The sequence below is a fragment of the Brumicola pallidula DSM 14239 = ACAM 615 genome, assembly GCF_000428905.1.
GTDB lineage: Bacteria > Pseudomonadota > Gammaproteobacteria > Enterobacterales > Alteromonadaceae > Glaciecola > Glaciecola pallidula.
In genome coordinates this window covers 173,014-216,263 of the sequence record NZ_AUAV01000011.1, presented here as the reverse complement: position 1 = coordinate 216,263, position 43,250 = coordinate 173,014, and the positions used below count along the sequence as shown (strand labels likewise).

Sequence of the window (43,250 nt, the reverse complement as noted above, 5' to 3'; positions counted from 1 at the left end):
ATCGCTTGTTAGCCTGTGGAGAGTCGGCGCAGTCAGGCCGCTCTGTGAAGCAGGAACCCACCGAAGGTAGGGCGCAGAAGTTGCGTTCACCCGCAGGGATCCCCGCCCTTTAGGGCGGGGAGGATGTCAATTACGTTTATATATTACTTACGTTTATATTTTTCAAACCAAGCAATGATGTGACCGACCTTTTGAATTAAATGACTTGGACGCGATGCAATACCATGCGAAGCACCTGGAATACGCACCATGGCTGAATCAATTTGGCGTAAACGCAGTGCTTGGTAATATTGTTCAGTTTCACTTATTGGCGTTCTGTAATCGTCTTCACCAGTCAATAGCATGGTAGGTGTCGTCACGTTTCCTACCAGTGACAATGGTGACCGTTTCCACAGTTTATCACTAATATTCCACGGCATATCTTCCATCCAATATTGTGTGAAGAAAGGATAGGCATCGGCGGTCAACGCAAAGCTTAACCAATTGATTACTGGCTTAGCAACAACTGCAGCGGCAAAACGGTTTGTTTTACCGATACTCCATGCCGTTAAGACACCACCACCAGAGCCGCCCGTAATAAATAGATTCTTATCATCAATGAAACCTTTTACAACACTCGCATCAACTACATCCATTAAGTCATTATAATCTTCGGAAGGATAGTTGTGGTGAATTAGGTTGCCAAAATCTTCGCCATATGACGAGCTACCTCTTGGGTTAGACCAAACAACAACATAGCCTTTCGCGGCCATCAACTGCACTTCCATACTGAATGTCTCAGCATAAGCAGCATGAGGACCGCCGTGGATCTCAAGAATTAAAGGATACTTTTTGCTTGGATCAAAGCTTGGTGGGTACGCAATCCACGCATCAATCTTGCGTTGGTCTACCGAGGATATAACATCAAATTTTTCTACTTTTGCTAAGGTTAAATGCCCTAGTGCATCTTCATTCAATGAGGTGAGACGTTTCGGACGTTTATTATTGCTCATCAAAGCAAGATCGGCGGGGCGTTGACTATCGTTAATGGTGTAGACGATTTCATCCTGTGCTGATACATCGAACTCTCCAGAAGTATATGGCCGACCTAAGGCTTGACTACCTAATCTGGCGGGGAGTTCTTTTATTTTTCCACCCACGCTAACGTAGGCTAACTTAGTTTCAGCTTCATCAAGGTAACTAAAGTAAAGTCCTTTACTATCATCTGCCCATTGCACTGACCCAATTTGACGATCTAATGTGGGTGTTAATGAAGCGGCAGGTTTATCAGAGTCGAGGGCTTGTAGCATTATTTGGCTAACTTGATACGACAGTTTTCTATCATTTACCCATTCATACGCAAGATATTTGCCATTTGGGCTAACCAATGGCGCAGACTCAGGGCCTTTTTCGTCAGTGACTGATTTAAGCGTACCAGCGTCAACTTCAACGCGGTAGATGTTGCTTTCATAGGGTAATAGCGCCCAATTTTCATCACGGTTTGCTGAGAAATAGATTGCTTTGCTATCGGTCGACCAGCTAAGTTGCCCACCATGATTAAATTTATCTAAAGTAATTTGGCGTGGTGTTCCACCTTCGGCTGACATTACATAAATTTGCTGGAAGCCGGGATCATTAAAACCATCGCCGTCACTTCTATATTGTGTGGTATCAATATATTTTGCGGTCTCTGCCCACTTAGCATCTTTTGGCATTTTGGGCATGTCTTTGAATAGGGTTGTTGCTTGCGTTGATGTGAACATCGTAAATGCTATTGATTTGCCATCGGGTGACCAGGTTAAATTTGCCGGACTAGATTGCAAACTACTGAGCTTCGCAGTACGGTTAGTTTCCATCCATCTGACGAAAATTTGTGGTTTGCCATCTTGTGCTGACAAATACGCAAGTCGTTTACCATCTTCTGAAAATCTTGGCGAGTAATAGTTATCTCCATCAGCTAATAACGGTAAATGTTGTTGCGTTTTTAGATCATAAGTCCACAGCTGAATTTGACTGCGGTCATTCATAATATTCATTGAGCGGCGTTCATAAACAAGCATTTCTTTGCTGGGATGAAAAGTAGGGGAGGCTGCATATTCTAGTTCAAATACATCCGCATAATCCACAACAGAGGTGCTTGGCAGAATATTCCTGTGTGCTGTTTTCTGTTCATCTGCGTTTAGTGCACTGATATTAAAAGTAGCCAATCCTAATACAGACACAGCAATACAAAGTGAGATCCGTTGAAATCTCATAATAGACCTTTTTATCATTATACTTTCCTTAATATACTTCTAAAAACTAACAACACTAATCTAAACCTATTCATAGCGTAGTATAGCGTTATTCGGTAATACTGTCGTTATTTGAATTTATTTTCAAGCACCTCGTTAAATGATAGTAAAAACCCATCAAACCTTTTCATATTTATAGTTATACAGCGTTACTTTGTATTATATGAGGGCAATAAGATGCGAACAACTAACTCGCAAGACCAGAGTACACAGGCCATGACAGAGGTTGCTTTAGCACTTTCTATGGCATTTTTTTCGCTACTGTTGTTAGCCTTAGTTTCTATTGGGGTGCCTCAACCGATTGATAATACAGAGCAGGAAATGCACACCACAGTTCCTGCATTTGTATTGACTGAATCAACCCAAACTAAACAGAGCACCGAGGGCAAAAAACAACCCACTAAAATTCAATATGTCTTTTATTATGCGGCAAACCTTTATGATCAAAATTTGATGCAAACCCAAATTAGTAAGCTCAACACTATGCAAAAATTAGTACTTGCTATGCCCATGGATACGGACGTGATCCAGGCGTTGAGCTTGCAAAAAAAGTTCAAAGACTTCGATTTATCTTTGACCATAATGGATAATGAATGGTTAGCTGCGTTCGAGTCTAAAATGTAAGCGATTTATGAATACCTCAACCCGTTTTATAAACACCAATCAGTACATGAAAATGTTTGCATTGAGCCTGCTAAAGACTAAGCCTAAAATAGGCTTAGTCTTTAGTTTGACGGTAATTGTGATTGCTTTGATTATTATACTAATCCGCACTTTTGTTTTTGTTTACAATATTCAAGATACAGCTTTGGTGTATAAATCTAAATATGCAGATCGTCAAAAACACAGATCAGAGCCGGCGAATAAACGTCACTTAATTGCCACATTGCAGTCAATTAGAATGCATAACGTGACAAGATATCAACGCTTCTCTGAGCAGAGCAAGCAATTGACTCAAAACATGGGCCAAGAATTACAATTGCCACATACCTTGCTGTTAAATACCATTAAAGCCCACAGCAAGAGTGCACAGCCTTCTGAAGCCATCACCAGTGCGGTTGAACCAGTTCGACAGGGCTGGTGATTTTCCTGTTAAATGGACTAATTCTCTGTGCGTCATATCACCTCAAGGTTTAAGTAAACTCATTGCTCTCAGCAATTTAGTTAAGCGATTACTTAATATAAAAAGTCGGAGCAATAATTGCATAATATTTTAGGTAGTGTTATTACAACAGTCGCGAATACGTCACACTAAATTAATTTTGTGGCTTATATTTTTGTTTTTTTATTCCAATAGGGCAGGCTTAATAATAGTCATGTTATGAGAATTGATTTGCGCTCACAGCCACATCTACTAAGTTTGGGACTGAATTTTTGTTAAAAAGCATTGGAAAGTACAAGGTGAAGGGACTGATAGCGCGAGGCGCGCGCAGTCAAGTTTATTTGGCTCAAGATCCTCATCTATCTGTACAGCTTGCTATTAAGGTGTTTGATTGTCAGCTATTTGATAATCAAAATAGTGATGCATCAGTGGAGCAACATAAAATAAAGAATTGGCAAGCAGATTTTATCAGTGAAAGTAAAATTCTACACCAGTTATCATCTGCTCCGCATGTTGTCTCGTTTATGGAGTTTGACTTTACCGACACCAAACAACCTTATATCGTGATGCCATACTACAAGCGCTCATTGGCAGACTTGTTGGGTTCGCAAAACAAACTAAGCATGCATAAAACACTGCTCATTGCGCAGCAAATATTAACAGGCCTGCGGTACATTCATGAGGCGGGGTTAGTTCACCTTGATATCAAGCCGGCGAATGTTTTACTAGATGATAATGATCAAGTTCAAATCGCTGACTTTGGTACCTCGATATCTAAGGTAACGCCAGCAATTAAACATGCTAGTAATTTGTTTAAACGTGGTATCGGCAGCCTATATTATGCTAGCCCAGAGCAATTAATAGATGCCCAAAATAGCACGACGAAAAGCGATATTTATGCGGTCTCAGCCCTTATGTATCGTTGTTTAACCGGCGGGCACTACAGTGAAATAAAGCAGCCGGTAAATATTGTTAATCCAAATATTGACCATGAAGTTAGCCAAGTTATTGAGCTTGGATTATCCTCAGAGCCAAAGCAAAGACCTGCATCAGCCAAGCAAATGGCGCTCACGATTGAGAATATCCTTGCAAAATGTGCCACTCAAATTTATGCAAGTGGGCGTGAGCAATCCGATGATCCTGAAGCCACTCGAGTATGGGAAAGCCATTCGACGATCAACAGTAATGTTAACAAAACTGATAACAACAGGATAAAAGCACTTGAACTGAGTATTCAGCAAACACTATTAAAACAAGGCGAAATTAATGAGTTTGACTTTACTCGATTTGCCTTGCTAGCTGAAGCTGAGCTGCATCAGCAATATTCGCCTCAATGGTTGGCTCAGTACATTGCTCAAATCCAGTCTCAGTTAGCACGTCAAGATAATAAAGCCGCCACACTTTTTTTGTGGATAGAACAAGTCAATCGAGCAATAAGTAGCGCGACGATAGATAATAAATGCAGTCTGACAGATGCAGACCAGAAAAAGCTAATAGCCTTAGGTAAATCTACTCTGAACATACCGGCGCAAGAGCTAGCCAGCATTATTGAATGCAAGCTCTTAGGCAGAAATACTCAACATAGCCCAGCAAACCAAACAACCCGCAATAGAGCACGAGGACGCTTTGTCTGCGCAGTGATTATTATAGCTTGTGCGCTGATAATACCTTGGTGGTTGCAGTCTTTTAAGACAAGTGGATCGTCTCTTGGTAATGCAGAATTAACGGATATAGATGGATATGCAGGTGAGCAGGAGCAACTACTCGCCAGTCTGCTAAAAGACGACACTCGCCAGCCTAAAAATAGTCAAGAAAATGTTATCAATGATATATCAGAAATCCAAATCAAAGACAGCCTGGCTGTAGATATACCGATAAGCAACATCGACGTAATTTTGCAGATCCAGCCCCAAGATGCAGATGTAGTACTGCAATCTATGCAGGGAATACCGGTCAGTAATAGTAGCGTAAAACAAGGTGAATATTGGTTGCGAGTTAGTAAAAATGGTTACCGTACGGTGACTAAGAAGATTGATATTACAAGCAATACCTACATTATTAATGAAGAACTTGAACTGTCAGATTCCCGATACTTTATTGGCAATACGGATAAAACCGTCGCTGACGGTATAGCCGTTGAATTTATATTACTGCCGGTAATACCGTCAACGTTGCAAAATCTAGACGCAAAGGCCACTAAGGCCGCGTATTCCCGAATTCGTATAATGTCATTTGAGGTTACTAACCAGTTATATGGCGCTTGCGTTGATGCTGGGAAATGTGCGACGTCAAAAACGCTATCAACAGATCCTCGCTATCGTACTTTTTCTTTGCCCGAGCATCCGGCGATGAATGTCAGTTGGTTCGATGTTAATGAACAGTTTATTCCTTGGTTAGCTGAGCAAACAGCCACACGCTTGCGCTTACCGACTAAGGTAGAGTGGGAATTTGCGGCGGCGGCTTCATTAGACAATACAGCGAAAAAATACAGCTGGGGCGCAAGAATGCAACTCAATAAAGCACATTGTAAGAACTGTAATGTGAGTAACGAGGTCAGTGTCAATACCACAATGCCGGTGCAAAGCTTTGCCCCAAATGATTGGCAGATATTTGATATGCATGGCAACATACAAGAATGGACATCGACATGTCCAAAGCCTTATATAGCAAAAGCGTCACACTCTACCTTGCAGCCTCGTTGTGATTTAGCTGTGGTTAAAGGCGGTTCTTGGTTGAGTGATACAAATCAGCTAGCTATTTCAGAGGATGATTTTTTAAACAAGACGATCAAGTCGCATACCACAGGCTTTAGGCTAGTTGAGGAAATACATGAATAAAGTAGTGTGTTTTTTACTTATGGCTTTGCTTATGTTGGCTACTCAATATCATCGTCATTCTTTGGCGTCATCCTTATTAATTGAAGGCAGCACCCTGCATAATGTGTTGCAGGGCAAAATAAATAATAACAGCAGCTTCATTATACCAAAATTGCCGGCACTTGCAGAGCGTAATTTACCGCCGTTAGCGACACCAATAGCAAGTACAAAAAAGCGCTACACTTATAAGTTAACACTTGTTAATTTCACTCCCCAAGAGCTTGATATTGTCTCCTCAATGTTACTTTCTAGTACAGATGACGTGAACACGAGATTGCTGGATGAAAAAACAACACTGCATTTTTTGGGTTTGTTTTTACCGAGTAAAGAGATCACATTCGAGCTTTCTACTATACTATCGCCAAGCCAATTCCGGGAGCAAATGTCGCTCCTATTTAAACGCATGAATGTTGAGGTTTCCTCACTATTTATAAACCAAGATAATCTATTTAAAAGCACGAGAGCTGTTTCTGCCTATTCAATACAGTTGGTTATGTTTTGGAGCGCTTTGGTAATACTAATGATATTGCTGACATTGTTGGCATTTTGGTCTTGGGTCCAATTTAAACTAAATTGTTATGAGTCAAATAATCAGAGTGCAAAATGGGTTCGATTTGTACATATACTTAGACTCATTCCAGTGCCATTTTTATGCCGTAATAAATGGCAGAAGGAATTATCATACTGGCAGAAGCGAGTCAGCCAGGCCGATATTTGGTTTGATAACGCGCAGCGATTATTGCAAAATAATGAAATTGAATCGGCCCACATTTTTGTTAAAAAAGCACTCGAAGATAATGCGTCAAATATCACTGCACAAGCACTGGAGGTAACAATTGCCGAGCAACTATATAAATATCAAGTTATTCAAGATGAACGCGAACAGTTTAAAAGTCGGGTATCAAAAGCGGTTGAATTAGCGCATGCGGGTAAGGTCTTTGCTGCGTTAGAGCAAGCTTACAGTGCGCTTGAATTATGCCAGCGACAAGCTGGTGTCAATCGTCCACTAGTTGACTTGCAAATTGAGTCTACTAAAAACTTAATCCATCGTATTTCAACTAATCAAGGACAACGATGTGAAGGCATTATTTTAGCTTCTAGGGAGCACAAAATACACATTAATTGCGCTCAATCGATGCGAATTGGTAGAAGCATTCCCAAAGCGCAAGGTGACACTAGCGCAGATGTTACCTTGCCACAAGATACGCTTTCTCGAGTGCATCAGGGTATTATTATTGTTCGTCAGATAAACGGTTTTACAATTCAGGATTTAGGCAGTACCAATGGTATGTGGCTGCAATATCGAGCCTGTGAAAATAACCAAGAATACATTCTAGCTGAGATGGACCAAATTTACCTTTCGCCCCCAGACGAGCTTGGCAGCATCGGTTTTCAAGTGAGGTATCTTGGGACAAATCAGAGTATCGCTTTGGATTTGTGTCAAAATGCGATGATACCTGCCGTCAGTTTTTCGTCTGCGAAAAGCTTTCTCAATCCGTCAGAGTATGCTGGTCATCGCTGGTATTTAAGTAATGAAAATTTTTATCTAATATGTTCACTCAATAAATATATGTGGTATAGCGAGTCACAGTGGCGAGCCAGTCAAGCGCAACAAGAAACTAAGGCAGACATTAATGAAGTCCTGAAAATTGAACTGAAAGGAGAAGTTTGGTTACACTTATCAAGTCAAACCTGTGATGTAAAAATTGATAATACGAGAATTTTAGGACCCGTGCCTTTGCCGCTAAAAAGTCAACTAAGTGTAAATGGTTTTGTTATCGATATGCTACTTATAGCGGCGCAAGTTGTCGACAAATCAGTGAAAGAAATGCTATATGACTAATATTATTGAGTACGGTGTTAGTCAAGTGCTACAAGCTGAATTTGACATGCTCAGAGAAACCTTATCAATGCGCGAATACCAAGGAGGGCGAAATAAAGAGCAAAATAGAGAGCAAAATAGAGAGCAAAATAGAAAACAAAATAGAAAACAAAATAGCGGGCGAGATAATGAGCTGAATAAAAAGTACGCTGCAAAAACCATTGATAAGCTTGCGCAATATGTCCTTTGCCGAAATTACGGTAAAGCGTGTTTAGAACTGGCTTATTTATGCTGGCCTATTGTTCGTCATCAGGATTATAGCAAGGGTTTATTGGATTTTTTCTGGATACAAGAAGCGATTTCACCCAGTCGCTTTAGAAGTAGTCTTTACCCCCTTACGCAACACGATCTTCATGCACCCTCAGTGACGTTGGACCAGGTGGGCTTAGTTATCAGTGATGCAAAACAAGATTTCACTGTTAGCGCATCCAGAGTCATGCTCTTGAGTGCCTTGCTAGAATTGTTGGTTGGTAATATTCCAAACATCATAGAGGACATCGAAACACAGCTGTCTGGGGCCGATAGCAAGTGTGTGGGAAAATTAGCAAAATATTTACAAAAGAAGCTTTACGAATTTTTAAAATTACATCTGCCCACGGCTAATCTGCAACAAAAATACCGTTATATTCATCAATGGATAGGCGAAAATGGCGATGTAGAAAAGCTCAATGATGAAGCTGTACTGAATTTTTGGATCTCAGCTACTAATGTACCTGGATATGTGAAATTTGAAAACGTGTTAGTCGATATTGTTGACTATCAGTTTGCTTACGAACAAGTCAAAGTCGCCCGTGAAATCTCTTTTAGTCAATCTGATTTAGAGCACACGAGTAGTCAGAGTATTACGCCTGACCTTGAAGAGGATCAGGCTGCTTGGTTATACGAAACTATTTTTGAATTAAGTGAAGATATAATTACGCCGCCAATCTGGCTCGTTGATAAGCCCAAATTCATGACCAAAAAAGAGTATACATGCGTGGCGCTGTTATTTGGTTTGCGCCGCGCGGTTACTCAGTTTCCTTTATCTGTGATGCGAAGCGAAGTGTTTGGTGAATGGCAGAATTTAATTATTCAACAAACCAGAGATAAAAGTGACGTGTTAATTGATAGGCCAAAGCAAGATTATACGACTTATTTTGGGCGTCTAAGTGACTGGCGTAAACAAGCTGGGAATACACTTTTATGTTGCGCCGCCGTATTGTATGAACATAAAGATGTTAGATGCTTGGGGTTATTATCACAAGGTGTTGCCTTGATGATTGAACGCCAAGAGAGCCAAGATTTTAGTCATATGTTGCAACGTTTGGTGAGTACGCTAGAAAATAGTGAAAATAAACCGGAGCTTACATTTACGCATATTAGCCGGTGGTTGTTGCAATCAAAAACGCTCAATAATTTTTTTTCGTTAGCAAAAAAGACCCTCGCAAAGAATAATCGGGTGGGGTTTAAAAGCAACAAAGACTTCCATGAACTCGATATTTATGAGCAAGGAGGCGAACAAATAGTGCAAGGCGGCAAGCTTATTCATGATTTAAACCAGGCGGTCTTTCAGCAATTAGCAAATAAAAACAGTGAACTTGTTACACTTGAAATATTTTTTACCTCAGATCTTTTCATATTCAAAGGTGAATTGGAAAAAAGGCATGGGCTAAAGCATGAGTAAAAAACAAAGTAACAGCAATACTAATGGCGCTTCTAATGTTACGACTAACAGCACTATTGGTAAAAATAATGAGGTAACAAAAATACCTCCATTGGATCCTAAACAAGCTGCTATCTTTAACGTTAAGCAACAATATAAGCGTTTGACCGGCGTTGCTCCGGTAGCTCAAGTTAGCGTAAATGGGGAAGGCGAGGAGCAGGTAATAGCATTGCTGACTCGACGTATCCCATTTGCTGAATTAGTCCGCTGCGCTTGTTTTCCGTTTTCTACAAAGTCGCAAAAATTGATGCCTGTTATTAAAAGCAACGCAAGTTTGTATACCCAATATGAATGGGTATTAGGTAAAATAAGCTTCGCCTCAAGTGGTGAGCAAGTTGCCGCCAGTTCGGATAGTCAAATAATGTCGAGGAAGACTGCGCATTTTGATTTTCAAATAAAGCCTGATAAAAGCAATAACAAACAAGTGTATCTATTACTTAGCTTGAAACAGACGCAAGCAAACACCTCACTGTACGATAAAGGTGTATTTTTACATTGTATGCTTAAAAACCAGTTTAAAGTGCTGCATTTTGAATTCGTACTGGACGCACAAGCACAGATTATTATTGAAAAAGACAGTGCCACTTATCATCTAATAACTAGCCCCAATACAAAATTGTATTTATGCTAATAAACGTTATCAATCAATATCGGACGCATGACAACTAATGTCACTAACTATCCATGTATTTATTGCAACAAGTAAGGGCCTTGTCGCTATACAAAGTATTACTGAACTGCAAGACGTTGAACTGCAGTCAGTGATAACGATCAACGGCTCAACTGACTTAGCGACGATTAGTTCTGCATACCATCGATTTGTGCAAAAAAGTACAGGTGTTATCCAATCTGAATTTGGTGGTCATAGCTTTCGGGCTAATATTTCAAGAAATATCGATCAGGGAAGTAGTTGGCAATTGCCTTTTTATTTAGCGCATTTCATTCAGGCAAACGTGACTTCGCTGCAGTTAGGTGCAGGTGTTGTTCAATTAGGACAAGGAATACCTAAGGCTGGAGATGTGGTTCTGATTGCGACAGGTCAGATTAATACGTCGACGGGCGCGATTGAGGCGGTAAACCATGTTCCTGATAAATGCATGACAGCGTCGCCACAAATAAAACTGTGGATGAAGAAAGGGATATTAGTCGAGTTTTTTATACCTGCAAATAACCTGTATACTAAAGATACAAGTCAGGGTAGGGACTATCAACAGACAGCGTCATCGGTACATGTAAAAACCACCATACCGCAAATACTCCCAGCGGCAGATTGCGCTATTTATCCAGTTATCGATATAAGTCAGTTGAAAGAGCATGTTGAGCAGTTATTGCCCGCTCCTATGGTGCAGGATGACAACCCGTCTGCTCAGACACATAAGTTGGTGTTCCCTGCGACGCGTACTAAACAATTAAGCGACAATTCATCGGGTTCTGATAGAGCAGCTTCAAACTCGTTAACCCTGTCTAAAAAAGCCGTTATCCTATTATTAACAATGGTGCCTGTGTTTTTTATAGTCATTATTGCAATGATGTATTGGGCCTTGAATACAAATGCTGGTTATACTGACACCCGATTTATAACAACAATGAAAAGTGGCCTGTATTGCGATGGTAATGCGGTAAAGCAAGCCAGCAATATTGCGCAACAATATGTATCAAGAATTCCTGCTGTGGCCTTTAGTGATGCCTGTAGTCTAACGTTAATAACTGCCAAGCAGATACCACAAATATGGTTAGTTGCAGATAGTAAAACTCTCATCGAACTCAGTTCGATTGTGATTGGTGAAGAGTTTCACTGGACTATTCCATTACCGAAACAACAGAATGCTGACCGCGAGTATGTGCTGGTTGTTACCAGCCAATATTTGGATCTAGCAGACCTAGCAGCATGTAAATCCTATTTGTCACGTCTTCAACAAACCCAGAAACCCTCAGTTGAAATACTGGCGTCATTTTTTTCGAAGATTAATGTTAACCCGCAATATATCAGTCAAAAGTTAGTCACTGCGGCTAATTAATTCATATTACTTTAGCTTAATATTCAAACTAAACTTCAAATAATCTAAAAAGCCGCCTGATCATTTTATAATCTTAAGTAATATAAGACGGGAGAATAAAATGAAACGAACACGCATATCGACACACTATTTTAGCTTGGCATTAAGCAGTCTTCTTTTGCTGCTGACTGGCTGCAACAGTGTGTTACACAAATCCACTGTCGAGTCACAAGACAGCAGACTAAATAGCACTAATCGATCCATAGCACCGAGCATAGACCGCCTTGACGCAGGATGCCATGCGCAGGTATTGCAGCGTGAAAATAGTGTCGGTGCTGCCGCTGATATTGGCCAGCAAATAGCGCTGGCAAATTCAGCAACACGCTGTATTGAAAACAAATCCTTTTTTCCTCAACACCCCGATAATCAAATTGCGATGCAATTAAATGCCCTAGCGGTTGTTAATTTTATCAAAGCTGGAGAAAGTAAATTGGCCGAGCATAGCTTAGCTGAATTTAGATCGCAGTTTCCTCAACAAGATCTTTTATTTGCCGACTACACGTCGTTTGTCGATACCGCTGTTGCCTTGCTGCAGCATGACGAGTTGTCGGCTCATCAGTTTCAGGTACTGAATATAAATACGGCATTGCGTAATGAGTTAAAGCGGCAAGAGTATTGGCTAAAAAACTAAGTATTGTCGTTCAATAAATCAATATTCATCAAAAGGTTAAGAACATGAATAAAGTACAAAAGGGTAATGCAGTAGATAATGCAAAGGCAAAAAACAGAATGGCGACGTTGTATTTAATGATGCTATGTGTATTTATTACTGTGATGCTTACAACGGTAAAAGTCCACGCGAATTCAAACAACCATTGGCAACCAGTTGCTTCTGAAACCTTACTAAAACTGCCGGCAAATCTAATTGAAAAGCGCATTCAACAAGACTTTGAAATGTCGCCACTGGCTAATCAATTACTCTCTTTGGAAAGTAATATTGTAGACAAAGGTGACAAAATTAAAGCGTTGCAAAGTTTATTAACAGACGCTAGCGCGAATGAAATGACAGAAGAGCGAGTTAGTTTGGTGCAAATAAAGTCGAGCTATTTAGATGATATGCAACTAAGTCAGTCTCTGCGCCAAGACGCACTGAATAAAAAACAGTATTTGTATGAAGATGTTTTGAGAAAGTTGTTTCATCAACAAAACTCGTCAGCAAATTTAGATATGCAAAAACTGCGGGCCAAACAAGAAGAAGCAAAACAACGTATGGACCGAGTTATAGCTCAAGTTGATGCTACATTATTGAATGATCGCCTTGATAAAAAAAGTCCTTACGCTGATGAATTCGCTATGAATTTGGGAAAAATAGAACAATTAAAAAAAGCCATAAGTCAGCATCAATCTTCATTAGCACCAACCATTGATGGAGTTGAAGTGAGTGCACAAGAGTACGTTAGACAATTACTAATGCAGGCTGCAAGTGACCAATCATTATTGGATCAAGAAGCACTGATGATCAGCTATATGGCGAAACTCGTTGCATTAGATGCACAATCCATTGAATTTCGTTTGGCCTATGAAGAAACTGAAGACGGTGTCGTTATTAATAATTTCACCAAACCAAATCAAGCCGCCGACCTATTCTTTTAATTAATATTATAGAGATTACCATCATGAAATACGGATCAAATATTACCCAAAAAACCACTTTTTTTGTCCTGCTGTGCCTATGTTCATCTCAACTTGTCAACGCTAATGAGTTATTTACACTTAAAAATCTTGAACGAGAAAGAGCGACACTTATATCCGACTTTTTGAGCAGCAAGCTCGATAGTCAACAAAAACACCAACGCTTGCAGCAACGGCAGCGACAACTTGCCGATATGGAGAGAATGGTATTGCGCGATGAACGATTATTAAGCACTAAGTCAACCATGGTCGACAATGCGTTTAAAGAGTATGACAAAACCTTTTTGGTTCACGCCGGTGCCGAGCACAAAATGAGTGCGATGGATCAATGGTTGAACAATGTAAACGTGACAAATGAAAGTGTGCTCAATGCTAGAGCAGGATATAGATAATGAATGGCTCTAATTCACTACAGGGTCATTAGCATGTTAACAATTAAAAAATGGTTCCCAACGGTATGTCGACTATTAGGTGCGATAGTTATATTACTAGCGGTCGCAAGCTACATGACAAATATGACGCTAATTGATTTGCTGAGTTATGTTGAAAAAGTATTTAGCTACAGTTTCGTCTTGTTGTTCGCCCCCCTGTTGCTTTTTGCAGGCTATGCGATTGTGTTAGTTAATAGGACAACCGTGAATGAGGCGCAAAAAGCGTTTTGGTTCGAAATAGGTCAGCAGTCAGCAAATGGTATGTCAACCTTAGCATTAACATTCACCTTGCTGGGCATAAGCGTCGGTATAGGCACGCTGTCAAAACAAAGTTTAACTCCCGAAACAGTAAATGAAGTGATTGGTATATTAACACAACAATTTTCGATGGCGTTTATGACCACTGTTGTGGGCTTGCCAGCGGCAACGCTAAGCAGAGCGCTATTGAGTATCAGTATGGTCAAGCCAAAAAGGGAGTTACCATATGAGCGCTCTTTTGAGCTGCCATTTATGCAACATAAAAAGGAGTAAGGGTATGACGATTATGCGCAAAATTACGTTTATTACAGTTAGCATCAGTGCATTTATCTATCTGGTTCTGAAAACAAGCCAGGGTCAACTTTGGTTAAGTGAAACCCAACAGTCTCTGCTCAGTAAACCGACAAAAGAGGCAGACGTTGTATCCTTGAATGCACCTAAACAAGATGCACTTAAACAAGATGCACTTAAACAAGATGCACCTAAACAAGCTGCAGCCAAACAAGGCGCATTGACCGATTCATTCACGCAATTTTTAAACAACAGCGAACACGCGGCGCAAATTTTAGAGCTAGAAATTCAGCTCAAGCATATGCAGAATGATATTGTTGAAATGGCGTCAGCAATACAGCAATTAACCGCGCTTAAAACCACATTACCGGAGCAAAAAAAGATGCTAGGCAATGCACAAATACAGACATTACAAGACAATGATACATCAGTAAATGTGTTTGCAGCGCCGCCAAAATTTCAAGCAACGAGTACAGACCCCGTAGTATATGATAAACAGCAGAGTACGCCCGCTGCGCAAACACGTGCCTCTTCTCAATCACGTAAGGCCGACGCAAGGCTTCGCCAACTGCAGCATCAAGCCAGACTGCAAGAGGTTGTCCAACGCATGGAATTAACGGCCTTACAAGCTATCAGTCGTTAATTTACGTTATTGATTGGACGAAACTAATATGCTGTTTCAAAAAACCAATGCAAAGGATAGTGCCCTTTACCATATGCTCAGCAAGTATTGGTTTCATTTAGTACTACTGAGCATACTAGTAGTGTGGTTGTTTGACGTTTTTTATGTGGCCGACGGGCAAAAAAATAAAACACATAAGGTAGAAAAAGTCATACAAAAACAGAGCAATGATCGTGCTATAAACGGGAGCGATAAACACACATTAGTTTCCGCTTTATCAACTAAAACATTGCCTCTCTTTGCAACAGTTACTTTGCCTAGCGTTCCCACATTAAATACCACGTTACCGATCAGTATGACTGAGTCAGAACTGGCTCCACAGATATTGACAAGGTTAGCTCAGGCGTCTGCAATAAAGACCTTAGAAACAAAGGGTTATAAAGTACACACAGCTGCAAACCAAGTTATGCCGACTAACTTAGTTAATAAGCCGACGGGCGCTCAAGTTAAAAATGTAATTAAGCAATTAACCGGTTTAAATAATCGGCATATTCAATTTTTGCTACCCGAAAGGAACTCTGCAAAAGAGGCTTTTGTGAACCACATGTATAAGTGCGAAAACATGCAGTTTGGGGTCATAACGAAAGTGCCACCTTACCAACTCACTTTGCTCTCAAACGAGCGTGTTCAAGCAAGCGCGTTCCAACCAAGTGAGCTTTTGCGAGTTGCCCACGATTTTTTGAATCGTTATGAACGCAACTTATTCACTTTATATGCACAAGGAGATCGGCCTGTTCGCCTATTTGATATGAGTTTTGATATTAATTTAGCAACCAAAATAGCCGCGGTATTGGGCGAAAACAAACTGCAATCATTTAGTGCCCGATATTTTTTAGAAAGATCGCAAATAGGCTTAACTGAAATTGTATTAAACCACCGTGCGATGTCAGAAAACTGGATTATGTCGTCAAAAAAATGTTATTAAAATGGTCGTCATTGTGAGCTTGCGATAGACTATAGTAATATAAAAGGGCTGTGGAAATAGTTGTGCAAATTGGATTAGTGTTAAGCGGTGGCAAGTCTTCCAGAATGGGCAAAGATAAGTCTGCAATGACAATCGGGACAGAAACAATGTTAGAGCACAGCATTGCTATAATGAATTCCCTCAATTTAGATCGCGTAGTGGTAAGCGGTGCTGAGTTTGATATTCCAGATATATTTTCTGAAAAAGGCCCCGTTGGGGGTATCTATTCGGCTATCCAACACTTGTCACTCAATGTAGGTGATATTGTATTAGTAATACCCAATGATATGCCTCTACTGAGTTCGGGCGCACTACTAACGTTAGTGCAGCAGTCGGTAATACAACGATGTACCTTTATTTATAAACAGCACCCAATGCCATTAAGTTTGTATATAAGTAAAAGCATCTTAACAAGATTTGAATTATTGAAAGACGCAGACGGAATGTCTATTAAGTATCTAATTGAGGCTGACCGGGTAGAAGAACTTGCTGTTGTATCGCAAGACGTATTCAGTAATGTTAATACGCCACAAGAATTAGAAGAGGCCACTCAAATTTTTAATAAAACGCGTCCATAGCTTGCCAGCGGTAGGTATCCTGTATTGGTAGTTGGTCGGTTAAAACCAACAATGTTGAGGGAAAGTAGTAAAAATCAGTATTCAATTACCACAGATAAATAGCATTGCTTGAATCCAGCAATGGCTAGAGAATGTCTCGTATGATGACAGTCTACTGGGCAGTTAAGGCCATTGAAATTTTCTTAATCAATAATTCTCTATTGATAGGTTTTGCAATGACATCGTTAAAACCGGCTGCCGAATAAGCGGTAACCTCGTCTTTCGTGACATTAGCTGTTACCGCTATTATAGGCGCTACGCCGCCCTGATTTCGAATTGCCTTGAGTGCAGCAAGACCATCCACATCAGGCATCTGGATATCCATTAACACGATATCTGGCTGGAATTCATAATACTGTATTATAGCCTCAAAACCGTTTTCAGCGACCTTAATGGCGCAACCTGTTGATTTAAGCATACGCACTATAATTTGCATGTTGATTGAGTTATCTTCGGCCACTAGGATCTTGAACTTTGATAAATCTAATTGCATAGCAACTTTATCTTTTATTCCGAGTTTAGTTGCATCTCCAGCTTTTTCTACTGGCGTAATTTCGACACTAACATCGGCAACGTCAAATGAGTCTAGCGTACTCGTTTTAACTGTTGTCATCATGATTTCCTAAGGTTTAGCCAAAAAATGCTTGCAACACGTTTTAATGTGTACAAGAGCGCTAAACTAAAAATAACAAACTTGCCGTCATATTACAGGACTATTTTAAATACCAATGTATGAGATCAATACAAGCTGTTTTCAGAAAAAGTAGACGTTGGTTTACATTCTGTTTAAAAAATAAACACGCTCTATACATAAATTAAGCAATATATCGTTTTTCGAAAAATTTAATGTAACGATAACAATTACTTAAATCTAATAATGGTGACGTGATAAATAGTTAGTAATAACTTAATTATTTTCTCTGCCAATAACGCTAAAAGCCGAATTTTTTGAGCCACGAAAGTATCATGTTTGCCATGTTGACTACTTACAACAATTAATCACTATGCAGAGCATCAATTGGATTTAGTTTAGATGCCTTAATCGCAGGGAAAACACCAAAACCCACCCCCACAATCATACAAATACTGAGAGATAAAAAGATGGCAGGAATTGACCAACTCACCGCCCAGCCCGAATAAAAACCGATAATTTCAGATAAAGCCAATCCAAATATAATACCCAAAATACCGCCAAGTACAGAAATAGCGAAACTCTCAGCCAAAAATTGCTGTTTGATGTCCTCTTGGGTAGCACCCACTGCTCGCAGTAAACCTATTTCTTTAGTTCTCTCCATGACATTAGCTAACATAATATTCATAATACCAATGCCTCCAACAAGTAACGAAATTCCCGCTACGCAGGCCATTACAATGTTGAAAATCTGTTGAGTTTGCTTCTGTTGTTCAAGCAGCGCCGCAGGGATGATAAGGGAATAATCCTCAATACCGCCATGGCGCAAAACCATGAGCTGTTTGACTGCTTTGGAAGCAACCAGCGGATCGCTAGCTTTTGATATATTAAGTTTAATAGTATCTAATTCGCTGGTCAGTAAATCGTTTGAAAACTTCTGAACACTAGTGGATAAGGGTAAGAATATTCTGTATCGGTCGCCGCCAATTTTAACACCCTGAAACTCGTTTTTATCACCTGGAGGCGGACTCAATACGCCGATAATTTGCAACCAAACATGATTTACTTTGACGTATTGATTTAGCATTTTACTAGTATCATCAGCCATCGCAGGAAACAGCTCCATTGCCGTATCAAAGCCCAATACTGCAACTTGTGCAATTTTATTATTGTCATTCTCGTTTAATAACCTGCCCGCAGAAAGCTTCAAGTTTGCGTGTTCAAAGTAGGTAAGGGTAACACCAAGAACTTCAGCTTGAGATTTCCTGAAATCGCTATAAATATCGTGTATCTTAATTTTTTTACTGGCACTAAATCCTTCAACGAAAGGCAAAGTAGCAAGAGCAGCATCCACGTCTCCCATTGAGAGACCTAAACTTTCTTCTCTGATCTCGATGAGCTCTTCACTGGGGTATTCTTTACCCTCAATAATGATGTTATTAACACCCATAGAATCAATTAACTTTAAGGCTTGACGCTCTGCACCTTCGCCAATATTGAGCATGGCGATAACAGCACCAACACCAAAAATCATACCTAAAAGAGTTAGAAAAGTACGCAGCTTTTGTGCTGATAACTCAGCAATTGCATCTGCTAACAAAACGCGATACTTTTTGATCATGATTGATCACCCACCGCAACAGACTCAGGAATGCTTAACGCAACAACATCGCCTTTTGTTACGCCACTCATAATTTCTACTACATACTGATTTTTACGACCACTGATGACTTCACTGCGTGAAAATTCACTGTCTAATCTTAAATAAACATAACTTTTTCCTTCATCATGATGTATAGCTTGCAGCGGGACGACGATAGTCGGCTCTGGCCGTTTTACTTCAATCTGTGCTGTGATTTTACGCCCTGGTTGCATCAGTCGCTTGTCTTGCTCATCCAGCGTGACCGTAATTTCATAGTAGGTCACTGGGTTACCCCGTTCGATTGAGCGTGGAAATCCCGCAACGTTATTTATTTTTCCGCTGAACGCGCGATCAGGAAAAGCATCTAAGCGAATATTCACCGTTTGCTCTAGTGCCAAATCAATCGCGTCATTAGCCAGCACAAAAATCCGAGCCTGCATATTATCTAGGTTGGGAATATTAGCGATTGTACGACCAGGAAATACAGTTTGACCGACCGATGGTTTTTCGCCGCGACGATCCTTTTCATAGATAAGTAAACCAGAATAGGGGGAAACCACTTCCAATTTTGACAAAGCTTGCTGATGTCTATCGTACTTTGCAGCATGCCCACTGTTGCGAATATTGAGCACTGCCGATTCACTCTCGTGCTGCTGATCAATACTTGATTCTTTCCATTCGAGGAAATCGTCTTTGGCTTCTAAGAAATCACGATTTTGCAAGGTGTCTATGATTTCTAACTGCGAATAAATACGTAAATCATCTATGGCAAAACGGTCAACAAAGGCAAACTCATGTTTAACAAACGTTTGGTCAGACTCAATGTCTTTTTGTTGTTGAGTTTGAATCGCATTATTCTTAGTCATATCCTGCTGCAGCTTCAACATTTCGAGTTCCTCGTCGCGACTGTCTTTTAAGATACGTTGAGCATCAAAACGAGCGATAACTTGGCCTGCTTGCACAATACTATTTTCGGGTGCTAACCATTCTAAAATCATAGGTTGGTTGCCTGGTGACGCTATTTTTTGAGCTTCGGCTGCTTCTATCTCACCAAAAGCACTAACAGAAATTTTGAATTCCCGTTCCGATACTTCATAAGTTGGTACTGTTGATTGTTCCTCCTCACAAGCGGTAATGAATAAAAATAAAGCACATAAACTCGCTAGTCTTGCTGTTTTAGATAAATACATCAAACACTTCCTTGCGATAGTTCAACGGTGGCTTTCATGCCCGGACGCATAATACTGGTATCCATTTCATCAAGCGTTACCCAAGCATCAAAAACAACTTTCAAATTACGCTGCGATTTATTTCTAAAGGCCTTGCCAATTTCACTGATTTTGCCATTGAAAGGACTTTCAGGAAAAGCATCTAAAGTGACCTTAACCTCTTGGCCAATATTCACTTTAGCGGTGTGTGATTCATCAAATTCAACTTTAACTGAGATTTTGTCCAATGAGGGCAGTGTCATTAAGGTTGCACCCATATAAACTGTGTCACCTACAGCCGGTTTTTCATCGTTCCAGTTGAGATAAATAACCATGCCGTCTTTTGGCGAGTTAATAGTCAACTTATCAATGCTATCTTCTAATTCTTTTACTCTTACCGCCCTATTATCGATGCGCGCTTGGCGTACTTTTTCATCAACGGTCATCTCTTCTTTATGCTGTGCGACTCTGTTCTTTGCTTGCAAGTGGATTTCCGTCGCAATTTTATGTTCAGCCTGCTGCTTTTGACGCTCGATTTTAGAGCGCGAGGCGTCTGTTATTTCAACTTTACGTCTTGTTTTATCCTCGTTCATTTTGGCTTCAGCCAAGCTAAGAAGAAGATCTTTGAGCTTGGCTTCATTATTTAAGCCACCTTGCTCGGCTTCCTTTGTTGCTGCATCGAGGTCACTTTTACGCCCAAATAAATCGTTACGAAGTGACTGCCCATCGAATCGAAGTAGAGTGTCGCCGACTTTTACAATGGCATTTTCACGGGCAATATACTCGATCTTAAAGCTCCACATGCGTCTGATATTGGGCGGACCAATGGTTATCTGTTGCAGTGAAACTAATTCTGCGGGTGCTTTAATAATATTTTCAGATGATTGTTGATACACTTCAATAGGCTCGCTACCGCAAGCACTAAGCATAAAAACGCCGGCTAAAACAAGTAGGGAATTACGCATTAGGTTTGCCTTCTGTGTTATTAATGTGAATTCGAACGCTCATACCGGGCAATAAGTTAATGCTCGGTGCGGTGGTAAATTTAACAATGGCAGGAAAGTACGAACTTTTACTCCACTGTGCGCGTTTTTCAGATTGACTTGAAATAGCTTCAATATAGCCTTCGAATGACTTATTAGGGTAAGCGTCAATTATTAACTTAACCTTTGTTTTGTCCTTTAATCCGACCGCGTCAATTTCATGCACCCAGGTTTCAATTTGAAAGTCGGTTGTTGCTTGCACATCCATGACCTTCCAACTTGGCTGTAGATTATTGCCTGCGGTTATTTTTTGTTGAGTCCACGGGTGCATTGCATAAGTAATAGGTCCCGATATTGTTGCTGTGACATTCATTTTTTCGAGTAAGCCTTCAAGATAAGCAATCTCTTCTTCTACCTTCTGAATATCGATATTTTTCTTTTGGATTTCTGTTTCACGTTCTTGTGCTGACCGTCGTAGTGCTTCTTCTGCTTTTACTTGTTCCAACATTGCGCGTTGCAGTGCTAAGTCATATTGGCCCTTTTCATATTGACTAACATCAGAAGCGGGTACGGAAGCTTCAATTTGTGCTTTTTCAACTCGCATTACGGCTAATGTTAAGCTACCCTGAGCGTCAGTAAATTTGCGGTCTTGCTCCATTTTCATTTGTTCGAGCTCAAGCACTTGGCGTTCTAATGATTCTATATTCTGATCCAGTCTGCTTTGCTCGTTTGAGCCATCAAATACAGCAATCGTATCGCCTTCTTTTACAATGGCACCCTCTTCTTCCATCCATTGGATTTGAATTTGCCAACGACTCGATTGTGGGGCATTAATCACTTGTTTGGCGGATGAGCTGACTTGACCTGTTAATAGCAAATCGCTTTGTGCTTCAACCGTTATTGACAACAAGGCTAAACTCAATAGTTGGGCAATCCGCATTACTTTTAACGTAGTGAAATGTATTTTCATAAAACCTACCATCAGAAGTGTTCCCTTTGAGTATTGATATAATTTTTCAGATTAACTTATTATCTTGCCGTCTTTCATGCGTATTGTTCGCTGCGCATAAGCCGCAATATCATTTTCATGCGTTACCATCACAATAGTTTGTCCGGCGTCATGCAGTTCAGTCAATAAATGCATGATTTCTTTTGAGGTTTGACTATCCAAATTTCCGGTTGGCTCGTCGGCCAAAATAACACTTGGTTTGTTGATGAGTGCTCTTGCAATAGCCACGCGCTGACGTTGTCCGCCTGACATTTCAAATGGTTTATGGTTTTTTCGATGGCTAAGACCAACACGCTCGATTAGGTTCAAGGCTCTGCTATTGGCTTCTTCAGCGTTGATCGTTGAATAACGAAGGGGTAATTTTACATTTTCGATAACATCGAGTTTAGGTAATAAATGGAAAGTTTGAAAAATGAAACCAATGTGTTCGTTTCGAATCCGCGAAAGCTCATCATCGGTTAAGCTAGCGACATCTTTACCATCAAGTAAATATTTGCCTGAAGTAGGGGTATCGAGGCATCCCAGGACATTCATTAACGTTGATTTTCCACTGCCAGAACTACCCATGACAGCGACGAATTCATTTTGTTTGATGGTTAAAGAAACATCGTCTATTGCAGTGACAATTTCTTCTCCATTTTTGAATTGTTTTTTTATCGAATGAATTTCAATCATAATGATATAACACTTCCCTGTGTAGCTTATTTTGACGTATCTCGTTGGTACGCATATTTTTAATACAATAGAATACCTCTAAACAATGGGAATAGGTACGTAGGGAAGTAAAATAGTGATTATTTTTTTAATTTAAAAATAACAATTAGCTGCGTTTAGGGCTTGATGATTGCGGCATGCGCCATGTGGTACACGCAGATATAGCTGAACTTATTAGTCGCATTTATGCGCGACTTACCAATAACACCAATAAGTCAGTTCTTGCTGCATAAGAAACTGTTCAGCTTGTCTGCCCTGTAGTAACGCTAGGGTGGCCATAAGTCCTGCTTGCACACAATGGTCACTAGCAACGGTGACAGAACGAGGCCCATCAATAATAGGCTTTCCGAGTTGAGGATTTAAAACATGCGAATAACGCACATCATTTTTTAGTAAATATCGGTTTGCGTCACCGCTCGTTGCTAAACCTCCGCGTGCTATTCTCACTAATACGGTCTTGTATATTGTTCGGTTATCCTTGGCTTGTGGACTATTTTGCACTGGCATTTCAATACCTACATGCCAGTATTGGCCTTCTTTTTTTGCTTGAGTAACCTGAATATCGCCACCAAAATTGACCAATATAGAAATCTTAGGAGCGATCTCTGTGCATAGTTTTGCAACACAATCCACTGCGTACTCTTTACCAATACCACCCAAGTCTATTTCAAAGCCTGCTGGCATTAAAATTTGTTGTTGATTAAATTCAACACGATGCCAACCGATAAATCTCAATAACTTATGTATAGTTTCTTCATCAGGAACATTATCAGAACCATCAAACTTCCATGCATGCCTCAACACACCGGACGTAATATCAAACATGCCATCGCTTATTTTAAAACACGTATTGGCAAACGTCAGTAACTGAAAGGTCTCGACATCGATAGCAACAGATTGTCCTTGAGCTTGATTAATCGCATACACAATATTGTCGTTGCGATACCGACTAAACTTTTTCTCAATACGAAAAGCTTCCGCAGCCGCTTGTTCGGTAATATGGCTAGCCACCAAAGGGTCGAGGGTATCAATGAGCAACTCACAAGGGCTCGCCATACAAAAAAAACTGCCTTTGATATGATCATCGGCAGTTTGAATCTTCCAGTCAGACAAAATAAGACTTACCTATGTATTAAAAATTGTAACTGAATTGCAAGATAAACGCTTTTACACTCGGATACAATTCTTGACTTGCAAGTACTCCAATATTTTCAAAGCCGGCATTTTTTGGATCTTGCTGGTAATACTCAGCTCGTACTCCCCATTCATGCCCATTATTCATTTGGTGAGCGTATTTTAAGCCAACTGTTATTGCTGTCATTTCGCCTAATCTGTAATCGGCTGAGGCGACAGCAGGTAAGACATCGGCATCATTTAAGTAAGGACGATAAAAATCGGCTTCACTTTGCTGATAATAGCGAATATGTGGTTGAATATAGTCTGTTTCTGTTAAGTTATAACGCAACTTAGAATCAATCGTATGTGATTTAATTTCCCAATCGTCGGTCGCAAACCGATATGAAACGTCAGCGACAGCATCATCAAATGCGTACTTAGTTTGCGCATAAATACTATGTTTTACGCGACTGTCAGGGCGATTTTCATGCACTATGGACTGAGTTTCACCATTTGAATTGACGACACTGAGTAACTTGTAAGGGTCGTTTAAGTAACCACTACTATTTGAATAGCTGTAGTTTAATTGCACTATCATACGACGGTTAATTACTTGCGTAAGGCCAAAAAGTGCATCTACAGTTGATTTGTCATCTGTATCGGTAATTCGGGTTTGATTAAAAGCGGTTTCAAAAGCATCTTCGCCAGCTTCACCGGCGCCAAATTGTCCGTTATTGACTACCATGGAAGACAAAGCAATAGGGCGTCCACCAACAGGGTCAATACTATCAAATTGATACGATAAGCCGAACAAAGCGGTCGTGTTCTTGTTATAAAAATCTCGTTCTGCTGACACACTTGTACCGACTGACAAATAGTCATATTCGCTTGAAATGTTGCCGCCTATATTAATGCGAGTATCTTGATATATAGGCTGAGTCCAGTTTGCACTTAATTGCACTCGCGTGTCTTGAAACGTATCGTCCAACGGCAATTCATTGGGCGAAGTCGTGTATTGACCATCTCCAGATGGGCGACTAAATGTTTGTGCATAGGGCTGTGAAACAGCACCTGTGGCTGATGCACCGGTGAGCGTGTCAATCACCAATTTAGTATTTAGAATGTGTTGATCACCAAAATCTTTGGTTGCACTAACGACACCTTCAAGAAGGCTAACACGGTCGGTTTCTCCGTAGTAAAGGATCGCTGTATCAAACTGCCAATCGTTTACTGATTTAGTTTCTTGTGCTTGAACACCGGTGTTTAACAAGGTGCATGTTGCTGTTGCTAAAAGAGTGCTTATTTTTTTTGATTTAGTTAATTGCATCCGCAACCTCCGCCAGCAAATGAACGTCCGCCGCTAGTCCCTTCTTTACTAAAATAAATATGTTCGTCTAAACCGATATCTACTGCGTCGGCATTTAAGGCCATCTCATCCTTAGCCAATAAGTCGCGCTCCCAAGGTTGCACGCCTAAATTGGCACAACCACCTAATTGCACTGTGGTAATAATGGAAAACACAAAAATTAGCTTTTTAGTGTGTTTTTTTGATGCTTTTATTTGATTAATATTCATGTAACAGCTCCTACTCAGACAATAAAGAGATAATTTCTTGTTCATATTTTGATTTGTTTTGTATAAAAAAACCGGTGTGGGTTTTGCGCACATTGCCGTGTTTATCAATTAAGTAACTACTTGGCATGCCGACTAGCTCATAGTCGGCGGCAACCTTACCTTCAGGATCTAAAAGGATACGAAAATTAGCCGGGTAGCTTTCTAAAAAAGTACTAATTAAAGATTTGTCCTGGTCTAAATTAATGCTAACAATCTCAAAACCTTGAGCAGCATATTTAGTTTGCATTGCATTCATCCAGCCAAATGAAGTGCGGCAAGGTTTACACCAGCTCGCCCAAAAATCCAAATAAACGACTTTACCTTTAAAATCTTGCAGAGAAACTAACTGCTTACTCGAATGAAAGTCTGCAAGGGTGAATTCCTTGGCAGTGGATGCATTGGCAATACTGGCGGCAAAAAATAAGGAGATGTAAATTAAAATGTGGGATTTTGTTCGCATAACGACACTCAAGAATATAAATATACATTGAGCTTACTGCGCAAAACTTAAGAGAACCTTAGGTGCACTTTACCTTACGCATTCTGTATTTAACTTATGCTGCTTTTTCAGTTCAAATAGGCTGATTGAGCATCAACACTATAAACAATCAAATTAGCGGCCTGATAAGTATGCGATTAGTCCAAATATGGCAAAGAATGCCGGTTGATGAACAAGATAAATCACCAGGCTATGTTTACCTGGCAATGCTAACCATGTGTTTTTTTCGATATGTTTTAGCGGATCATTTTGCAAAAATGCGGTTGAAGCAAACCAAATACCGATGAACACCACACCTACCCAAGGAAACAGACCGACATAGTCGTTTGAATATGCGGGAAGGTAACTGCGGATATAATTGAATGGCCAAATGCCAGACATCCAACCGATGTTATAGGCAGCAATTATGCAGAGTCCGATAAGCAGGGACATACGGGGTTTATTTGCAAACATAATACAAAGCAGGCTAGCAACAGCAATAAAATGTAACACACCAAAATAAATATAGTTGTTGGGCACCATTAACAACGAAACCAAACTAATAGCCAACGCACTGACTAAAATTTGAATAAGGCGCTTAGTAAATTTTTTCCAATTGATAGCGCGTTGATATGATAAATGCAGTGATGCGCCTAAACAGATGAAGAAAGAGCTCAGGATAACATACCGAAAAGTACGCCATCCTTCGCCATCTGGTATGTTCCAGTCAACATAACCGAAAAATTTGAGGTCATATATAAAATGAAATATGACCATAAGAACAATGGCGACTGTCCGCAAAACGTCAATACTGAAAATTCGACTATTCAATGAGTTAAAACTCCATCTCTAAAGCAAATCTCAGTGTATGATCGGTTGAGTTACCATTCAACCCCGCTATAAAGCCTAATTCCCATTTGAGTTGGCGCTGCCCCTCAAACCGTTTAATTCCCATAAAAGCGGGGCCAATGCCAAAAAAGTCGCGGTTAGAGTATATTTCAATAGCCGGTTGAATTTCAGGTATCCATCGATATCGATATTTTAACCTAAATTCACCTTGCAGTTTCTCATCTGTATCATCGCCCCAATTTTGAGTTACCAGTAAGTTAATGGTCAAACTGTTGCGGCCAAACTCTTTTTCAGCAAGCAAGCCAGTGGTAAATTCCCAACTGTCTTTCTCATGCCCTTTTTCAAGTTCAAATAGTGCACCCCAATCAGCCCAATATTGTCCTTGATCAGTCAACATCCAGCGAGTTTCAATTTCATATGAGTGCAATCCGAAATTATCGTCTGCGTCACGTTCTCCCACAAGATAACCCTCAATAGTGACGTACTCAGAAATAGCTTGTCCATATGCAATGCGTTGCAATAGTTCGTTACCATCGTCATTTTTCCTTGAACTGAAACGCCATTCGAACTCACGCTCAAAAGGCAGCACATAGGGGTGATAAACCTTATCGACGGATTCAGATGCATAGCTTTTGATGGCGAAACCATTGAGCATAATAATATATAAACACATAAAAATAGGCGCTATATGTTTCATCCAATAACTCCATGAACGGTATTTTTGTTTTCGGTCACTTTAGTTCTCATTAAAAGCGTAAATATAATAATTGTAGCGGCACCAAAAACGACTAAATAGATAAGTGTGGGCGTTGCATCATAGCCAACAAGTACGTGAAAAAATTGGCCATATTCGTTTCTATCAGCAATAAAGTTATTGCTATTCCAAAGAGGGAGTGAGGAGGATAAAACATCGATTTGCTGCAAAATAGTGACGATATTACTTAATTGCCCAGCTAAAAATAGCGCAATGGCTATTTTTAGCGGCAGACTCTTATCTATATTCAAAAATACGAAGAACAGAAGATAGCTAATACTGACACAAATACCCAAACCGATGCTCACGCCAACGTAAACGCTGGGACGCAACTGAGTTTGACCGACTGAAGTAAAAAACACGATAAAGTCACTGGCATGAGGAATGACAAGGAGGAACAAACTTAAACTGAACAATAGTTTGCGTGTAATATCGTTATTTGTGGTTTGACCCAATATGACCCCAGTTGTCAGGCTAAGTGAAATAACAATAAGTAAAATTTCATAGCCAATACCCTCAAGTGTCATGCCTAACCAAGGACGAAAATAGGTGAGAATAGCACTAGATAGTAGCCCTAGAATGATGGCGAAAAGATAAAAGAAGTGATGATCTTGTCTAAGTGTAAAAATCCAGGTCGACAATGGTTTATGTCTTTTTGCAGTTAATGGTAAGGACTTTTTACTACTGTCAAAAAAGGAATGCCAAGCACAAATATAGGCGTACAAAATGAAAATCGGCAATGTTTCCTCAATAAAGAGAAGTAGGCTATTGATCAGCATTTTTGTACTTCCTCAGAGCCATCAACCAATCTCGTTTCGCAATTTGTGACGATCACTTTTCCTATTGCAGTCTCGGGGTGATATTCTCCAAAAAAGTCATAGCTGCCTGTTGGTAGTGGGCCGACAAATAATGTTGCTTTCGAATTTGCAAAAATCACTTTTTCACGGTTAAGGTCAAAGCTATCAAACTCTTCTGGTGAATCATCGTGATTAATAATAATCAGCTTGATTTTTGTGTTTCGTAAGATAGTAATTACGCTAGGTTCAAAAATATGATTTTTAAGATCAATGGTAACAACTGTGGCAGCAATAGCAGTATTTATGCTGAAGTAAGCACAAAATAGGGCGACTGAGATTTGATAACTACGTTTATTAGTCATAGTAAGTTGGGCAGACCGTCATCAGCTGTAAACTTGACCTGTACTGACAAACCGCCTAGTTCTGAATCTGAAAATGTCAGATTAGCCCCGTGTGTTGCTAATATTTGAGCCACAATTGTTAAGCCTAAACCACTACCTAAAATACCTTTGTTTACGGCGTCATCACTACGATAAAAACGCTTCAATACATTTTCTCGCATAGCCACAGGAATACCCGGACCGGAATCTTCAATGGTAACAAAGGTATTGGTTGCAACTTGACTAACATCTACACGTATCAATCCATGGTCGGGGGAATACTTGATGGCGTTTGTTATTAAATTTGAAATCAGAGTTTGCATTAGAAAAGGTTTGGAAAATACAAATTGATGGTCGCCAATTAATTCAATAGTTTGTTGCTTTTGCTCAATGTGCGGGTATAGGTCACCAATAACACTTTGACATGTCTCTAATAAATCGACTTTTTCTCTGTCTTGTAGCAACAATTCAGGGTTTGTTTTACTTAGCATCAGTAGTTGATTAACCGCCTGGATCATTCTCTCTACATCTTCCTGCAATTTCGGCAGGTCAGTGTTTAAGTCACTGGGGTTATTCTGCAGGTTGTGAAGATTAATTTTCATGACACTCAATGGAGTGCGCAATTCGTGTGCGGCGTGCGATACAAATTCGCGTTCACGCTCAAAAGACGAGGCCAAACGAGCAAATAGTAAATTCAGTGTTTGAATGACCGGTTCAAGCTCGGTGCTGCGGTTATTTATATTCAATTTAGATAAGTTGTTTGACTGGCGTGTTTGTAAATCCCTCGACAACTGTTTGAGCGGCGCCAAGCTTCTTGTGGTGATCAAAAATATGAGCACGCCTAAAAAAGGCATAACCCAAATAATCGGCTTTACGGCGGCTAAAATCATTTCTTCAACAATCAAGCCTCTTAGTTTTCGTTGCTGAGCCACTAATATCCATTCATTTTCAGTGAACTCTACTGTAAATAAACGCCAACGTTTACCTGAAAAACTAACATCTGAAAAACCGTGTTGTAATTCGCCGATGGGATCCGTTGGTGCATTTTCAGTGCGAATGACGGCTTTTTTATTGACTACAATTTGGTAGGCGAATTCGACACTTTGATTTAATGTTCTCGCCGTTAATGCGGGCATAGCCTCTTTTGATATCAGAAGTTGTTCAGGTTCACCTGCCGTATTACTAGGATTAATGATGTTCCAATTAATAGCAATAGGCACCAGACCTTGAGCGACTACTTTTAATTCATCGTCGTAAGTCCTGCTTGAAATCTCTGTACTGGATCGATAACCTTGGATCGCCGCACTGAAGACAATCAGCGTGAGTGAGCAAATCAGCAGTAAAGTAAGCTGTTTACTAATACTATACATAGTTACTTTGCTTGCTTAGGCACACTGTAACCAACACCTCTAATTGTTTTAATGAATTTTTCAGGTAGTCGTTTGCGTAAATTATGAATATGCACCTCAATTGCATTACTACTGACTTCTTCACCCCATTCATACAATGTTTTCTCAAGGTGTTCTTTGCTCTGTATCCTGCCATGATTCTCCATTAAGGCTTTGAGTAACATGAACTCTCTGCGCGGCAGTTCAACTTTTCCCCCAAAGACCCCAAGCTCATGCGACGCGACATCTAAACTCACTTCATTTATATCGATTAGTGAAGACGTTGCTGTGCCTAAACGACGTTCCATCGCTCTGAGTCGGGCTAGCAGTTCTTCTATGTCGAAGGGTTTAGCAAGATAATCATCAGCACCAGCATCTAAACCGTCTATTTTATCGGTAGTTGTATCCCTTGCGGTAAGTATAATGACAGACAAGTCAGTGTATTTTTTCTTTGCTTTTTTTAGAAGCGCAATACCGTCCATGTCGGGTAGGCCTAAATCGAGGATCATCATGGAAAATTCGTTACTAGCCAACGAACCTAAGGCACTTTGGGCTGTGGGCACGTGAGTAATAGCATACCCTTTGTGTCGCAACGATTTGCTTAACTCTTCGGCAAGTCGAGTATCATCTTCAACTAATAGTAGTCTCATACGCTAAATTTATAAGTGGGATGTTTCTGATATTATAACTGAATACTTAAGTCATGCTTAAGCTTTTATAGCGGATGTTATATGCAATGACTTTTCACGCAAAAAAAAGCTGGGCAACGTACGCCCAGCTTCAAAACCTCTTAATCAACTTGCGTTGAATAAATAGGTAGGAACCTCTTAATTGGCCTGTGGTACAACGAAACCATCTAATAGAATGAGTTGCGGTGCAGCACCTTCCATATCACCATCAACTGCGAATGCCGTGTATATCTCACCAGCGGCTAGCGATAGAACGCCTGTTTCAATAGCTTCAGTTTTTGTGCCTGTGGGGGTTACAGTAACCACATAATCTCCTGCAGGTAACTGCACGTAGCCAGTCTCAGCGAGCGCACCAGTTGCATAGGGTACGTCGGAAAATGCTGGTGAAACGTCCGTAATTTCGCCGTCCGCCGTGACGTATATATCAACATTAGGTGTGGCTTGTGAAGCGTGAAAAATGCGTACTTGAGCCGCAGTTGCGATTTTTCTTGGCGTATCAATGATTAAGTCTAAATCAATTAGTGCAAGTGTATTGTTCGCTATTGCTGTGTAACGCATGCCCGCTGTTAATGTAATAGCAGCGTCATCAATCACAACGATGCTGTTGTCAGCATCAGCGGCAACGTCGATAAGGTAGTCACCAGCAGCAACTTCAATGTAGCTCGTGGCGCCTTTAAAGGGGGCTCCATCAAACAAAGTTAATGCGTTGTTCGCAATGATGTCTACCGCAGGTGCATCTGCAACAGCGTGCACAGCGCGAATTTCAGCTGGTGTGTCTTTGTCTAATATGGTTGCAGAACCAGCACCCGTAGCGACCACGAGGGACACTGGTGACGACCCCGTTACTACATTTTGTGTGGCGGAAATTAATAAGTCAGAGCCGGCTGCAAGTGCAAGCGTGCCAGAATCAAATACAACGGTTGTTGAACCTGCTGGCGTAATTCTAATTTGGTAATCGCCCGCAGGTACTTCAACCTGACCGGTAAATCCTTTATAAGCTAGAGTAGCAAGCGGTTGTTCCGCTGATAGCAATGTGTCCGGCGCTGTTACATATACATCCACTTCGGGCGCATTTGGAGCCGCATGTACAATTTGCGCTCGCACGTTTCCAGCAGTCACCGGGGTGAGTGTATTTTCAACCACTAAAGCCTCTAGTGTGCCTTGACCAACTGAACCGATTGCTAAAATAGTGTACGTTTGGCTACCGACTAAGGCAGGTGAAAATGTCAACACGTTTGCATCATCGCCCGGTAAGTTAGCTTCTACAGAAATTTCGTAAGTGTTAGGTGCAATTGCGTACCAAGCTGTGGCATCTTGATAATCAAGATCTAATTTTTGACTTATCGGTGTGCCACCTATAATAATATCGACGGTTGGGGCATCAGGAGAAGCGTGTACAACGCGCACGTTGGCGCTAGTCGCTAGTTCGACAGGTTCGACGGCCTTATCGTCATCGCTGTCTAACCAACAACCTGACAATAAAAATGCTGAACAAAAGACAGGCAGCAGTAATTTATTTTGTGATGTAATTTTCATGATAGTTCCTTAATTCATTTTTAGATATTGCGTTTTTTGAAAGCAATTTTGCTCATTACAATTATATATACTTCGAATTTTTTTGATCGGTTTAGCCCAAATTACTGTTTTTAAGTTAAACTTTTGTAATAAAACTTTTCATAAATTTTACGCGAGGTCACCATTAACTACTTTCGAACCATCAAGCCGTCCGACAAAGACTTATTTTTCTTACCTTTAGGTGGGACAGGAGAAATAGGCATGAATATGAATTTATACGGGCATAATAATAATTGGCTGATGGTTGATTGTGGCGTTACCTTCAGATCCCCCCTTGATAGGATAGATGACCAAAACCCATCTGCTAAATTGTTTGATATGATAGCACCTGATCCTGTATTTATTGAAAATAGGCAAGAGAGTTTGTGTGGCATTATTATCACTCATGCGCACGAGGATCATGTGGGCGCGTTGCCTGCGTTATGGAACAAATTCAAATGTCCTATTTACACAACAAAGTTTACTGCCGAGGTACTGCGCCGAAAACTATATATGACCGACATTGCCGAACTGGTTAAAATTATTGTTGTTGAGCCCGGCAGTAAAATTGATATAGGACCATTTACTATAACGTGGCTGTCAATAACTCACTCATTACCAGATGCGCAGGCGTTATTTATTCAAACTGCGGTTGGCTCTATTTTCCATACCGCTGATTGGAAAATAGATTTTAATCCAATAACCGACCAGCCTTTTAATGCAGCACCCTTTAAACAACTTGCTAAGTTGAAGCCAACGGCAATGGTCTGTGACTCGACTAATGCCTTGCGTCCAGGCTATTCCTTGTCAGAAGGTGATTGTGAACTGGGACTATTGCGAACGGTTCAACAGTGTCAAGGTCGAGCTATTGTTACTTGTTTTGGTAGCAATGTCGCTCGCCTGATTAGTTTGGCAAGAGTTGCTGCAAAAACTGGGCGATACATGACATTATTGGGGCGCTCACTCGAAAATATGTACAGCATTGCCCGCAGCACGGGTTATTGGCCGGATGAATTAAAAATTTCGCATCGCCGAGATATTGGTTATTTACCAAAGCACGAAGTACTCATTGTTGCCACGGGTAGTCAAGGAGAAACCAGAGCAGCATTGGGCAGACTAGCAGGTGATAGTCATCCAGATTGCGAAGTAGAATCAGGTGACACGGTGATTTTTAGCTCAATTACTATCCCCGGCAATGAAAAGGCAATTGATAAAATGGTCGAAAGCTTAAAAACGAAGGGGCTTACGGTCATACAATCAGCACAATCTAAGCACACGATACATGCATCGGGTCACCCAAATGAGCACGATTTACGCGATATGTATGAGTGGGTTTCGCCTAAGGTTGCTATTCCTGTGCATGGCGAACCCCAACATTTGCAAGCAAATGCGTTGATAGCGCAAAAGCAAGGTGTTCAAAAGCAACTTGTCGGATTAAATGGCGATCTATTCCAATTAGCACCGTCTATTAAAATAATTAAGAATGCGGTTAAAGTGGGCCGAATCGACATAACTGAAGTGAATAAATCAATTAAATCTTAATGCTGCATTATGCTTATAGTGCTCGTTAGCTGTAATCTATGTGTTAAGTTGTGCCAGTACGCGGTTACCTATGCACTAATCAAAATGGAGTAAAGCCATCATGAGCGTCGACACGTGCACCTATTTAGCCAACGTCAATAATCGCCTCGCAAAGCCATTAAATAACGACCTTATTGTGGCTGAGCTAGTAGGCATTTTATGTGCAAAAAATGTTAAAGCCGATCCGAAAAAGAACGCACATTTCCGAAAAGGGTGGCGCTCCGGTGGCGGCAGCGCCTTGGCTGTTATATTTCCAGAAACACTATTGCAGTTGTGGCAAAGTCTGCAAGTGTGCGTTAAAGCAAACACTATTATTGTCATGCAAGCGGCCAATACCGGATTAACTGAAGGGTCGACACCGAGCGGCAGCGACTACGATCGCCCTGTTATTGTAATTAACACTTTAGCTATTGATAAGCTCTTTATGATCAATGCGGGTGAACAAGTTGTTAGTCTTCCGGGGGCCACCCTGCATCAGCTAGAAAAACAGCTAGGTAGCATAGGTCGCGCTCCTCATTCGATTATAGGATCGTCTTGTTTAGGTGCCTCTATTGTCGGAGGTGTAGCGAATAATTCAGGCGGGGCGTTAGTGAAACGTGGACCCGCCTTTACTGAACTTTCACTGTACGCGCAAGTCGATGAACAGGGTGAACTGATACTAGTTAACCACTTAGGAATTGAACTCGGCGATTCTCCAGAAGCGATATTGACAAATTTGCAACTCGGAGAGTTTGCAACTGATCCGGTTGCTCAAAGTCGTAAAATGGCATCCGATAAGGAATATATCGAGCGCATCAGAGATGTCGACGCTGACACACCTAGTCGCTTTAATGCGGATAAGCGAAGACTATACGAGTCAAGCGGTTGCGCTGGAAAGTTGGCCGTGTTTGCGGTTCGTTTAGATACTTATCCAGTTGCTGAACGTGAGCAAACGTTTTATATAGGCACAAATAATACCAAGGAATTAGCCCAACTCAGAAAATTAATGTTATCACGCTTGAGCAACCTGCCCGAAGTAGGAGAATACATGCATCGAGATACTTTTGATATTTCACAAAAATATGGCAAAGATACCTTTTTAAGTGTTCTGCATTTCGGAACCGATCAATTACCTCGTTTATTTTCTATCAAAGGACGTATTGATGCTGCGCTAAACAAAGTGAGCTGGTTGCCAAAAGCATTAACAGACAAATTTATGCAAGCTTTTAGCCGTCTTTTCCCTGAGCATATTCCGCTGCGTTTACTTCAGTATCGTAAAGATTATGAACATCACCTTATTCTCAAAATGAGTAATGAAGGGATCACAGAAGCACACAGTTTCTTGTCAGAATTTTTCAGTGAATCGACAACAGGTAGCTTCATGGTATGTGATGAGAATGAAGCAAAACGCGCGTATTTGCATCGTTTTGCCGCAGCAGGAGCAGCGCTGCGATATCATACTTTGTTTGAAAAGACCGTTGGCGATATTTTAGCGCTGGATATTGCTTTGCCGAGAAACGAGATTGACTGGCTTGAAAAATTACCCGAGGAGTTAGAGGATCAGATTGATAAGAAACTTTATTACGGTCACTTTTTTTGCTATGTATTTCATCAAGATTACATTCTGAAAAAAGGAGTCGATGCGCAAAAAGTAAAGGCACAAATGTTAGCTCTTTTAAATAGCCGAGGCGCCAAATATCCAGCAGAACATAATGTCGGACATTTATACGCAGCAGAGCCCGATTTAAAAGCCTTTTATGAAACGCTTGATCCAACAAATACCTTCAATCCAGGGGTAGGTAAAATGGACAAAACTCAACGTAACTGCGCCTGCAGCTTGTAGGCAGCAGGATACAACTGATATGTTAATTTTGATATATGACTAAAATGTTGAATATGGATACTGTGGCTGAAGACATCAAAACAAGACAGTAAGCAGATTACTTCAGCAAGACCGATTGCCATTTTTTAAAAGGCGTTTGTTTTTCCAAACCCGTCAGACACAGACAATGTTTTAAATTGTTACAAAAATACTGGTCATACATACTCTCTTCACAAATAGAAAATGCCCAATCCACTGCAAAGAATTGATTTTGTTATACTAAGCTTTTTTTTACATCGGCAATCATGTTTGTAACAAAACAACTATTCGTAAAAAATTGATAACAACGAATGTAAAAATCGGTTGTATATTATTAGTAATCGCGCATTATTATAATAATGTGAATTACTTGTAAACGACAGGAAGGATTATGCCAACAGATACTGCCAATTTGATTCCTCAAGAAAGTGTGGTTTCACCCTTAACAATGCTCTATAAATGGGAAAAAGAACAGCCCGATATTCTCTATATGACTCAGCCAATAGGTGACACTGAACTCACTTTTACTTGGCATGAGACGGCGCAAGAAGTACGTAAAGTTGCTGCCGCTTTGTTGGCAAAAAATTATCCAAAGGGTAGTCGTATCGCCGTATTGTCTAAAAATTGTGCGCACTGGATGATTGTTGACCTAGGAATTATGATGGCTGGGCACATTTCTGTGCCAATTTTTGCCACCGCAGGACAAGAAACCATCAGTTATGTACTCGAACATGCCGGTTGCTCGCTTATTTTTGTTGGTAAATTAGATAATACCGAAGCACAAGAAATCGCTGTGCCTGCGAGTATCGAAAAAATAGGCTTCCCGTATCCTGGAGCCGTTGGTGCATCATGGGAACAGTTTACTGACATAGAGCCGTTAAGTGAAAGTCCGCTTCCGGACATGAACGAAATTATGACGGTCATATATACCTCTGGTAGTACCGGGCAGCCAAAAGGCGTTGTGCATACTTACCAAACTATTTGTTGGGCTGCGTGCAACTCATTAAGTGCGCTATCGGTAAATGAAGACGACCGAATTGTGAGTTATCTGCCCCTTGCTCATATCACTGAACGAGTATTAGTCGAGCTAGCGAGTTTTTACTCTCGTATGCAAATACGCTTCGTCGAGTCTTTGGCCACATTTACCAGAGATGTGAAAGCATGTCAGCCCACATTGTTTATTTCTGTGCCACGTTTGTGGACGAAATTTCAATTGGGTGTATTGGCCAAATTACCACAAAAAAAGTTGAGCTTCTTACTCAGTATTCCTTTTGTAGGCAAAAAAATTGCCAAAAAGATCCGCAACGAAATGGGCTTCGGTTCAGCTAGATTGTGGGCTTCGGGGTCTGCTCCCCTCGCACCTGCAACTATTGAGTGGTTTCATACTATCGGTGTAGATATTTGTGAAGGCTGGGGCATGACTGAGAATAGTGCTTATGGCACGGGAAGCGTTCCCTTCAAAGCGGATAAAATAGGGTGTATCGGAAAAGCTTACGACGGTGTTGAACTAAGAATTGCCGAGGATGGAGAAATCCAAGTAAGCTCGCCATGCAACATGGTTGGCTACTATAAAGAACCAGAAAAGACAGCCGGCGTGTTTACAAACGACGGTTTTTTGCGTACCGGTGACAAAGGCGTTATTGACGCTGAAGGTTATGTAAAAATCACTGGTCGATTAAAAGACATTTTTAAGACAGAAAAGGGTAAGTATGTTGCGCCTGCGCCAATTGAAGCAAAGTTAATGGAAAATCCGATTGTTGAACAAGTGTGTGTCACTGGTACTAACCTACCTCAACCGATTGCACTACTAGTACTGTCTGAACAGGCGAGAGAGCATAATAAGATCGGTATTGTCGAAAGCTTGCGAGAGACGCTTACGAAGGTCAATAATAGTCTTGAAAGTCACCAAAAATTAGACCGAATTGTTATATTTAACGAAGAATGGTCTATTGAAAATGATTTGTTAACGCCAACGCTAAAAGTGAAGCGGCATGTAATAGAAGACAAATTCAAGTCTATAATTTTAGCAAATCATAAAGAAGATATCGTTTGGAACGACTAATTTTGTAGACCGTATTTAAACGAAGGTAGCGAAAGCTACCTTTTTTTTACATTAAATTTATAATTAAGTATCTAATATAATACATAAAAATCTACTTTTGCTCCGTACAATTCACCGGCTTGAACAAAGAATGGAAACATACATGATAAAAAAAACAGGTTTGTTAATGGGTCTTCTGTTTCTAGGCAATTCTTTTGCTGCAAGTGCGGCGATGTCAGTTGTTGTAAATAAGAAAAACACTGCTGAAATTGACGAAAAGGTAGTACAGAGAATATTTTTAGGAAAAGAAAAAAAGTTCAGTAACGGTGACATTGCAGTTCCGATTAACTTAGCGACTAACAATGTGGGTCGCGGTGTTTTTGACGAGCAAATTTTGGGTAGAAGTTCTAGCCAAGTATCTGCTTACTGGTCAAAACTGGTATTCACTGGAAAAGGCGTACCGCCTAAAGAAGTTGAAAATGAAGCCGATGTATTGGCTGCAGTTGAAGCTGATATCAATGCTATTGGCTATATAGATAGCACGTCGGTTACAGCTGCAGTTAAGGTAGTTATTAGTAAATAAGTGAATCAAACGTTATTAATCATAGTTAAGTTATTAAATACAACCCTTTAAACACACCCTTTAAATACGGCCCTTAAATACGGCCTTTAAATACGGCCTTTAAAAAAGCTGTCAAATAGGAAAATCAACGATGTTGAAGAAAATGCTCTTAACGGCAACCTTGTTATGTGCAACAAGCTCTGTGCTTGCAGAGCTTGTGGTAGTTGTAAATCCTGCTAACGCGAATGCGCTGGACTCAAAAACTGTGCAACGTATATTTTTAGGTAAAGACAAGAAATTTGCTGATGGCAACGAAACTATTGCTGTCAATCAAGCTGCCGCAACGGAAATAAGACAAAATTTTGACCAAGAGGTTCTTGGTAGAAGCTCAAGCCAAGTATCAGCATATTGGTCGAAGCTGGTTTTTACAGGTAAAGGCATTCCGCCGAAAGAAGTAGCCACTGACGCTGAAGTGATTGATTTAGTATCAAGAAATCCTAGTGTGATCGGTTATATCAATAAAGCATCAGTGACCGATGCTGTCAAAATCGTCGAAATGTAAGGAGATGAATATGATTAAATTAAACAAGAATTTATCCGTAATTGCGGTTGCAGTATTAGCTACTTTTCAGGCCCAAGCTGATATACGCATTAATGGATTCGCAAATTTGACTGGTGGTATCACCAGTAGCGAAGATAGTTTGTACGATTATGACGACAATATCGGCTTTGCTTCTCAGAGTTTGTTTGCTATTCAGGTAAGTGGCGATATAAACGACAAAATGACGGCAACGGGGCAATTGGTCGCTCGCGGAAGTAATGATTATTCTGCAGACTTTGAATGGGCATACATTACCTATCAAACTTCTGATAATACGAGTGTTTCTGCTGGACGTTTAAGGATGCCATTATTTAAATATTCAGCATCTTTGGATGTCGGATATTCTTACCATTGGGTCGTAGCTCCGCAGTCAGTTTACGGAGTTCCTTTCAATAACATTGATGGCGTCAGGTTTGACTATTCTGGTTATACTGGTGATCTAGAATATAGCTTTCAGTTTACGACGGGTAACATCGACAGCGAGTTTACTCTTGCGGGCGCTAGTGCTGCTTTAGTCATCGATAACGTGGTTGCTATTACTGGTGACTTTGCTTATAAAAACTGGAAATTTAGAGGGGTTTACGCAACAGGTAAAGTGAACTTTGATATCCCTGATTTAGAGCCAGCATTTACACAACTATCGCAACTGTCGGCTAGTTTGAGTGATAAATTACAAGCCAGCGACGACAGTGGTATTTTCTATGGTGGCAGCATTGAATATGATGTCTTTGATTGGTTTGTCGCCGCCGAATATACCGGTGTAGAAATATCAGACTCATTTTATCCTGATGAAGTGAATTATTATGTAACTGCGGGTATTCGAACAGGTAAATGGACGCCTTTTATTACCTATGAAAAGTCGGACCTAAATAATGGGCCTAAATTTTTATCTGAGATCAGCGGCTTTCCAGCGGCTTTCCAGCCGGGTGTTACTCAGCTAGTGGTTGCTATACAACAACCCGCTGTGGCAGAAGATAACACTATTTCTGTTGGTGTTAGATATGACTTAGATACCAATGTTGCTTTAAAAGCAGATATTGTAAAAAGAACCAACGATATTAATGATAAAGAAGATTCACTACTTCGATTCGCCGTTAACTACGTTTTTTAAGGTGTTACGTAGCTAGCGGATTTTCGAACTCGTTATGCTTGGTCGCGCAATGGCTACTTACGATGTGAGTAGCCATTTTTATTTCTGCAGACCAAAAGACTTAACTTGGATATCTTTTTTCTAGTTGCTGATAAATACGATCTGCATAGTTACTTAACTTACTGTCTGTTTCTTCTAACACTTCCACTAAATGTTCATTATCTTCTTTACCGTGCCAAATTTTAATATATGTGCCTTCTTTATATCCATGGTCCTGCCTAAAGAAGTTTAAAATATTTTTACCAACATATTGTGAAAACAAGGCACTTGAATCCATTTCAGCTTGTTCCACAATTTTTAGAAACAATGCCACGTCAAAACGTTTAGCAACGCACAAGCCCGCCATGAGTTCTAAATTTTCAACCAGCGTCGCTTGGCTAAAATTAATCTTGTTACCATCAAATATGACGTCTGTGTGTGATCCTAAAAGTGCTTTTTCAATGGCGTTTGCTGTCGAGCTGATGTCACCCTCATGCTGAATAATTAAGTGAGACAAGGCGAAGTGCCATATATCCACTAACTCCATTTGTACTTGTGGAAGATCTAATTTTTGTGCCTTCCACCATTTCCAGCCGTGATGCTCAATAGCTTCTACTGATTCGATCATCGCGGCTCTTAGATAGCTATAGCCGGCTGTTAACCATTGCGGATTGACCTTTTTGTTCATGCCATCTTGGAGGTTTAGCATGGTGTTAAGTTGAGTACTTGTTAACATCAATCTTCCTTTCAATTTTAGTTAAGTTGACAACCCAATGTTGGGGCGGCAGATTTATAGGGCGATATTGTAGCTGTTTCATGCCGACTTTAATACTGCATCTGAATAGTACACAAACAGTACACAAACAGTACACAAACAGTACACAAACAGTACACAAACAGTGCACAAACACAGCACTAATACAGTGCATAAAACAATATTTATGCACTTTAAGGCATCATTAAGGTAATGATTATAAGATGTAATTATTTTATGTTTATGATTTTATTAAATAAAATAAATTGGCAACGATTTTGCATGTACTTGTGTGTTGTGTGTGTTCATTTAACATCCTTTGCATTATTTGTGTGGTGCGTTGGCATGGAACACCTTTTGCTCGGTAGACATAGTCCTTTGTCCACCGAGCTTTTTCTGCGTTTTTGATAGCGATATTTATCACATCCTAGTGTTAAGAATTGCTTATTCATGTCATAGTATAAGCACCTTCTGTTGAACAATAATAAGAACAATTAGCCTTGCTAACACTCTATCCTTCAAACAAATTAGAGCATTTAAGTTATTTGCTGCAGGCCGTTATGAGCAATAGCGAACAAGCTATTTTGCAAGCTAAAACAGTGTTAGTCGAAAGCACGGGTATGCAGCATTGGCTCAATTTACAGTTGGCTGAGCACGCGGGTATTGCAATGAATATCAACTACCCGATGCCAACGCGTTTTGTGTGGCAACTTTGTCGCGACATTCTTGGTCATGACAAAGTGCCAATGCAATCTACATATAAGCGCGAGGTTATGCTGTGGCGTATTGAAAGGTTACTGAGTTCAGATGCATTTAAGCAGCAAAATTTTGAAGCGTCACTGATTGACTATTGGCAACAAGAAAGCAGCACAACAGCAGAGTATAAGCGAGTCAATATCAGTCGATTGATTGCCGACACACTCGAGCAATATCTCATGTTTAGGCCGAATTGGCTGCTTGCATGGGAAAAGGGGGAGTCAGTATTAACATCTTCCCAATCCAAAGGTCGCAGTAGTCAAGAAGGTGTTAGTTGGCAACAGCAAAATACAGTTGCCCTGAAACACGAAGCTTGGCAGCGCTGGATTTGGCGCGAACTGGCAAAAGAAGAGCCAAATCACCCTGTTAGACTTCAGCTATTAGCGTTAGAACAACTAGACAAGAAAAGCCATCTGTTGCCCAGCGAAGTTTATTTTTTCGCGATAAACACAATGGCACCGCAAACGCTCGCATTTTTTAATCAAATAGCGCAGTACACCCAAATTCACTTCTTTCACTTGAACCCGTGCGTAGATTACTGGGGCGATGCAGTATCAGACAGAACGTTGGCAAAGCAACTGCAACAAGGCAAAATTGATGCTTGGGTTGAACAACAAGCGATTAACCCATTGTTGAGAAACTTGGGACAGCAAGGTAAAGATCTATTTAATTTACTATCGCAATCTTCGCACTATGAAATAAGTGCATTTGATGCGGATTATCCACAGCAACATTCAACGCCGACCTTATTACATAAAATTCAACGCGATATTTTACAAGGCGAGGCTGCTGAAATGTCTCAATCGGTGGACGTAACAACGTCGTTCAAGGCCTTGCCGGATCATTCTTTGGTCGTGCGTTCATGTCACAGCGCACTGCGAGAAGTGCAAGTGTTGCATAATTATTTGTTACAGCAGTTTAGTAAAGACGATAACCTTAGCCCGCGCGATGTGATCGTTATGTGTCCCGCAATTGAAAACTATTCACCTTATATCGAGGCGGTATTTGGTAAAAGTATCACTGAGCTTAATAACGTTGATAAACAACGTATTCCGTGTTCGATTGCTGATCGCAATCCATTGGATGCAGATCCATTGGTTGCTGCGTTTATGCAGTTGATGTCGTTGCCTGATAGCCGCTTTAGTGTGACTGAGTTTTTGAGCTTTGTGCATCTTCCAGCGGTGATGCAAAAATATGATATCAACACATCAGAACTCGATCTTTTTGCTTATTGGGTGCAACAGTCGAACATTCATTGGGGCTTGGATGCTGAGCATAAATCGTCCATATTGGGCATTGATAAAGCCAATGACGTATTTACTTGGCACTGGGGAATGAGTCGATTGTTAGAGGGGTTTAGCCATGCAGACACTGACCTCTTAATTGATGATAAATTATTAGCTTTAAATGAAG

40 protein-coding genes (1 of these 40 running past the window's edge) are annotated in these 43,250 nt (G+C 40.5%); 21 read left to right on the top strand and 19 right to left on the bottom strand.

Features of this window, described 5'->3' with window-relative positions:
• Window positions 1-143: 143 nt before the first annotated feature.
• Window positions 144-2,252: a S9 family peptidase gene (locus G399_RS0103715; protein WP_226988977.1), complete on the bottom strand. Its 2,109-nt coding sequence runs from the start codon at window positions 2,250-2,252 to the stop codon at window positions 144-146.
• A gap of 198 nt (window positions 2,253-2,450) precedes the next feature.
• Here G399_RS0103715 and G399_RS0103710 point away from each other — a divergent pair, with 198 nt between their 5' ends.
• From G399_RS0103710 to mobA, 14 genes are all read left to right on the top strand, one after another.
• Window positions 2,451-2,897 (top strand): hypothetical protein, encoded by a 447-nt coding sequence (locus G399_RS0103710; protein ID WP_006012173.1) that lies wholly within the window; start codon window positions 2,451-2,453, stop codon window positions 2,895-2,897.
• 7 nt (window positions 2,898-2,904) lie between these two features.
• On the top strand, window positions 2,905-3,357 hold the full coding sequence (locus tag G399_RS0103705) for a hypothetical protein (protein ID WP_006012175.1): 453 nt from the start codon (window positions 2,905-2,907) through the stop codon (window positions 3,355-3,357).
• 290 nt (window positions 3,358-3,647) lie between these two features.
• Window positions 3,648-6,212, top strand: coding sequence for a bifunctional serine/threonine-protein kinase/formylglycine-generating enzyme family protein (locus G399_RS0103700; protein WP_226988978.1), 2,565 nt, complete (start codon window positions 3,648-3,650; stop codon window positions 6,210-6,212).
• Window positions 6,205-8,094 (top strand): FHA domain-containing protein, encoded by a 1,890-nt coding sequence (locus G399_RS0103695; protein WP_006012179.1) that lies wholly within the window; start codon window positions 6,205-6,207, stop codon window positions 8,092-8,094. The genes G399_RS0103700 and G399_RS0103695 overlap by 8 nt, the downstream gene beginning before the upstream one ends.
• The gene (locus G399_RS0103690) at window positions 8,087-9,796 is read left to right on the top strand and encodes a hypothetical protein (protein ID WP_006012180.1); all 1,710 of its coding nucleotides are present in this window, start codon (window positions 8,087-8,089) and stop codon (window positions 9,794-9,796) included. The genes G399_RS0103695 and G399_RS0103690 overlap by 8 nt, the downstream gene beginning before the upstream one ends.
• A complete protein-coding gene (locus G399_RS0103685; RefSeq protein ID WP_006012182.1) occupies window positions 9,789-10,466 on the top strand; it encodes a hypothetical protein in 678 nt (225 codons plus the stop codon). The genes G399_RS0103690 and G399_RS0103685 overlap by 8 nt, the downstream gene beginning before the upstream one ends.
• Window positions 10,467-10,503: 37 nt before the next feature.
• Window positions 10,504-11,853, top strand: a complete 1,350-nt coding sequence (locus G399_RS0103680) for a hypothetical protein (RefSeq protein WP_006012185.1) — start codon at window positions 10,504-10,506, stop codon at window positions 11,851-11,853.
• Between the two features lie 100 nt (window positions 11,854-11,953).
• A complete protein-coding gene (locus tag G399_RS0103675; protein ID WP_006012188.1) occupies window positions 11,954-12,523 on the top strand; it encodes a hypothetical protein in 570 nt (189 codons plus the stop codon).
• A 44-nt stretch (window positions 12,524-12,567) separates the two neighbouring features.
• Window positions 12,568-13,485 (top strand): hypothetical protein, encoded by a 918-nt coding sequence (locus tag G399_RS0103670; RefSeq protein ID WP_006012190.1) that lies wholly within the window; start codon window positions 12,568-12,570, stop codon window positions 13,483-13,485.
• A 23-nt stretch (window positions 13,486-13,508) separates the two neighbouring features.
• Window positions 13,509-13,916 (top strand): hypothetical protein, encoded by a 408-nt coding sequence (locus G399_RS0103665; protein ID WP_006012192.1) that lies wholly within the window; start codon window positions 13,509-13,511, stop codon window positions 13,914-13,916.
• A 33-nt stretch (window positions 13,917-13,949) separates the two neighbouring features.
• Window positions 13,950-14,486 (top strand): hypothetical protein, encoded by a 537-nt coding sequence (locus tag G399_RS0103660; RefSeq protein WP_006012193.1) that lies wholly within the window; start codon window positions 13,950-13,952, stop codon window positions 14,484-14,486.
• A gap of 4 nt (window positions 14,487-14,490) precedes the next feature.
• A complete protein-coding gene (locus G399_RS0103655) occupies window positions 14,491-15,147 on the top strand; it encodes a hypothetical protein (RefSeq protein WP_006012194.1) in 657 nt (218 codons plus the stop codon).
• A 28-nt stretch (window positions 15,148-15,175) separates the two neighbouring features.
• Window positions 15,176-16,111, top strand: coding sequence for a hypothetical protein (locus G399_RS0103650; RefSeq protein ID WP_006012197.1), 936 nt, complete (start codon window positions 15,176-15,178; stop codon window positions 16,109-16,111).
• 62 nt (window positions 16,112-16,173) lie between these two features.
• On the top strand, window positions 16,174-16,728 hold the full coding sequence (gene mobA, locus G399_RS0103645) for a molybdenum cofactor guanylyltransferase (protein WP_006012200.1): 555 nt from the start codon (window positions 16,174-16,176) through the stop codon (window positions 16,726-16,728).
• Between the two features lie 151 nt (window positions 16,729-16,879).
• On the opposite strand, the gene G399_RS20100 is transcribed toward mobA, so the two are convergent.
• From G399_RS20100 to G399_RS0103560, 17 genes are all read right to left on the bottom strand, one after another.
• Entirely contained in the window at window positions 16,880-17,383 is a 504-nt protein-coding gene (locus tag G399_RS20100; RefSeq protein ID WP_081585816.1) for a response regulator, read from the bottom strand.
• Between the two features lie 379 nt (window positions 17,384-17,762).
• Window positions 17,763-19,019 (bottom strand): ABC transporter permease, encoded by a 1,257-nt coding sequence (locus G399_RS0103635; protein ID WP_006012205.1) that lies wholly within the window; start codon window positions 19,017-19,019, stop codon window positions 17,763-17,765.
• A complete protein-coding gene (locus tag G399_RS0103630; RefSeq protein WP_006012206.1) occupies window positions 19,016-20,230 on the bottom strand; it encodes an efflux RND transporter periplasmic adaptor subunit in 1,215 nt (404 codons plus the stop codon). The genes G399_RS0103635 and G399_RS0103630 overlap by 4 nt, the downstream gene beginning before the upstream one ends.
• Window positions 20,230-21,213, bottom strand: coding sequence for an RND family efflux transporter (locus tag G399_RS0103625; RefSeq protein WP_006012208.1), 984 nt, complete (start codon window positions 21,211-21,213; stop codon window positions 20,230-20,232). Before G399_RS0103625 ends, G399_RS0103630 begins: the two co-directional genes overlap by 1 nt.
• A complete protein-coding gene (locus G399_RS0103620) occupies window positions 21,206-22,201 on the bottom strand; it encodes an HlyD family secretion protein (protein WP_158409436.1) in 996 nt (331 codons plus the stop codon). The genes G399_RS0103625 and G399_RS0103620 overlap by 8 nt, the downstream gene beginning before the upstream one ends.
• 51 nt (window positions 22,202-22,252) lie before the next feature.
• On the bottom strand, window positions 22,253-22,915 hold the full coding sequence (locus tag G399_RS0103615) for an ABC transporter ATP-binding protein (RefSeq protein WP_006012214.1): 663 nt from the start codon (window positions 22,913-22,915) through the stop codon (window positions 22,253-22,255).
• A gap of 234 nt (window positions 22,916-23,149) precedes the next feature.
• Window positions 23,150-24,010 (bottom strand): FAD:protein FMN transferase, encoded by an 861-nt coding sequence (locus G399_RS0103610; RefSeq protein WP_006012217.1) that lies wholly within the window; start codon window positions 24,008-24,010, stop codon window positions 23,150-23,152.
• A gap of 76 nt (window positions 24,011-24,086) precedes the next feature.
• Complete coding sequence (locus G399_RS0103605) at window positions 24,087-25,397, bottom strand: DUF3570 domain-containing protein (protein WP_006012220.1); 1,311 nt, start codon at window positions 25,395-25,397, stop codon at window positions 24,087-24,089.
• On the bottom strand, window positions 25,388-25,645 hold the full coding sequence (locus tag G399_RS0103600; RefSeq protein WP_006012223.1) for a DUF4266 domain-containing protein: 258 nt from the start codon (window positions 25,643-25,645) through the stop codon (window positions 25,388-25,390). Before G399_RS0103600 ends, G399_RS0103605 begins: the two co-directional genes overlap by 10 nt.
• Window positions 25,646-25,655: 10 nt before the next feature.
• Window positions 25,656-26,144: a TlpA disulfide reductase family protein gene (locus tag G399_RS0103595; protein WP_006012226.1), complete on the bottom strand. Its 489-nt coding sequence runs from the start codon at window positions 26,142-26,144 to the stop codon at window positions 25,656-25,658.
• Window positions 26,145-26,297: 153 nt separating this feature from the next.
• Entirely contained in the window at window positions 26,298-26,993 is a 696-nt protein-coding gene (locus tag G399_RS0103590) for a heparan-alpha-glucosaminide N-acetyltransferase (protein ID WP_006012229.1), read from the bottom strand.
• A gap of 4 nt (window positions 26,994-26,997) precedes the next feature.
• Window positions 26,998-27,708: a hypothetical protein gene (locus G399_RS0103585; RefSeq protein ID WP_006012232.1), complete on the bottom strand. Its 711-nt coding sequence runs from the start codon at window positions 27,706-27,708 to the stop codon at window positions 26,998-27,000.
• Window positions 27,705-28,406, bottom strand: a complete 702-nt coding sequence (locus tag G399_RS0103580; RefSeq protein WP_226988979.1) for a high-affinity iron transporter — start codon at window positions 28,404-28,406, stop codon at window positions 27,705-27,707. The genes G399_RS0103585 and G399_RS0103580 overlap by 4 nt, the downstream gene beginning before the upstream one ends.
• A gap of 131 nt (window positions 28,407-28,537) precedes the next feature.
• Window positions 28,538-28,924, bottom strand: a complete 387-nt coding sequence (locus G399_RS0103575) for a cupredoxin domain-containing protein (protein WP_006012238.1) — start codon at window positions 28,922-28,924, stop codon at window positions 28,538-28,540.
• Entirely contained in the window at window positions 28,921-30,312 is a 1,392-nt protein-coding gene (locus tag G399_RS0103570; RefSeq protein WP_006012241.1) for an ATP-binding protein, read from the bottom strand. The genes G399_RS0103575 and G399_RS0103570 overlap by 4 nt, the downstream gene beginning before the upstream one ends.
• Before the next feature lie 2 nt (window positions 30,313-30,314).
• Window positions 30,315-30,980, bottom strand: a complete 666-nt coding sequence (locus G399_RS0103565; protein WP_006012244.1) for a response regulator — start codon at window positions 30,978-30,980, stop codon at window positions 30,315-30,317.
• Between the two features lie 177 nt (window positions 30,981-31,157).
• Entirely contained in the window at window positions 31,158-32,555 is a 1,398-nt protein-coding gene (locus tag G399_RS0103560) for a DUF4397 domain-containing protein (protein WP_006012246.1), read from the bottom strand.
• Window positions 32,556-32,795: 240 nt separating this feature from the next.
• Between G399_RS0103560 and G399_RS0103555 the strand changes: the two genes are divergently transcribed.
• The 6 genes from G399_RS0103555 (at window position 32,796) to G399_RS0103530 (ending at window position 40,309) form a co-directional block, all read left to right on the top strand.
• Window positions 32,796-34,115, top strand: coding sequence for a ribonuclease J (locus tag G399_RS0103555; RefSeq protein WP_006012248.1), 1,320 nt, complete (start codon window positions 32,796-32,798; stop codon window positions 34,113-34,115).
• 100 nt (window positions 34,116-34,215) lie between these two features.
• Window positions 34,216-35,976, top strand: coding sequence for a D-lactate dehydrogenase (dld, locus tag G399_RS0103550; RefSeq protein ID WP_006012251.1), 1,761 nt, complete (start codon window positions 34,216-34,218; stop codon window positions 35,974-35,976).
• A 409-nt stretch (window positions 35,977-36,385) separates the two neighbouring features.
• Entirely contained in the window at window positions 36,386-38,056 is a 1,671-nt protein-coding gene (locus tag G399_RS0103545) for an AMP-binding protein (RefSeq protein ID WP_006012254.1), read from the top strand.
• Window positions 38,057-38,198: 142 nt separating this feature from the next.
• Window positions 38,199-38,618 (top strand): type 2 periplasmic-binding domain-containing protein, encoded by a 420-nt coding sequence (locus tag G399_RS0103540; RefSeq protein ID WP_006012256.1) that lies wholly within the window; start codon window positions 38,199-38,201, stop codon window positions 38,616-38,618.
• Between the two features lie 130 nt (window positions 38,619-38,748).
• Window positions 38,749-39,159, top strand: coding sequence for a type 2 periplasmic-binding domain-containing protein (locus G399_RS0103535; protein ID WP_006012259.1), 411 nt, complete (start codon window positions 38,749-38,751; stop codon window positions 39,157-39,159).
• A gap of 10 nt (window positions 39,160-39,169) precedes the next feature.
• Window positions 39,170-40,309 (top strand): hypothetical protein, encoded by a 1,140-nt coding sequence (locus tag G399_RS0103530; RefSeq protein ID WP_006012262.1) that lies wholly within the window; start codon window positions 39,170-39,172, stop codon window positions 40,307-40,309.
• Window positions 40,310-40,409: 100 nt separating this feature from the next.
• Here the strand turns inward: G399_RS0103530 and G399_RS0103525 are convergent, their stop codons facing one another.
• A complete protein-coding gene (locus tag G399_RS0103525; RefSeq protein WP_006012266.1) occupies window positions 40,410-41,063 on the bottom strand; it encodes a dUTP diphosphatase in 654 nt (217 codons plus the stop codon).
• Window positions 41,064-41,581: 518 nt separating this feature from the next.
• On the opposite strand from G399_RS0103525, the gene recC reads away from it, so the two are divergent.
• On the top strand, window positions 41,582-43,250 hold the 5' portion of the coding sequence (gene recC, locus G399_RS0103520) for an exodeoxyribonuclease V subunit gamma (RefSeq protein ID WP_006012269.1). It continues 2,060 nt past the right edge of the window; only the first 1,669 of its 3,729 coding nucleotides appear in the window; its start codon is at window positions 41,582-41,584; its stop codon lies off the right edge, out of view.

Excerpts from the sequence above, each read along its gene's own strand:
- G399_RS0103690 (WP_006012180.1), top strand. The coding sequence starts at position 8,087 with ATGACTAATATTATTGAGTACGGTGTTAGTCAAGTGCTACAAGCTGAA.
- G399_RS0103540 (WP_006012256.1), top strand. The coding sequence starts at position 38,199 with ATGATAAAAAAAACAGGTTTGTTAATGGGTCTTCTGTTTCTAGGCAAT.
- G399_RS0103615 (WP_006012214.1), bottom strand. The coding sequence starts at position 22,915 with ATGATTGAAATTCATTCGATAAAAAAACAATTCAAAAATGGAGAAGAA.
- G399_RS0103660 (WP_006012193.1), top strand. The coding sequence starts at position 13,950 with ATGTTAACAATTAAAAAATGGTTCCCAACGGTATGTCGACTATTAGGT.
- G399_RS0103570 (WP_006012241.1), bottom strand. The coding sequence starts at position 30,312 with ATGTATAGTATTAGTAAACAGCTTACTTTACTGCTGATTTGCTCACTC.
- G399_RS0103710 (WP_006012173.1), top strand. The coding sequence starts at position 2,451 with ATGCGAACAACTAACTCGCAAGACCAGAGTACACAGGCCATGACAGAG.
- G399_RS0103685 (WP_006012182.1), top strand. The coding sequence starts at position 9,789 with ATGAGTAAAAAACAAAGTAACAGCAATACTAATGGCGCTTCTAATGTT.
- G399_RS0103715 (WP_226988977.1), bottom strand. The coding sequence starts at position 2,252 with ATGATAAAAAGGTCTATTATGAGATTTCAACGGATCTCACTTTGTATT.
- G399_RS0103680 (WP_006012185.1), top strand. The coding sequence starts at position 10,504 with ATGTCACTAACTATCCATGTATTTATTGCAACAAGTAAGGGCCTTGTC.
- G399_RS0103525 (WP_006012266.1), bottom strand. The coding sequence starts at position 41,063 with ATGTTAACAAGTACTCAACTTAACACCATGCTAAACCTCCAAGATGGC.
- G399_RS0103625 (WP_006012208.1), bottom strand. The coding sequence starts at position 21,213 with ATGCGTAATTCCCTACTTGTTTTAGCCGGCGTTTTTATGCTTAGTGCT.
- dld (WP_006012251.1), top strand. The coding sequence starts at position 34,216 with ATGAGCGTCGACACGTGCACCTATTTAGCCAACGTCAATAATCGCCTC.
- G399_RS0103605 (WP_006012220.1), bottom strand. The coding sequence starts at position 25,397 with ATGCAATTAACTAAATCAAAAAAAATAAGCACTCTTTTAGCAACAGCA.
- G399_RS0103695 (WP_006012179.1), top strand. The coding sequence starts at position 6,205 with ATGAATAAAGTAGTGTGTTTTTTACTTATGGCTTTGCTTATGTTGGCT.
- G399_RS0103600 (WP_006012223.1), bottom strand. The coding sequence starts at position 25,645 with ATGAATATTAATCAAATAAAAGCATCAAAAAAACACACTAAAAAGCTA.
- G399_RS0103610 (WP_006012217.1), bottom strand. The coding sequence starts at position 24,010 with ATGGCGAGCCCTTGTGAGTTGCTCATTGATACCCTCGACCCTTTGGTG.
- G399_RS0103560 (WP_006012246.1), bottom strand. The coding sequence starts at position 32,555 with ATGAAAATTACATCACAAAATAAATTACTGCTGCCTGTCTTTTGTTCA.
- G399_RS0103595 (WP_006012226.1), bottom strand. The coding sequence starts at position 26,144 with ATGCGAACAAAATCCCACATTTTAATTTACATCTCCTTATTTTTTGCC.
- G399_RS0103620 (WP_158409436.1), bottom strand. The coding sequence starts at position 22,201 with ATGAAAATACATTTCACTACGTTAAAAGTAATGCGGATTGCCCAACTA.
- G399_RS0103565 (WP_006012244.1), bottom strand. The coding sequence starts at position 30,980 with ATGAGACTACTATTAGTTGAAGATGATACTCGACTTGCCGAAGAGTTA.
- G399_RS0103545 (WP_006012254.1), top strand. The coding sequence starts at position 36,386 with ATGCCAACAGATACTGCCAATTTGATTCCTCAAGAAAGTGTGGTTTCA.
- G399_RS0103585 (WP_006012232.1), bottom strand. The coding sequence starts at position 27,708 with ATGAAACATATAGCGCCTATTTTTATGTGTTTATATATTATTATGCTC.
- G399_RS0103655 (WP_006012194.1), top strand. The coding sequence starts at position 14,491 with ATGACGATTATGCGCAAAATTACGTTTATTACAGTTAGCATCAGTGCA.
- G399_RS0103530 (WP_006012262.1), top strand. The coding sequence starts at position 39,170 with ATGATTAAATTAAACAAGAATTTATCCGTAATTGCGGTTGCAGTATTA.
- G399_RS0103670 (WP_006012190.1), top strand. The coding sequence starts at position 12,568 with ATGAATAAAGTACAAAAGGGTAATGCAGTAGATAATGCAAAGGCAAAA.
- G399_RS0103650 (WP_006012197.1), top strand. The coding sequence starts at position 15,176 with ATGCTGTTTCAAAAAACCAATGCAAAGGATAGTGCCCTTTACCATATG.
- G399_RS0103705 (WP_006012175.1), top strand. The coding sequence starts at position 2,905 with ATGAATACCTCAACCCGTTTTATAAACACCAATCAGTACATGAAAATG.
- G399_RS0103535 (WP_006012259.1), top strand. The coding sequence starts at position 38,749 with ATGTTGAAGAAAATGCTCTTAACGGCAACCTTGTTATGTGCAACAAGC.
- G399_RS0103635 (WP_006012205.1), bottom strand. The coding sequence starts at position 19,019 with ATGATCAAAAAGTATCGCGTTTTGTTAGCAGATGCAATTGCTGAGTTA.
- G399_RS0103630 (WP_006012206.1), bottom strand. The coding sequence starts at position 20,230 with ATGTATTTATCTAAAACAGCAAGACTAGCGAGTTTATGTGCTTTATTT.
- G399_RS20100 (WP_081585816.1), bottom strand. The coding sequence starts at position 17,383 with ATGATGACAACAGTTAAAACGAGTACGCTAGACTCATTTGACGTTGCC.
- G399_RS0103575 (WP_006012238.1), bottom strand. The coding sequence starts at position 28,924 with ATGACTAATAAACGTAGTTATCAAATCTCAGTCGCCCTATTTTGTGCT.
- G399_RS0103555 (WP_006012248.1), top strand. The coding sequence starts at position 32,796 with ATGAATATGAATTTATACGGGCATAATAATAATTGGCTGATGGTTGAT.
- G399_RS0103665 (WP_006012192.1), top strand. The coding sequence starts at position 13,509 with ATGAAATACGGATCAAATATTACCCAAAAAACCACTTTTTTTGTCCTG.
- G399_RS0103675 (WP_006012188.1), top strand. The coding sequence starts at position 11,954 with ATGAAACGAACACGCATATCGACACACTATTTTAGCTTGGCATTAAGC.